Consider the following 57,671-nt stretch of genomic DNA (forward strand, 5'->3'; position numbering starts at 1 on the left):
ACGACTTCCGCGGGCTCGGGTCCCGACAGAAAGATCAGCGCAATGACGCCAATCACCAAGGTCCAGAATATTATCCCCGACGCAACGGCTAGGGCCTTCATCCTGTGGCCTTCATGTTGTCGTCCTCCCCACTTCCAGACTGAACCGCCTGGATACTGCCTTTGTACCAAGGCTTATACAACACAAGGCTAGTACATCAGACGGCAGCCAACCAAGCCCGCTGAGCGCTTTCCCACGAATTACGCTCTCGCGGACCGCCGTCTAGTTCGCGGCCTCTGACTTGCTTGGGGCCTCGGCTTTCTGCTTCAGCTCCGTATCGACAGACTTGGTGCCGCGCAGAATCTCCAAACCGTAGATGAGCTGCGTATCCTTCGTCTTGTCCTCGGGAACATAGGAAGAGGAGCCGGATTTCTCCTCTTTGCCCTCCTCCAATCCCTCGTTCTTGAGGTGGCCGCGCAGATTGGCTTCGCCGCGCGTACCGATGAGCTCTTCCCGCTTCTTGATGTCCTCCGGAAGCTCCTCCTCGACCACGATGTCGGGGGTGATGCCCTTGGCCTGGATCGAGACATTCTTCGGCGTGTAGTACCGCGCCGTGGTGAGCCGGAGCGCACCATTCGCCGATCCCAGCGGGATGATCGTCTGAACCGAGCCCTTGCCGAAGGACTGCGTCCCAATGACGGTCGCGCGCTTCAGATCCTTGAGCGCACCAGCGACGATCTCGGAAGCCGACGCGGAGCCGCCGTTGATCAGCACGACAATCGGCTTACCGTCGGTGATATCGCCTTTCCGCGCGAACTCCTTCTGGACATCCTCGTTGTTGCGGCCGCGCGTCGAAACGATCGCCCCCTGATCCAGGAACGCGTCCGAGACGGCGATCGCCTGATCGAGCAGGCCGCCGGGATTGTTGCGCAGGTCGATGATGTATCCCTTGAGGTTCGGACCGAGCTCTTCCTTGAGGTCGTTGACCGCCTTGACGAGCTTCTCCGTCGTCTGCTCGTTGAAGGACGTGATCCGGATATAGCCAACATCGCCGCCCTCGGCGCTGTACTTGACCGGATTGATCTCGATCATCCCGCGGTTGAAGGTGAACTTCATCAAGTCGTCCTGACCCTCGCGGAGAATCATGAGGGTGATCGGCGTATCCACCTCGCCCCGCATCTTCTCAACCGCGTCTTGCAGGTTCATGCCCCGCACGTTCTCGTCGTCGATCTTGGTGATCAGGTCGCCGCTCAGGATTCCGGCCTTGTCGGCGGGCGTGTCGGCAATCGGCGAGATGACCTTCACGAGGCCGTCTTCCATCGTGACCTCGATCCCGAGACCGCCGAAGCGGCCCTTGGTCTGGACCCGCATGTCTTCGTAGTTGTCGAGATTCAGATATGCGGAGTGCGGATCGAGTGCGGCGAGCATGCCATTAATGGCCGACTCGATGAGCTTCTCGTTCTCGGGCTCTTCCACATAGCCCTTACGGACACGCTCCAAGACCTCGCCAAACAGGTCGAGCTGCTTGTAGATCTCCGAATTCGCGGCTTCGGCCGAAGGGCTCCGCGCCAGGCTCACCATTGTCGAGCCAGCGGCAATAACCGCAACCACCAGTAGCGCCCATAAAGCGTATTCGGACTTCCGCATCATCCTTGCACCTTCCCGGATGCCTCGGCCCACCATGGGCCGGGGTCTATAGGCCGTCCGTCCTTTCTGAATTCCACATAGAGGACGGGGCGTGAACTTTGGCCGCCGGAACTATCCGGAGCCGGTGATTTGCCCATGACGGCGATCGGCTCGCCGGCAAGAACGAATTGGCCGAGGCTAACGTCAATACGGCTCATCCCCGCGAGCAAAATATGATAGCCCCCGCCAGCATTGATGATCAAGAGTTGGCCATAGGACCGGAACGGGCCCGAATAGACAACCCAGCCGTCCGCCGGGGCCGTGACGCGGGCTTCCTCGCGGGTCTGCATCGCTACGCCTTGAATCGCAACACCGGCAGAATCCTTGTCGCCGAAGCGCTGGAGTCTCTCCCCTTGCGCTGGCAGGCGTAGGCTACCCTTGGCATCGCCAAAAGGCGTGACCGGCGTCATCCGGGCCGGATCGGCAAAGGCGACTTTTTTCGAATCCGGCTTGAGCTCGACCACACGCTCGTTGGCGGGCGTGGCCATGACCTCCTGCTTGAGCCGTTCCCGCAGCGCCTTCTCGGCTTCGACCTCGGCGTCGTACTGCGCCACTTCCGCCTTGGCGATCTTCTCGTCGAGTTTCTCGACCAAATCGTTGAGAGTCTCGACCTCCGAAGCCAGCGTTTGTGCGGACTCGGTCAAGGAGGCAAGCTCCTCCTGGTCCTGCGCTTCCCTGGATTGCTTTGCGGCAATGAGCTCGTCGAGGCGCGCCTGCTCGGCCGCAAGCTGGTCGGCCTCGCGCCGCTGCGCATCGCGCTCGGCGCGGACGCGTTCTTCGACCGCGGACAGATCCTGCAGGCTTTCGGTAAGGCTGTCCGCCTGGTACTTGAGTTCGGGATAGACTTCGGCAAGCAGCATCGCGCCCCGAACGACCTTCAGCGCATCGTCGCGTCTCGTAACGATCGCCGGGGGCGGCGTTCGTCCAATCCTCTGCATGGCGCTCAGCATAGTGACAATCGCGGCCTTCCGCTCATCGATCGAGGTTTGCATCACGTTCACCTGCGCGGTGAGTTCGGCAAGTTCGCTTTCGGTTTCGGAGAGCGTCGCCTCGCTCGCCTGAACGCGTTTGCCGGCCTCGATCAGCTCGGTCCTGAGCCGTGCCCTTTCTTCTGCCAGCGCGGCGAGGTCCTTCGTCAGGCCCTCGGCCCTCACCCGGCTGGATTCCAACTCCTGTTCTGTCTCGTCGAGACGCTTCTTGGCTTCGTCCCGCGTGAGATCGTCTTGGCCGTGCACGACGCTCGTAGGCACGATGAGCAGCGCCCCAACAAGCAGGGCGGCGCGAATGTTCCGAGTGGTGAAAGTCGATCGCTCGTTGTGCGCCATGCGTCCTGGCCGTTCAGTCGATGGCACCGGAGTGAAGAGGCAGAATCAAGGCAAAAGCCTTAAGAATCCTTAACCTTTGAACCTCTCAAGCCCGGTGATACGGGTGCCCCGCCAAGATCGTCATGGCCCGGTAGAGCTGCTCGGCAAAAACGATCCGCGCGAGCCCGTGGGGCAGCGTCATAGGTCCCAAAGACAGCGACCGGGAGGCCCGGTCAAGGACTGGTTGGCCATGCCCGTCAGGGCCGCCGAGCACGAAGGCCACACCTGGGGCGGCGGCATCGTCCCGCCAGGCGCCGAGGCTGCTGGCGAAGGCCTCGCTGGAGCGCATCTCGCCGCCGGGGTCCAGACAGACGATGGTGAAGTGGTTGGGGATTTTCGCCAGCAGAGCCTCTGCCTCGGCGCACCGCCGTGCGGCGGCTTCGGGCGCGCGCGATTCGGACAACTCGATCGATGTCAGCGGCGACAGACCGAGGCTGCGGCCGAGCGCTTCAGCCCGGTCGAGATAATGGGTACAGAGCTCTCGCTCCGGTCCCTGCTTGAGCTTACCGACCGCGGCGATCAGCAGACGCACAGCCAACCTCCGCCGCGTGGGCCGGTGGTGGTCTTCCGATCAGACCACCATTCGCTCCATGGGCCGATCCGCGGACCACATCTTTTCGAGGTTGTAGAACTCACGAACCTCCGGCCGAAAGAGATGGACGATGACCTCGCCCGCATCGATCAGGACCCAGTCCCCTTGGGGAAGTCCTTCGACGCGCGCACGGCCATAGCCAGCATCTTTGAGCGCTTTGATGAGATGGTCGGCTACGGCGCCGACATGCCGCTGCGAACGACCCGAGGCGACAACCATGTAGTCGCCAATCGAAGTCTTTCCTTCCAAATCGATCACCGCGACGTCTTCGGCTTTGGCGCCGTCGAGCGTGTCGGTCACGATCTTGAGCAGTCTTCCCGGCTCGGCGCTGAATGACGCCAGTCCGGATGGAGGCGTACCGTTCACGGTACCCTCGCTAGGTGAGCGCATGTTTGCGTGGGTTTCCTTCTGCCATTGCTCCTGGAAGTGGCTTCAAGACCAGTGTCCCTTGCACGACGCTCGGGGCTTCTTCAACGACGCGCCACTTCACCCCCTCACAATAGACTGCCGGCTGGCCAAGTTTCAATAGATAGTAGCGGCCGGTTCTTCTTGCTCTTGATCTAGTAATCTAGTCCGATTCCAAGACATTTTCGCGAAGGGCGGTCGACGAGAGCCCCGACAGGCGATGGGTGAGTATGGTCCAAGCCGGAGGGCGCAGGAGCGCGAGGCCCAGCGCGTCCGTCTCGTCGATATAGGCGCCGGCGAAGCGATGCGCGGCCTTGCCCGCGCGCGCCTTGAGGCGATAGCCGGGCCGGTCCAGAACGGCGATCGGCACAAGCTCGAAGATCTCGGGCCAAGCCTTCCAGCGGTGGACCGTGGCGAGGTTGTCCGCCCCCATCAGCCAAACGAAGTGGACGCCCGAATAGCGCTGCACGAACGCCGCGAGCAGATCGGCGGTGAAGGGTGAGCCCGTTCCGCCATCGAAGCCCGTGACTTTGATCCGCGGATGGTCCGCGATGGCCCGCGCGGCGCGCACCCGTTCCGCGACCGGCGGCAGGATGGAGACGTCCTTCAGAGGATTGCCCGCCGTCACCAGCCACCAGACCTGGTCGAGCCCCAGCCGCTTCAGAGCCGCAAGGCTGATTTGGCGATGTGCCTCGTGGGCAGGGTTGAAGGATCCGCCAAGGAGACCGATCCGCATGCCGGGTGCCACCAGCGGCGCCCGCAGTTCACTCAAGGCACGCGCCTCATTCAAGGCAGGCGTCTCGCTCAAGGCCGGGTCTGGCCCTGCCCGCGCACCACATATTTGAACGTGGTGAGTTGCTCGACGCCGACAGGACCGCGCGCATGGAAGCGGCCTGTGGCAATGCCGATCTCCGCCCCCATGCCGAACTCGCCGCCGTCGGCGAACTGGGTCGAGGCATTGTGCAAGACGATGGCGCTGTCGACGCGCGCCAGAAACGTCGCCGCGGCCGCTTCGTCGTTCGTGACGATCGCTTCGGTATGGTGCGAGCTGTGCGCGTCGATATGAGCGATAGCTTCGTTGAGGTCGTCGACGACTTTGACGGCGATGATGGGCGCGAGATATTCGGTGTCCCAATCTTCATCCGTCGCCGTCTTGACGCGACTATCCGTATGCTGCGTATCTGGATCGCCGCGCACCTCGCACCCCGCTTCTATCAGCGCATCGACGATCGGCGTGAGATGGGTGTCGACGGCGGCGCGGGAGACCAGCAGCGTCTCCGCCGCGCCGCAAATGCCGGTCCGGCGCATCTTGGCGTTGACCACGATGTCCCGCGCCATGTCGAGCGGCGCGGTCTCGTCCACATAGACGTGGCAGTTGCCCTCCAGATGCGCGAACACCGGCACGCGCGCTTCCGTTTGGACCCGCTCCACGAGGCTTTTGCCGCCCCGGGGCACAATCACGTCGACGGCCCCGCCGAGACCGCTGAGAATGAACCCAACGGCCTGACGGTCCACCGACGGCACCAGCTGAATGGCTTCGCCGGGGAGACCCGCGGACTTGATCGCGTCAGTCAAAATATTGGCGATCACGAGCGACGTCAGGAAGCTGTCGGAGCCCGACCGCAAAATCACCGCGTTGCCGGATTTGAGGCACAGCGCGGACGCGTCCGCTGTCACGTTCGGACGGCTCTCGTAGATCATGCCGATGACGCCGAGCGGCACACGAACCCGCGCGATCTCGAGCCCGTTGGGCCGCGTCCAGGACGCGATCGTCTGGCCGACCGGATCGGGCAGTGCAGCAACCTCGCGGATCCCAGAGGCCATGGCCGCCACGCGGCCTTCGTCGAGCCGCAGCCGGTCGAGAAAGGCGGCATCGCGACCGTTCTTTTCGGCCGCCTCCAGATCCTTGGCGTTGGCGCTGAGAATTTTATCGGTGCCCGCCTCGAGGGCAGCCGCCATCGCCTCGAGCGCGGCATTCTTCTGCTCCGTCGTCGCCACGGCGAGTTCGGCCGCGGCCGCGCGGGCGAGGCGGCCCATGTAGAGCATCATCGGCTCCAGACTGACGGCGGGATCCTGGGCGGGGAGAGACACGTAACGTCCTTTCGTTTCCTTAGGTCAGCTGTTCCTTAGAAGCCCTTCTTCCTGAGGCTCATGTCGTCGCGGTGGATCAACTCCGGACGGCCAAGATAGCCGAGAATGTCGGCAATTTCACCGCTCTTGCGCCCGATGATCGCCGCGGCGTCCGCATGGCCGTAGGCAATCAGCCCACGGCCGATTTCGGTGCCTTCGGGGCCGCGGATGGCCACCGCGTCGCCGCGTTCGAACTGACCGACGATCTCCGTGACGCCGGCCGGTAACAGGCTCTTGCCGGACGCCAACGCCTTGGCCGCGCCGGAATCGACGATCACCGCGCCGCGGGGCTCCAGCGTACCACCGATCCAGCGTTTCCGCGCGGTCACGGGATCCGAGTGGGCCAAGAACCAGGTGCAGACCCCGGTCGAGGCCAAGACCTGCAGCGGGTTCAGCACCTTGCCACTGGCGATCACCATGTTCGTGCCGGCGCCCACCGCGATCTTGGCCGCTTCGATTTTCGTGACCATGCCGCCGCGCGACAGTTCGGACCCGACGTCGCCGGCCATCGCCTCGATCTCGGCCGTGATCTCCGGCACCACGTCGAGCCGCCGCGCGTCCGAGGATGATCCCGGCGGGGCCGTGTAGAAGCCGTCCACGTCCGAGAGCAGCACAAGACAATCGGCGCTCATCATCGATGCGACGCGCGCGGCCAGCCTGTCGTTGTCGCCGTAGCGAATCTCGTTGGTGGCGACCGTGTCGTTCTCGTTGACGACGGGGACCGCGCCGAGCTTGAGGAGCGTCGAAATCGTACTGCGGGCATTGAGGTACCGTCGCCGCTCTTCCGTGTCGCCCAAAGTCACCAGGACCTGCGCGGCCGCAAGGCCCCGCGCCCGGAACGCGCTTTCATAAGCGTGGGCCAGATGGATCTGCCCGACCGCCGCCGAAGCCTGGCTGTCTTCGAGCTTGAGCGGACCCTTGGGCAGCTTGAGCACATTGCGCCCGAGCGCGATCGCACCCGACGAAACGAGGATCACTTCCTTGCCCTGGCGGCGAAGGTCCGCGATATCGTCGCACAACGCGTCGAGCCAAGCCGCGCGCAAGACACCGGCCGTATTGTCGACCAACAGCGCGGAGCCGATCTTGACCACGATCCGGTGCGCCTCCGCCCATTCGGACCTCATGGCCGCCACCCATCCTCGGTGCGGGGCAGCGATTCTTGAGCGGCAGCAGCGCGCATGGTCTCGACCTCACGGGCAAGTGCGGCCAGAACCTCGGGTATGCCTTTGCCCGTGGCGGCTGAGACGAACAGCGGCTTGACGCCGGCGACGGCTTCTAGCGCGCGAGACTTCTCTTTCAGATCGTCGGCATCGACCGCATCGATCTTGGACAACGCCAGCACCTCGGGCTTGCCGTCGAGCCCGGCGCCGTAGGATTCGAGCTCGGTTCGGACGATTCCGTAGGCTTCGACGGGATCGTGCTCGGTGGCATCCACGAGATGCAACAGGACGGCTGTGCGCTCCACATGGCCGAGGAAGCGGTCGCCGATCCCCGCCCCTTCATGCGCGCCCTCGATCAGGCCTGGAATGTCCGCCAGCACAAAATCGAGCCCGCCGAAGCGCACCACACCGAGATTGGGGTGGAGCGTCGTGAACGGATAGTCGGCAACCTTGGGCTTGGCAGCACTCACCGTCGCCAGAAAGGTAGACTTGCCGGCGTTGGGCAGCCCGACGATGCCCGCATCGCCGATCAGCTTGAGCCGCAGCCAGATATACATCTCCTCGCCGGGCTGACCGGGATTGGCGCGCCGGGGCGCCTGGTTCGTCGACGTCTTGAAATGCGCGTTGCCGAACCCGCCATTGCCGCCATGGAGCAGGACCAGCCGCGTTCCCGGCTCGGTCATATCCGCAATCAGCGTGTCTCCGTCCTCATCGAGAATCTGGGTGCCCGGCGGCACCTTCAGCACGACGTCGGCACCTTTGGCCCCGGTGCGGTTGGAGCCCATCCCGTTGCCGCCCTTCTTGGCTTTGAAATGCTGCTGGTAGCGGAAGTCCAAAAGCGTGTTCAGGTTGGCCACGCATTCGATGACCACATCGCCGCCCCGTCCCCCGTCGCCTCCGTTGGGACCGCCGAACTCGACATACTTCTCCCGCCGGAAGCTCACGCACCCGTTGCCGCCATCACCGGAGCGGACGAAGACTTTTGCGGAATCGAGAAATTGCATGGGAAGGGATTAGCACCGGGGCGGTCATCTTGCACGCATCGCCGGACGACATGGTTTGCGCGGCTACGGATGCTGGAGCGCGGTTGCCGCCCGGGCCCGCTCCAGCCGATAGGTGAGACAGGCGACCTGCTCGCCGCGCGCCACGCAGTCGCGGGTCTCCTCGCCCTCGGACGTGAAGCCGAGCTTGCCGAGCACGCGCTGCGAGCCGGAATTGTCGACGAAATGGCCGGCCCGGATATAGGTGAAGCCATGGGTGTCGAAGGCATGGGCGATCACAGCGCGCACGGCCTCGGTCGCATAGCCGGCGCCCCAATAGGGCTTCCCGATCCAGTAGCCGAGCTCCGCATGATCGGCGTCCATGGGCATGTAGCCGGAGCAGCCGATCAGCCTGCCGTCGCGCGTCACGGCGAACACGACCCCCTCCTCCCCCTGGCCGACACGATCGACCCAGGCGCGGGCCGCCGTCTCGCTATAGGGGTGCGGTATGGTGCCGGTCATGCATGCCACGTCGAAATCGCCGGCGAGCAGGCTCATGGCCGCGGCGTCCGAATGGTCGAGCGGCCGCAGGTTCAGCCGTTGCGTTCTGATTTGCATGGGTAGGCCAACGTACATACGCAAACGCGCCCGCTAATCAGACGGGCGCGCGCAAATCTCTCGATAGTGTGGAAGCGGTTGCGCGCCTTACGAGGCGTCCGGCTTCACCGATACGTAGGTGCGGCCCTTGGCCTTGGTCGCAAATTCAACCTCGCCGTCGACGAGCGCGAACAGCGTGTGGTCCTTGCCGATGCCGACACCGTCGCCATTGTGCCACTTGGTGCCACGCTGACGAATGATAATGTTGCCGGCGATGACCTTCGAGCCGCCCGACTTCTTGACGCCGAGGCGCCGTCCCGCTGAATCGCGGCCGTTGCGTGAGGAGCCGCCTGCCTTCTTATGTGCCATGGTGGTGTTCCTTTAGCTCTTCTTCGCCGGGGCCTTTTTGGCCGGGGCTTTCTTGGCTGCGGTCTTCTTCGCAGGCGCCTTCTTGGCCGGAGCCTTCTTCGCCGCGGCTTTCTTGGCCGGCGCCTTATCTCCGCCCGACTTGTCCTCGGCCGCCTTCTTGGCGGGAGCCTTCTTAGCCGGCGCTGCCTTCTTGGCAGGAGCGGCCTTCTCGGCCGGTGCCGCATCGGCCTTTGCGGCCGGCTTCTCCGCGCTCTCCGTCTTGGCCGGTATCGGCTTGGCGGCGGCCTTGGAGGGCTTCTTGCCGTCCGTCAGAATCTCCGTGATGCGCAGGGCCGTCAGCTCCTGGCGGTGACCCTTGGTGCGGCGGTAGCCTTGGCGGCGCTTCTTCTTGAAGACGATGATCTTCTCACCGCGCTTCTGCTCGACGACCTCCGCCGCCACCATGGCGCCGGAGACCGTGGGGCTGCCCGTGGTGGCGGCACCCTCGCCGCCCAGCAGCAAAACTTCGGAGAGCTCGACGATGTCGCCCGGATTTCCGGCGACCTTCTCGATCTCGATAATGTCGTTCGGCGACACGCGATACTGCTTGCCACCCGTGCGAATGACCGCGAACATGATTCAATTCCGTCTTTTGAGGCTACTCTTCGGGCTTGATTTACCAGCGCATTTTCGCCGCCGGCACGCCGCTGAAGGAGCGATAAGCGGCGCAATATAGTGGGCAAACCTCAGAAGTCAATTCCTAGAAAGCCTGAAAATCTAAGCTTTTCGCGGAAGTTTCGGCCCGGTCGGCCAGACGCCGCACCGATCGACGACATCGGGAACCCGACCCGCGGGCCGTCCGCGCGGAGGGCCCGATCTGGAGCATTTCCGGGTCGTACGCAGTGCGGACCGGCTCGTACCGCTTGCGATGATCGCCCGGCCAAGTTACATGAGCGCGCTTGGAGAGGTGCCGGAGTGGTCGAACGGGGCGGTCTCGAAAACCGTTGAGCGCGCAAGCGTTCCGAGGGTTCGAATCCCTCCCTCTCCGCCAAGAACATATTGCGCTGCAAGCAATTTTCGAGCGCCAACGCTCTAATCGGCAACTTTCCGCTGGTCGCTCCTTCCGCGGCTTTGCAAACCGATTGCAAACTAGAGTTCGCCGGTTCGTTCTGGATTCAGTCCTTAGACAGACATCTGTAGCGCTCGCTTCTAGCGCCAAGTCACACCGTCCGGGTCCCATAGACCTTTGGCACTTTCCGGCTTTGCTAGGCCGGCGATGATTGGACCGAAGAAGCGTCGCAGTTCGTCTTGAAGATCCTCGAACGGCGGCGGCTTTAGCATCGGCGGATTCCGGCGCAGGAAGCCTTTCCATAGGCCTTGTTCTTCGACTATCGCAGCGAAAACCTCGCTAAGGCCAACGGGCATCTCGGTTGGAATGGCGGTCTCCCGGCGTTGGAGCGTGCCGTTGACGGCTTCGACAACTGTTGCCATGTCGAAGCGGAATGTCCGGGTCGTGATCCAGACGTCGTGGAAATCCTTGACCCGACCATTCGCCTCTCCGAAGCGGATCATCGCCTCGAATTTCTCAGCAACAACGGTTTCGGGCGGGTACATCAGGATGTTTGCACGCGGCAGGTCCGGGAGTAGGCCGGGGAACTCACCTCGCTTTGGCGGCGGATAGACGTGGTCGCCAAAGCCGATGTCGATCTGCACCCGAATGACCGCTCGATCCAATTCCCCGTTCAACTTTAGCCGCACGCCCTGGTATTTATCAGCTTCACGAACCGCCTCGACCGTCAGGGTGTCCGGGTCGAAACTGATGCCATCGGCGGGGAGCTCGACCTTACAAATCTGGGCGAAGAGTTTGGCGATTGCGTCAGGGTCGGGATCGCCGTGACCAAGTAGATCAAGATCGCCGGTTGGCCGGAATACATGCTCTGGCCAGGTGACAAACAGCATGGCACCCTTCAGCAGATAGCTATCGCCCGCTTCCGTCTGGCTCAGGCGGAAGAGAAGTCGCTCTATCGCGTAGCGCGTCAAGATGCGCTGGTAGTCTTCGCCGTGCTCTTTGGCGCGAGCGAGTAGTCTTGCCCTGACGGACGCCCCCGGGTTCTTGATGATCTTGACAGTCATTGCATGGCCTTGATCAACGGCTCCATCCGACGGGTTACACGGTCGATCGCGGCAAACGTCATGAGCTCGCTTGGAGTGGTCTTCCTTTGCTGCAGTGCATCGCGAAGCGCTTCGATGGCCACATCTTCTCCGACGTGGCGGCGGTGCTTAAAGCAGTCTGCGACGGTCTTAGCCACACAATAGATCGGCACATCGACTCCTTCGATGTGGACATGTTCGACGCCCGCCGACAGGGCCTGCCCTGTTGCACGGACAAATTCGAGGGGCAGGCCTTTCACATTAGGTGTGCGGGCCGCATGGGGAATGGTCATCCAGACGGCGTGTGGCAGCTGGGTGGTCAGATCATGCTGACGAAGAGCGCTAACTAGGCTGATGACTCCGTGCGGGACGAGACGGGCGGCTTCCGCCAGATTGTGCGCAATGTCTTCCCCCACACGCACCGGGTCTTGGTAAAGGCCGCGTCCGAGGCGGATCAGATCGCCGGCGTCGGTCAGGCGCTTCAGATAGACTAGGGGGATACCGGCGGCCTTGAAGTCCCGTGCGCGCACGATGCCACGAGCCCGGATCAGGCTAAGGGCTCTCTCGCGATAAGTGATATGACGACCGACCATAATGTTATATATTGCATACAATACTTGATATTTGTATACGAAAAGGAACACTTGGAAATTATTAACTGAGGTCATATATTTCCTATGATCATGGCCCAGTCAAGTACCCCCACAGATCTCACCCCCAGACACGTACGGGCGGCCCGTGCCCTCCTCGCGTGGTCCCAACAGGATCTGGCGAAGGCGGCAGGTGTCGCCACTTCGACTGTCGCTGACTTCGAACGGGGTCATCGAACCCCCATTGCCAATAACGCCCAAGCCGTCCGGACAGCCCTCGAAGGTGCAGGAATCAAATTCTTAGCCGCCGGCGCTGTCATCGGTCCTGACTTTCCCATCATTACCGCGTCCGATCGGCCCGGGGTGCCGGTCCGATGGGTCAGCGCCGAAGACCTTTCAAAGTGGGCAGACCGCGTCGAGGGTGTCGTGAGTCTGCCAACGCTCCTCGCACACTTAATCCGAGCCACCCATGGCCCGGCGATCAAGCTTCGCTTTCCCTCCGACGAGGGTGTTCGGTATCGGGGCTGGGACGGGCTCACCTCGACCGAGGTCGGAAGCACCTACGTACCCGCGGGCGAAGCGGGTTGGGAGTTCAGCGCCCAACGCAAAGACGTCCCGGGGAAGGCCAGTAAAGACTACCGTAAGCGGACGGCGGAGCCAGCGCCGCTCGAACCTGTCAGCGACGCCTACGTATTTGTCACCCTGCGCCACTGGCCAGGTAAAGACAAATGGGCCAAGGCACGCCAGGACGAAGGACCCTGGCGCGAGGTTCGCGCCATCGACGCCGACGATCTAGTCCACTGGATTGAGCAGACACCCGCCGTCGGCCTGTGGCTGGCAACTCGCCTTGGCAAGCGGCCGCCTGGAACGCGGGAATTGGAAGAGGTTTGGGAAGAATGGTCGCTCGCGACCCAGTGGCCCCTGACCGAAGACCTCGTCCTCAGCGACCGCGACCAGGACTCCGTGGAAGTGCTGCGTTGGCTCCGCGAGGAGCCATCCCTTCTATCGCTTAAGGCTACCACCACTGATGAGGTGGTAGCATTCTTCCACGCCACCTTAGGCGAGCTGCCCGACGACCTGGCGATGGCCTATCGCGCACGCTGTCTTGTAGTAAACGCCGCCGCCGCCAGGGCGCTCGCAAACTCGCCCGCGCCGCTAATCCTGTTGCTGACAGATCCCGAACCCGGGCTTGCCCGCAGTCTTGTAGAGCGCGGTCACTATGTTCTTCAGGCGTACGATGAGCGACCGATCTCGCCCGGCGAGGTACGTACGCTAGCCAGACCGTCTCGTGAGGGAATCGCCAGCGCGCTAACCGCAGCCGGTATCGCTGAGCCCCGGGCCGACGCGCTCGCCCGCGACAGCGCCCGGAATCTAGCTGTCCTACGACGGCTGATCCCAGGGGCGCCTGGACGCCGCCCGAGTTGGGCGGAGAAGCCGCCGCCCCACGCTCTATTGGCGGCGCTTCTCGTGGGAGGTTGGGACGAAGACTCCGAAGGCGATCGGGCTGCGGTTTCGGAGATTGCCGACCAACCCTACGAGGCAGTCATTGCTACTCTTGCCCCCTACGTTGGGCAATTCGACAGCCCGCTGCAGAAGGTTGGCTCGACATGGCGCATCGCCTCTCCGGCCGACGCGTGGATTCTATTAGCGCAAAACCTAACGAGTACTGACATTGCGCGTTTTGAAGCCGTGGCGCATGCCGTGTTGGGATCGGCAGACCCGCGCTTTGACATGGCCTCTGAGGACCGCTGGCTGGCGGATGTCCAAGGCGTTCATCGCGCCTACTCAGGCGCGCTGCGGCACGGGATCGGACAAGTACTCATTCTGCTTGCTCTCTGGGGCGATCGAGTCTCCACCGTTACGAACGCGGCTCGGCGGGCTGACGACATCGTAACCAAGCTACTACTGAATGCTGATCAGCAGCGTTGGTGGTCTCTTTCCAGAGACTTCCGGCTGCTGGCCGAGGCTTCGCCGAAGGCCTTTTTGAACGCCATCGAAGAGAGTCTCGACAAGAATGACCCACCCATCGGTGTTCTCTTCGGTCATGATGAGGGTGGAGTGTTCGGAACTGAACACCTGTCCGACTTGATGTGGGCGTTGGAGTCACTGGCTTGGTCGCCGGACTTGATGCCCCGAGTGACCCGCATTTTGGCTCGCCTTGACGCAATCGACACCAAGCCTCGGCACTATTCTAACGGGCCAGCCAATAGCTTGCGGGAAATTCACCTGCTCTGGATCCCGCAGACCTACGCGACTCTGAACCAGCGGCTTCACGCCCTGGATCTAATACGAAAACAAGAGCCAAACTCCGCTTGGAAGTTGATGTTGGGCATCCTGCCGCAAGGGCACGACGCATCGACGCCGTCGCCAATGCCACTATGGCGCGACTTCACTGTTGATGAGATCGAAACCGTGACTTGGGGACTTATCGGACGTGGGGCCGCAAAGATCAGCGAACGCCTACTCGCCGACGTCGGCTTGTGTGCCGCACGCTGGTCACACTTACTCGATCGCTTTGGTGATCTGGCGCCTGGGCCCGAACAAGGTCTAGAGGCGCTCGAGGCTGCAGAGACAGCGATCACCGACAAAGCTGATCGGGCAAGCCTCTGGGATAAGCTGCGCCGAGTACTCCACCATCACCGACAGTTTCCCCAGGCCGAATGGTCACTTCCAATCGCCGTGTTAGATCAGCTGGAAGCTATTTATGAGCGCTTTACGCCCAACGACCCTCTGGAGCGAGTAACCTGGCTTTTCGAACAACGCCCCGCTTTGCCGAAGCCCTCCTCGGCGGGCTGGGAAGTTGAAGAGCGAGACGTCGATGCAGCGCGACAAGAAGCGGTGCAGGCGATCTACGCCGAAGGTGGCCTATCGGGCCTCCTCTCACTTGCCCGGCGAACCGATAACCCGGGCTATATTGGCAAGGCACTGTATGACAGCGGCATGGCGACGACCGATGTTGATATAGTGCTAGAGGCGGCCGCTAGGAGCGATGAGGCCCATGATCGAGACGTCGCCCGGGGCCTGATCGTCTCCGCTTTTCGCGATCGGAAGGAGCCGTGGGCATCGGCGCTGATCGATAAGGCAAAGAAGGAGAACTGGGGCGACGCCGCTCTACTAACTATCCTTTGCGCACTCCCATATAAGCGCTGGACTTGGGATCAAGTCGCCAAAATCGGGGGCGAAATCGAAACGACCTATTGGCGCCGAGTCCCCGTATTCTGGGTAAGCGACGAGAGCGAAGACATCGCCCACGCCATCCGCATGTTGATCAGCGTGGGCCGTGCCAGACATGCGCTTCCGCTTGCAGAACGCGGCAACGAGCAACTGCCCACTGACCTGCTGGTCACAGTGCTGCAAGAAGCTGCTCGTCAGCCCTTTGAAAGTGATGGTGACGGCAACGAGGCGACCATGTTCCAACACTATGTCTCGGAAATTCTTCAGCTTCTGGACGAACGCGACGATCTCGATCGAGCTACTCTAATTCAACTCGAGTGGGACTATCTCCGGCTCATTGAACACTCACGCCGGCCAGCGAAGGCTCTGTTGGCAGCACTTTCAGAACAGCCGTCGCTCTTCATTGAGATGCTGAGCGCAGTCTTCAAGCCCAGCGAGGAAAGTGGCGTCGTCGATCCCGAGCCCGAAAACCCCGAGCATGCGCGAGCGGTCGCCATGCAAGCATATCGGTTGCTGGACTTGTGGGATCGGGTTCCTGGGACGCGTGCGGACGGCACTATCGACGGTGAAGCGCTCAAGACGTGGATCAAAGACGCCCGAACCCTGGCAAAGGAGGTTGGTCGAGAAGACATCGCCGACAGCCGTATCGGACACGTACTGTCAGCCTCACCTCAGGGCTCCGATGGCTACTGGCCAGCTGAACCGGTACGGGAGGCGCTCGATTTCTTCCGCAGCAAACCGATGATCGATGGATTTCAGGTCGGAAAATACAACCGGCGCGGGGTCACCACCCGAAGTCCGCGCGACGGGGGCAACCTCGAACGTCAGGAAGCGACTAAGTACCGGAATTGGGCAAAGTCCATTGTCTGCGATCACCCCTATACCGCCAAGGCGCTTGAAGAGATGGCAGACGGGTATGATAGTGAGGCACTTCGGAACGATCAGGATGCTGAGCGCCTCGACTGGCGGTCTTAACGTCTAGTAGCGGGCAGGTGTACCGTTGTATTGGTCAGCGGCCTCGGTCTGCGCATGTCCGCTGTAAAATCAAATCCCTTCCGCTCCTCGCACGGCGCATTTTGCGCTGCCGGCAGCGGCTAGGATGGGCCGACTTTGCCGTGCTGCGCAATTGCTGTAGCTAGGGCGAAATCAACCAACTTCACGGCCTCTTGCTGCATGCCTGGCAGCACGTGCGAATAGGTGTCGAGTGTAATGCCGACGGACGAATGGCCGAGCCGCTCGCTCACCACCTTCGGATGTACACCAGCTCTCAAGAGGTGAGTGGCGTGAGAATGGCGCAGATCGTGAAACCGAAACGGCTTCATACCTGAGCGCCGAACGAACGCCGCGAAGGCCGTCGAAAAGGCGTCTGGCGCCCATGACCCGCCACCTGGCCGGGGACAGACAAGACCGTTCTCCTCGTAAGCTGGGCCGAGCGCCAACCTCTCCTCGGCTTGAGCGGCACGGTGCGCGCGCAAAACCTCGACGGTCATTGCAGGAAGAGCGATTGATCGGCGACTCCGATGCGTCTTGGGCGCCTTGAACTTCAGTCCATCCTTCGTCTGTTCCAGGGACTGGACCACCGTCAGCGTTCCTGCCTCCAGGTCCATGTCGCTCCACCGCAGGCCAAGGATTTCCCCACGGCGAAGCCCGGTCGTCACCGCCAAGAACACAGGTGCGTAGAGACGATTCCCATCGAGGAGGCCGAGAAGCTTAGCCGTCTCCTCCTCATCGAGCGCACGCATCTCTTTGCGTTCAGCTCGTGGTGGCTCAACAGCGTCAACCGGGTTGCGCGCCAGCAGCTGCCACTTGACCGCCTGCGCGAGCGCCTTGTGAAGCACGCGGTGGAAATGCACGACGCTCTGCGCTGACAAACCGCCCTTGCCGTCCTTCCGCCCTCTGGCCAATGCATGGCTGTAGAAGGATTGGATGTGCAGAGGAGCCAGCTTGGGGAGCATGTACGTTCCGAGAGCCGGCCGTATGTGGCCGTCGATCATTTCCCGGTAGCGTTCGAAGGTTTTGGCGGAGACCTTGGGCTTCGCGTAGTCGGCGAGCCAACGGTCGAAAAACTCGCTGACGGTCATACGAGCGGGCTCGACATATGCCCCGATGTTTAGCTCGTTGAGGAGGCGGGCAAGTTCGCGTTGGGCGTCGCGGCGTGTGCCTTTGATCGAATGCCACTTCTGACGCCGCTTGCCGGCGGCATCGCGACCAAGATCCAGCACGATGGCCCACGAGGACCCTCCGCGCTTCCGGATGTGTCCCCTCATTGCCTTGACCTCCTACACGTTTGCAATCGGTTTGCAGCGATTACTAAGCATCTGTTTTGCAGCGTCTTTCCAGCGGTGAACGGTTTACCTAACCGCTTTGCGGCGCCTGTGAGCACGCACACGGCACGTCGGCGAACAGACCTGCTTTTCCGGGCGCCCTAAGCCCGGCTTTACCGAAAACCAGGCGTCACATTCCGGACACGGGCGATGCTCGACACCGTTGGCGATCGAAGCTCCCCACTGCACCTCGAGAAATTGCGCCAAAGACGACGCCACAAACCTACTCTCAGGGGATCCCGTCTCGGCACTGACTTCGAGCTGAAACGCAAGGCTACCAACCAAGTCCGGATTGAAGGAATACTCCAGATAGCGCGCAATATCCTGGTCCTGGGATTTCAGCAGCTTCCAATCCGAGAGCCTCCCTCGGATGTGCGCGATCCATTCGTACCAAAAATACAGACTCTCGGCGCGAAAAGTCAGCCCATGCCCAGCCAGACCTTCGAGGTGCCACTTATCCACCGCGACAGCCCGAGATGTTTCGTCATAGGTCTGACCAAGACAGAAATCAGGCCTCAGAAACCCATATTGATTGGCGAGACTAATGATTCGGTCAGGGCTCGGTTCGGAACGCGCAAATTCCAAATAGAGCTCCGGCGCGTCTTTTGGTGCGCCCATGTTAGGTGCGCTTCCAACTGGGAACTGAGCGCTATCGGCGCATAGAAACCAGCCAGGCAGGTCTTGAAATAGCTCCGGCCTTTGGAAAAGGCGCGCGTCGTCGAGCAGTTCATCATCATCGATATTGGGACCTTTGTCCGGCGCACTCCAGACGCCTTCCAGATCCCGATAAAGCCAATGGAACCCGCCGTGAGGCACCATGCTCAAGTAACAGAGTCGCTGCATAGAATGTGGAACGCATATGGAATGTTGACGCGTTACAAACGTACTCCCATGCTCCATCACCGTCAACCACGGAGGAGCACGACATGAAAGCGATTACAAACAGACAAACACTGACCATCGTCGAAGCCGGAGAGGCCTTAGGCATTGGTCGCTCGGCGGCTTATGAAGCCGCCCGATCTGGCGAACTGCCTACGATCAGGATCGGGCATCGCTTGCTAGTCCCAGTCTTGGCATTGGAGAGCCTCCTTCGCAGCTGTTTGTCTCCCAGAGGCGCGCTGCACGACCAGGACCCGCAAAATTGACCGACCAAGAGAGGGAGTTAGCCACGCGCAACTCCCGGCCCGAGCGATCGACAGACCTTGTGATCGTGCGTGCCGCAGACATCACACCCGAGAAAATCGAATGGCTTTGGCCAGACCGACTACCACGGGGCAAATGCGTCCTTGTTGCCGGCGAAGGTGGGTTGGGAAAGAGCATGATGCTCGTCCATATCGCCGCCACAATCAGCCGCGGCTCGGAATGGCCCTGCGGCGAAGGGCGGTCACCGCAGGGCTCCGTCATCATTCTTAGCGCCGAGGATGAGGCTTCAGACACCATCGTTCCTAGATTGATGGCAGCAGAGGCGGACCTCTCGCGGATTCAAATCGTCTCCGCTGTTCGTACGAAAAGTAGAAACGGACATCGTGCCTTCAATCTGCAGCAAGACCTAGGAGAACTGGAGTTGGCAGTGGCTGAAATCGGAGACGTGGTTGCCATCATAGTCGATCCGATCACCTCGTATCTGGGACGCGTTGACTCGCACAAGAACTCAGAGCTTCGCTCGATACTTGAACCTCTTGGCGAGATGGCATCGAGACGCGATGTGACCGTGATCGCGAATACGCACCTCAACAAATCAACGCTGGGAAACGCCAACGGCCGTGTGATCGGCAGCGTGGCATTCGTCAATCACGCAAGGCATGTGTCCATTGTCGCCCGGGATCCTGCGGACGCGCATAAGCGCCTCTTCTTGCCGTCCAAAAGCAACCTCGGTCGAAGCCAAAAGGGTCTGGCCTTTCGGATTTTAGAGAAGACCATTATTGGGAACGATGACGTAGAAATAGTAGCGCCGTGCGTAGTCTGGGACGATGAAATGACCGACATGACGGCCGACGAGGCCCTCCAAGCGCCTGACGCCGAGCGCGGAGCCAGACGTGCCCAGGATGAGGCCAAAGAGTTTCTGCAAGAGATTCTATCGCAAGGGCCGATCCCTCAAAAAGCCATCCGAAAGGCTTCGGAAGAGTTGGGGCTGGCTTGGCGGACAGTACAACGAGCAAAGAAATCGATGGGTATCGAGGCTCGCCGCTCCAACGACGTCTGGTATTGGCATATGCCCAGAAGTGATCCCGCCGACAACAAGCGCGCCAGTCTAGACAGTGGCGCTCTTGGCACTCTTGGCTCTCCCGACGGAGACGACGCAGAAACCAAGGACGCCAAGGGCGCCAAGAGCGCCGCAGCAAATATTGGCGACCTTGCCAACGGTCGTCACGTGGACGCCTATCCGGAATTACCTGAGTGCCTCGACAGGAGAAGGAAGATCGGCCCCGCGCAGCAACCAAACTAGGCGCGGCGTCCACTGGACACCGTCACGGTCTGCAGTGGCAATACCTCTCGAGCTTCGCATTTTTATTTTGATGAATTCATTGCGAAATCAATGGCTTATTTTTTCCAGAAATATCATTTCTCCTCATGAGAATGAGAGGAATATGGTCTGGCTTACACGATATAGACGAGTTCCTTCACGTCGAAGCGGTCCCTATCTACGATCCTGTGCAGGCCCTCAGCGTAGCCCGCGCGTATCCACGTGCCGTCAGACCGGTAGATCCAGAAAACGTTGCGATACTCGCGATGCTGGACACGGATTTTCTCTACGTTCCGATCCGATTGCAGCCGCCCGGTTTCGCCGTCGTCCTTGATCTCCACCAGCGCAATCGCGTCCGGAGTCGTGCGCCCGCTCACGCCCACAACGAAATCCGGGAAGAAGCGGTGCCCAGAAGGCAGGATCAACCGCGTAGCCCAAGTCTCGTTCTCCGGGTTGCGCATCCACCATTTCACGGTACCAGTATGGTCCGCGTCGAGGAATGCGGCGAAGTCCTGTTCCTCTTTGTTCAAACGGTGTGGGAACACTCCATAAGCGGACTTCTGGGCTTTGCTCAGCCCATCAGGTCCAAAATACTGCTCCGGGACCGGCTCGCTGGCGTCGCTGCGTACGTTGCGGGACTGCGCAGTCTTGATCGCATTCTTCAGCTTCTCAGGGGCCAGCATCCCGGCAAGGTCGATGGCCCGGCGCAAGTCGCGTTCGTCCGCTTCGATGCCCTTCTCGTCCACGATGGCACGCAGTTCCTCCACCAGCGCGCGCTTCAGCAGGCGCGGATCGATGGAGTCGTTAAAGTTGAACGCCAACTGCGCCTTCTCGGCCACGCGCGCGTTCGACAAGCGCAGGCGCAGGTCTACCGTTTCCTGCAACTCTGCAGCGAACAGGTCGCGCAGGTCCAACTGAGCCTTTGCCAGGCGACGTTGCAGCAGGCCCGTCACATCGGCCAGGCGACAAAACTCGCGCGCAATGTCTTGGACGAGATCGTCTAGATTCGACGGGTCGGGCGGAAGCTCGCGAATCAGCGCCTCGGGCAGGTCCAAATCCCGCCGCAGGGGATAGGGGCGGAAGTTCGGCTTAGCGGATTGCATCCCTCCTTCTGGCTTAGGAGCTTCTGGCAGGTCTCCGAATAGAGGCGTATCACCTAATAGGCGCTGCCATGTCTCGCCCGCCACAATGGCCCGGTCCTGTTCCGCCTCGGGCATGTCTTGCACGTCCGGGCGAACCATTCCTTGATCGATCAACTCCGAAAGGCGTTGCTGGCGTTCGTCCGGCGTCTGCGGCGGGCGCGGCGAGAATGTGGTCTTCGGCTGGACGTCCGCCATCAAGGTCGGCGCATCGGGGTTGCCAAACTCGTAAACGTCCAGATCGTCGGTTATCAGTTCGATGCTCTCCCGCACCGCCTTCAACTCGTCAACCGCCGCTTGTAGGCCCGCCTGCATTTCGGGGTCGGTCAGCAGAACGTAACCGCTGTCCAGCAGTGGATCTTGGCCGTGGATTGGCCGCACGGACGGGTGCACCCGCATGATCCGACCCACGATCTGCATGCCGAAGTCTCGTCCACGGTTCGGGCGCACGGAAACAAGGGTCCATGCGCGGGGCGCGTCAAAGCCCGTCGCCACCGCCACCTTGAAGATCAGCACATGCTTGTTGGGATCGTAGGCGAGGCTGTGGAAATCCGGATCTGGTTCACCCGAGGTGTGCGTGGCGATCGCGTCGTCATCCACGCCGATCTCCACCAGCTTGTCGCGCACCCGCTTCACGGGGTCTTTCTCGCCCTTGGCTTGGTCCTCTACCTGCACCAGCATGAGAGGGGACACCGCCAGCCCGCGTTCCTTCAGGCGGTCGCGGACCCGGCAGTGCTGGGTCCACCCCGCCTGAAGCGTGGCCTGTTCGTGGTCGATCAGGTCGCGGTCGCCTTCGCGGAAGCGGATCACCCCTAGCTTCAGCCCTACTTTGTTCAGCCCGGCCTCCACCACGTCCGCGCGAGGCACGACGACGCGGCTCGCCAGCTCGATACCTGCGGTGCGCTCGAAGGCGTCCAGCTTGTCGTCATTCGGCGTGGCGGTGGCAAGGATCGTGAAGTCGGGTTTAATGTGCTCTAGGTAGAATTCGGCCGCCACCTTAGCGGACGCGCCGAAGTTCAAGTGCGCCTCGTCGATCACCACGCCCACGAAGAAACCCGAATCGCGCAGGCTGGCGATCATGTCGTCAAAGGACAGCGCAGCTTCACTGGTGCGGCGGACCTTGCGAGCGTTCTTGTTGCTGGCGGCGACAGTAGCCCATGTCTGGATGAACACGTCCCCGTCGCGGGTGCCCTTGGGCTCGCGATCCTTGGCCACGTCGCGCACGCGCAGACCACCGCACTGCTCCACCAGCGCCTCGCGCGTCTGCGTCACAAGGCCGGAATATGGGGCAAACCACAACCACACTACGGGCCGCGTGAGCGAGCCCCTCAACCCTTCTAGCACCCGGCCCAGCACCAGCGTCTTCCCGGACCCCGTGGGGCTTTGCAGCAGTGTCACGCCGCTTTTCAATGCAATGGCTTGGCGGTGCGCCGGGTCGCGGTCGTGCAACTCCGCCACCTTAACTATCACGCCCAAAAGCGCGTCTACCGCGCGGGTCTGATAGGCGGCAAGCGAAAGTCGCAGGAGTTTAGCGGGCGCGGTCAATTTTGGAACCGCTTCACCAGCGTGTCGCGGACCGGGCGGATATCTACATCGGTTCCGTCGAGATGTTGCGCGATCTGGCCCGGAGCCCAGGCATAGACGAACAGGTTCTGCCGGTCACGGCCCCGTAGCCAATCGAGCAGCGAGTTGTCGAAGCTGTCCACCAGCACCAGCGCCACGTGGTCGCCCTCGTGCAGGGTCCACGGACGTGCGGGATCGTATGGCGTCAGAGGCAGGTCGTGCATCGCCTCAAGCGCCACCCATGCATCGGCGGGCGTCAGGTCGTAGTCGAGATCTTCGAATGCGATTTCATAGGTGCGCAGATAGGCGAAGGCGGCCGCGAAGTCCGCGTACCTTGGGTCTTTGCTGGCGTTCAGGCGGCGAACACGTTCCGCCGAGACGTCGCGGCAAATGTTCTTGTCGGGCTCGTCCTCGGACGCCTCGGTAGACGAGACCATGATGAAGCGGCGGCGACCCCCGTCTTCGGCGTTCAGTTCCATCACCGCCTGCGCCGTGGTAGCTGAGCCTGCAAAGAAATCCAGCACCAGATCGTCAGGGCCGGTGGACTGACGCACCAATTCACGGATCAGGGAAACCGGCTTGGCATAGTTAAACGCAGGGTGACCGAATATACGGGAAATCTCGCGCGTCCCCTCGCCTGTCATCCCAGACCGGACAAATATCCTATCCTCATCTTCGTCAGGTTCATTCAACTTCCGTATGAAGCTTGAAGTTGGCTTCTTCGCTTCCTTCAAGTCAGACAAGAATTGCTTCTTACGAACAGTCCCAAGTCCGATCTCTTTGCCGATCCAAAAATCAAGATCCGGCAGATCAACCTTAAGGTAGGGATGCGCCAAGCCGCTCTGAATTGCCTCAATTAACTCCTCGCGAGTTTCGAACTTTTGCGACTCTCCTTCCTTCGAAAACAGTATCAAGTCGTTCTCAAACATATCTTCAAAGGTAGCGCCTCTGGCACCCTTCATACCCCTTAACAGGAAAGGCCACACGCGATTGGGATTGCACGGATGCCAGTGCTTCGTCCGTGGATTCTGAACAGGAAAATAGCTGTTCTCTCGCTCGATGCGGGTCTTGTTCGTTTGAAGTGCAACGCTTGTCCATGGTCCGCGAGGATCATTGTCTGGATTACTATATTTTTCCTGATCCGCCAGGCTGCCGCCGAAGCGGAACGTTGGCTTCCCGTAGGCAATGACATACTCGTTGTCTTGGCTAAAGTACGGACCGTCTCCCTTCGTGCCCGCCCTTGTTTGCCACGTAAAACTGCCGATCCGCATGCCCGGCATTGCTTCATCGGCCATTAGTTCGAGGTATGCTCGCTGGTCATCATTAATCGAAATGAGCAGTACCCCGTCCTCCGCCAGCAAGTCTCGCGCAAGCGTCAGGCGACGATATAGAAACTCAAGCCAGGTTGACTGACGAAACCGGTTCTCACGGTTCATGTATCGGTCGTTATAGACCCAATCCTTGTTGCCGGTGTTGTAGGGAGGGTCGATGTAGATGCACTTTACCCGACCTGCGTGAGTCATGCGCAGCCAGCGCAGCGCGTCGAAGTTGTCGCCCTCGATCACCAGATTGTCCCACGGCGCAGGCTTGTCCGACAGGTCGGGCACGATGCGGCAGGTGACGAAGTTCGCATCCACCGCCTGGTCAGCCTCAATTTCGTCCCGCTCCCACACCAGCCCCAGCTTCTTGGTCCGGTCGCGCTTTTCTAACAGCTCAACGAGTTGCGCGGGCGTCAGGTCGTCGTATTTCCCGGCCATAAAAGTCTTTCTGCCTATCCAACCATCCTGCAACCTAACTTCGGCGCGATCCGAACGGAAGCGGCTATACGAGCCCTGCGAAAACCGACGGACAACCGGGGACGGGCGCGTCTGCCAGGACGGAGTCCAGACCTTCGGGATCGGTACCGTTGACAGGCACGCTTACTGGCACAGACCATCCCGATCTACCGGACGTTAGCAGGCGGACAAGGGGCATCCGCTCTACCCTCAAATACGGGCACGGGGTGGCAGAGGATTTTGCAAACGAGATTGCAAACGAACCACGCAGCATAGAACCGTATTCGAAGTCATGATCCGGGATGACCGCGGTATAAATAGCGAACGGAATCAGACTTTTGGCGACTACGCATCACAAGCCGACACGAGAATCTCAGAACTCGAAAACCGTTGAGCGCGTGAGCGTTCCGAGGGTTCGAATCCCTCCCTCTCCGCCAGCAAGCCGCAGAAAACATGGCTTTTCAGCGATCCCCCCTGTAGATTTCCTCGCCGCTTCATCTAGACTAATAGTTGCATTCGCGCAGGATTGTAGCCGAGTGGCCGAAAGGCGACCTCGTCAAGTAGACCGACTCTTCGTCCGTCGCACGGTATTAGGGTGGAACCCTAAGATTCAAAGTTGGCTAGGATTGCGACTGGAAAATACCGCAGCAGATCCCCGAGGGAAAGGTGGTCCTGCGAGCCATGCGTCTCGCGGGTGACGATGTTGTGCCAGTCACTTCCCAACAGGCCAGGTGTCATTGATACCGCCGTATCGCCCCAACGGTCCCACGGTACGAGCGGCTGACTCTCTCCCGAAAGAAGATGCAAGGGGGTTCGCGGAACGACAGTAACGACGGCACGTCCAGAGAAGTGACGCGCATAGGCCAGGATATTCGCGGCCGCGACGCCTTCCGCGCGAAGCGGTAAGTACGCGCCCCCTGTAAATAGATCCTGGGCGTCGGCACGAAGTTTAAGGCCTGCGTGAAGAAGCATCATCTTGACCGCGCCCGATCGCCAATCGGCCAGCAACGCGCTCGGCGCCCCATCGCACAGCGCCTTCTGCAGCGCCCTGCACTGGTCATAGTCGATGGGCCGCCGATTGTCGGGGTCGACCAAGCTCAATTCCCAAAGCTCCGAGCCCTGATAAATATCGGGCACACCCGGAGCGGTCAGCTTGATGGCTGTTTGAGACAGGCTGTTCACCGCCCCTGCCAGGAAAATCGGCCCGCACATGGCGACAAAATTCTGCAAGAACGGCCCAGCCCTGGCCGGATCTAAAGCCGCACGGGTAAACGCCTCGACCGCGGCCTCATACTCGGCGTCCTTTGCTGTCCAACTCGTATATGTCTTGGCCTCACGGACAGCTTTCAGCATGAACGGGGCCATACGATCGGCGAGAGCTGTGAGGCCGGCCTGGTCGTCCCAGGCAAGATCGGCCGGCCACGCACCTGCAAGCGCCTGATAGAACAGCCACTCGACTTCCGGCTCCGGCATGGCCTGGTCGTCCGAGGACGTGCGGAAATCCGCATTCAATGTCGTCCATCGACGGACCGCCGCCGCCCAGGCTTCCGGCATCTCACTTAGACTGTAGAGCCTCGCCCGCGCATCTTCGCCCCGCTTGGTATCGTGCGTCGATGTCGTGCTCAGACCTGCCGCTTGACGCCGCAAGCGCTGCGCCATGGCTGAATGAAAATCCTCCAGAGGCGCTCCGAAGCGGTCGGGCTCCCCGCCAACCTCGTTCAAGGCAATTAGCCGGTTGTAACGGTAGAACGCCGTGTCCTCGAGCGCCTTTGCCATCACGGGGCCGGTCGTCTGCTGGAAGCGCACGGCAAACTCCAGTGCCAGCGCCTGATCCTCCGGCGACTCAAGATCGAGTTCGAGGATGCGCCGAAGAAAATCGATCGCCTGCTCGTCTTCGACTTGGCGCGATGCTTTTGCCTTGTCCGCCGCGGCCGCCAAAATCGCCCGATCCTCGTCCTGGGCGCCCGAGACGTCCACATAGGTCCGGTAGACCGGCAAAGCGGCCGCCAGTTCGATGATCGCGCGGCGCAGCGTGTCGTTGCCGAAATCACGGCTCTTCAGACCGCGAACGGCTATGGCGCCCGCCATGTCTTTCAGGTGTTCAAGTTCGCCGGCAAGATTGCGGATCAAGATCATGCGCTTCGCTTCGAGAATCAGCGCTTCGTAATCCACCTGCTCTTGCAGAAAATCGTTGTAGGCGTGCGTCATGCCGTCGGCGCCGCGCGGGTCCGTCAACATCTCCGCAAGAGTGCGAATGAACTCATACCCCGTCGTACCCGCAACCGGCCAGTCGGCGCGCAGGTCCTCGTCCACACCGAGTATCTTCTCGATCACGATGTAGAACGGGTCTGTTTCCCCAACGATCTTTTGCAGCCTCTCGAAATAGGCTTTTGGATCGGCGAGGCCGTCGATGTGGTCGAGACGCAGGCCGTCGATCTTGCCCGCTTCGATCAGTTCGAAGAGCCGTTCATGCATCTCTTCGAAGACTCGTGGTCGCTCCTCCTTGATGCCGACGAGATCCGTGATCTCAAAGAAACGGCGATAGGTCAGCGTCTCGCGCGCCGCACGCCAAAGTGTAAGACGCCAGACCTGCATCTCATGGAGTTCGTGGAGCGCTTCGATATCGGCGGCGACGTCGCGCAGCGCCATCTCAATAGCCTGCTTCGTATCTTCGTCTTTCGCGGCCTCCGCAAGTTCCAGTTTGAGCTCATTGGATGTCTGCGGCGTCGCAACCGCGAAACGCCGCGCCCATTCGGCAAAATCCTCGCGGTCGGCCCGCATGAGCACCTGTGCGTAGGACGTGGGCGTAAGCGGCAGCTTGAGTTCATAGTAGGTGAAGGTCAGGCCGCCATCACGCGGGTCGAAGCTTAGGCGGAATTGTCCCGCTTCGAGCGCCTCGCCATAGCTGGAGCCCAGCGCCGGGACCAGCAGCTTAGGCGCCTCCCAATCGATGTCGAAGAACTGGGCGCAATCGCTGGCCTCGCCCCATTCGAGGACATCCCGCCAATACGGGTTGTACGTCGAAGCGCTCATATGATTGGGGACGAAATCGAGGACGATACCGATGCCCTCCGCGCGCAGCGCTTCCACCATGCGGTCGAAGCCTTCATCTCCCCCGAGGTCTGGGTCGATGACCCGATTGTCGACGACATCGTAGCCGTGAGTGGAGCCGGGCTCGGCCTTGAAGATCGGCGCCGCATAGAGATGACTGATGCCGAGCCGTGCGAGATAAGGGGCAAGTTCAGCCGCGCGATCGAAGGTCATACCGTTGCGGAATTGCAGACGATAGGTAGCCGTGGGGATGATCATTGCGGTTCCCGGATGCGAACAGCGACGGACCAGGCAGGCATCGCACCATCGCGCTTACCTGCATCTCCGTCCGCACGCGCGTAGATAAGGTCGCCTGCCGTTGCACGCTCCCGGATTTCCTCTGGCGGCATCCACGGCATATCGCTGAGATTGGCGGCCATCGTCAATGTGCCACCATCCGGCAATTTCCATGACACGGACAGCCCTTGTCCGTCCGCGGCGAGCACGGTGCCGGCTTTGCCGGGAATGCTCGATATCAGAGGGGCAATCCTTTCGCGCCGGACGTTGAGAAGATGCGACACGAAAGCAAGGCGCTCTTGGTACGGCGCGTGTACCGTCTTGGCCCAATCGAGCTGCGATGCTTCGAACGTGCTCATCGCATTCGGATCGGGAATTTGCTCCCGGCTCTTTGGGTCGGCGAAGATACGCCACTTGCGAAATTCGTTGCGCCGTCCCTCGCGGACTTGCGCCGCCAGATCGCCTTCGAAATCCGTGAAGTATTGGAACGGCCGCGTTTCGCCCCACTCCTCGCCCATGAAGAGCAGCGGCGTCTGCGGAGCGAGTAGCAAAATGGCGGTCAACGCCTCGATGGCGTCAGGTTCGGCGAGGCTCGACAACCGCTCCCCGAAGGCGCGGTTACCGGCCTGATCGTGATTTTGAAGGAAGTCAACAAAGGCGGCTGGGGGCAGGCAAGCGCTCGGTTCACCGCGCTTCTTACCGTCGCGAAAAGGCGACGGCTCGCCCTGGTAAACGTATCCTTCCGCCAACGCACGGGCGAGATCGGCAACGGGGGCGTCGATATAGTCCTGATAGTAACCGTCGGATTCCCCAACGGCGATCACATGAGCGGCGTGATGGAAATCGTCGTTCCACTCTCCCGAATAGCGTTTAGCGACGCCGTCCGTTCGCTCCGTCAAGAAGGTGACATTGCGCTCGTCTTCGGTTGTCAGGTGCACATGGCGATCCGTGATGCGGCTGCGCACCGTGTTAGCGATATCCAAGAGCAGGCTGTCGTCGCGAATCTGATCGACCGCATCGAGGCGCAGCCCGTCGAAGCGGTACTCCTCAAGCCAATAGAGTGCATTCTCGACAAAGTAGGCGCGAACAGGCGGGCGCTCATAGGCGATGGCGGCGCCCCACGGCGTATGGCGGGTGTCGTCGAAGAAGTCCGGCGCATAGGAATGGAGGTAGTTGCCGTCGGGTCCGAAGTGATTATAGACCACGTCGAGGAAGACCATCAGGCCGCGCGCGTGCGCGGCATCGACGAGGTGCTTCAGCGCTGCCGGGCCGCCATAGGCGAGGTGTGGCGCGTACATCAGGACGCCGTCATAACCCCAGCCGCGATTACCGGCGAACTGGGCGACAGGCATGAGTTCCAGCACGGAAACACCCAACGCGACCAAATGATCGAGCTTGCTCTCGATTCCGCCGAAGGTGCCGTCAGCCGTGAACGTACCCGTATGCAGTTCGTATATGACCGCGTCTTCCCATGGCCGGCCACGCCAGTCGGGGATTCGCCAGTCATAGGCGCGCGGGTCCACGAGCTTCGATGGTCCGTGAACGTCATCGACCTGCGCCCGCGCCGCGGGATCCGGCACGCGCATGCCGCCGGGAAGCTCGAACAGGTACCCGTCGCCGGGCTTCACCAGATCCGTGGACAGCTCAAACCAGCCGTCACCGGCGCGTTCCATGTCCTGCGCCTTGCCGCTCGGCATGGCAACGAGCGACACAGTCTCGTGCGCTGGCGCCCAAAGACGAAACCGCGCGCCGCCGGCGGGCAAGATCTCAGCGCCCCAACTTCGCTCACGGGCGAAATTTGTGTTCATTGATTTTCCGCGTTTTTGCAGCGGCTCATAGAACGGTCTCACGCATCGGCGTGCTCGAGCACGATTGTGGCCAAGGGCGGCACGGTGATCTCCACGGAGTATGGTCTTCCATGCGCGCTTTGTTTCTGTGCGTCGACGGCTCCGAGATTACCGACATTGGAGCCGCCGTAGGTTTCGCTGTCGGAGTTCAGCCTTTCGATCCAGCGGCCGCCTGCGGGAACGCCGAACCGGCGGCCGTGGTGAACCTGGGGCGTGAAGTTGCAGACGACTAGACCGCTTCCGCTTCCCGCCTTGCCCTTCCGGATGTACGACAGCAGGCTTTGCTGCGTGTTGCCGCCATCGACCCACTCAAAGCCCGACGGCTCGCAGTCAAGCTCGTGCAAGGCCGGCATCGAACGGTAAAGCTTGTTCAGATCACGCACCAACGACTGAATGCCGCGATGAGACGGGTCCGCGAGCAGATGCCAATCGAGCGACTGGTCGTGGTTCCATTCGCGTTCCTGACCGAACTCGCCACCCATGAACAGCAGCTTCTTGCCGGGATGGGTCCACATGAACGCGAGATAGGCTCTGAGGTTTGCGAACTTCTGCCACCGGTCGCCCGGCATCTTCGCGAGCAGCGATCCCTTGCCGTGGACAACCTCGTCGTGGCTCAGCGGCAGAATGAAATTCTCCGAATAGGCGTAAATGAGCCCGAAGGTCATCTCGTTGTGGTGGTAGCTGCGGTACATGGGATCGCGCGCCATGTAGGACAGCGTGTCGTGCATCCAACCCATGTTCCACTTGAAGCCGAAGCCCAGACCGCCGACGTCCACCGGCCGGGATACGCCCGGCCATGCAGTTGATTCCTCGGCCACGGTGATCGTGCTTGGGAAGTCGCCGTAGGCATGGGTGTTCATATCGCGGAGGAAACTGACCGCTTCGAGATTCTCACGGCCGCCATGGACATTCGGCACCCACTCGCCCGGATCACGGCTGTAGTCGCGATAAAGCATGGAAGCCACGGCATCCACACGAAGGCCGTCGACATGATAGCGGTCGAGCCAGAACAGCGCGTTCGACTCGAGGAAGTTCGCGACTTCCTGCCGGCCGAAATTGTAGATCAGCGTATTCCAGTCCTTGTGGAAGCCCAGCCTGGGATCCTCGTGCTCATAGAGCGCGGTCCCGTCGAAGCGCGCCAAGCCGTGCGGGTCGCTTGGAAAATGCGCCGGCACCCAGTCGACCAGGACGCCGATGCCGTTGGCATGGCAACGGTCGACGAAGCGCGCAAAACCGTTCGGATCCCCGAACCGGGAGGTGGGGGCAAAGAGTCCGACGGGCTGATACCCCCACGAGCCCGAGAATGGATACTCGCTGATCGGCAAGAGCTCGATATGGGTGAAACCAAGATCGCGCACGTACGGAATGAGTTCGTCCGCCAGTCGATCGTAGTGGAGGAAGCTGTTGCTCTCGCCACGGCGCCAAGAACCGAGATGCACTTCGTAGATGGATATTGGTCCGGAACGGTCCTGGAGTCCTCCTCGGGTGGATACCCATTCATCGTCGCCCCAGTCATGGGAAACGAGCCCATGCACGCGCGAGGCCGTGGAAGGCGGCACCTCGGCGGCAAAGGCCAACGGGTCGGCCTTCAGGGGAAGCTTCGTGCCGTCGACGCCGATGATCTCATACTTGTAGCTCGCGCCACGCTGGACGCCCGGAATGAACAGCTCCCATACACCAGCCTCATGACGCTTGCGCATCGGATGGCGCCGGCCGTCCCATCCGTTGAAATCGCCGACCACGCTGACGCGGCGCGCATTGGGAGCCCATACGGCAAAGACGACGCCCTCGGCCCCCACCAAGGTGACGGGATGCGCGCCGAGCTTTTCATAAAGGCGGCGATGCGTGCCTTCCGCCAGAAGATGCACATCCAACTCGCCCAGGAAGAGCGGGAAGCGATAGGCGTCTTCTTCTTCCCATTGCGCCTCGCCGTGCGTGAAGCGCAGACGATAGGGTGTGTCCACCGAGGCGCCCTCGATCAGTCCGGCAAAAAAGCCGTCGTCGTGCAGCTTCTCGAGCGCGGCGAGTGCGCGGCCGCTTTCGTCCAGGACGTCGACACGCTCGGCGGCAGGCATCATCACCCTTATGGATACGCCGTCGCCGCAAACATGCGGGCCGAGTACCGCGAAAGGATCGCCGTGCCGGGCGGCGGCGATTGCGTTGATCTCCGCCTGCTCGGGACGCCAAGCAAGTTTGGTTGACGCGTCGTTCGTCGAAGCTTTGGTCATATTTGATAAGCTCTCGTCCCAGTCAGCAAATCGACCACATTGCGCAAGGGGATCGACAGCCAATGCGGGCGATTGGCTGCCTCATACGCGATCTCGTAGAACCCTTTCTGCAACAGGAAGAGGTCGAGCAGGCTTTCAGCCGCTTGCCGGTCCTCGGGACAGATTTGTGTCCCTTGAACGGCATCGAGATAGGCGCTCAGAAAGTCCCGGCTGGCCCGGTTGCGCCAGGCCGTAGCCACCGCCACCGCATGGTCTGGCAACTCGCCTTTCCGCGTGGCAAAGCGATCGACGGCGGCAGAAGCCACATAGTCGATCGAGCGCAGCATACCGGCAACGTCGCGCAACGGCGAACTCTTCTCGCGCCGCTCGGCAAGGCTCCGGCGCGGTTCGCCTTCGAAGTCGATGATGATCACATCGTCCTTGGAGACGAGCACTTGGCCCAGATGGTAGTCGCCATGAATGCGCGTCTTGATGCCGAGTGGCGCCGTGGCGTCGATTGCGGCGATGCGGTCATCGAGCGCCTCTCGCACGCCAAGCAAGGTCGCCACATGATGGCGCGCCGCCTCGGGAAGCGACACCATCCTTCTTTCCAGTTCCCCGAGGACACGGCCTGATTCGTCACGCAGCGTTTGAGCCCATCTCGAAATGTCGTCCTCTGAAATCGGTTCACTGGCAAAGGCCGGGTCGTCGGTCGGCGTTGCGAACGCCCGATGCATCTCGCCCGTTCTCTTGCCGAGCCGCACGGCGAGATCCAGCGGGAAGGTGTACAGCCGCTCCAGATCGCTCTCGACGGTCGCCTTCTTGTCCTGGCGCAACGTGAGATCCTCGAGCGACCGGTCGAGTCCATCAACCAAAGCCGTCCACGCATCGCCCTGGTTCTGCACGAAGGAAAACGCGATCGCCAGCGCGGTATGCTCGCCTGTATCGGTCACGTATTCCACCGCACCGAGAAATTCCGGTGTGTTGGGGTAGCGGGCAACCTCGGTAAGAAAGCGGGCAATCTCGAGTTCGGGCTGCGTACCGGCGCGAAGACGACGGTAGATCTTGAGCATGATGCGTTCGTCGATGATGATCGACACATTGCTTTGCTCGCCGCCGACCGCGCGGATCGGGGCGTCCTCCGGAAGAGGCACCCAGTCCGGACCTGCGGAGAACACGACCTTCCCGTTCTCCGCCTCGATGATGTTGTTCTCACCCATCGCCCAAGCGACATCGCGAATAAAGTCCTGGTCGTTGGCGGCATCGATCAGGGCGCCGACTTTCGAGCCCGACCGCAATTTGGCGAGGGTAAAGGGCAGCAACGGCGCGCCGACCCGCACGTTATCGCTCCCCCATTTGGCCGAGAACGGCAGGAAGTAAGCCTGGCTATCACTCTCCGCCATCGACGCCGCGCAGACGGCCAGCGGGTAGCTGCCGCGCGCGCCTTCGAACGTCGCCAAGGGACGCGAGTCGAAGCGAAGCGACGTGGCATCCTTTGCGCCGAACCACCGTTGCCGCGCGACAAAGCCGGGCAACACGTCCTGCTCCATGAGTCTCTTCTGGCGATCGGTGAAGAGGCTCTGCCAGCCATCCGACGCAATGAGCGTGATGTAATCCGGCGCGACTTCCGGCGGCGCTACATGCCAGCGCGGTTCCTCTTCCTCTCCTGCGAGGATGAACCAGTAGAAGCCGTAGGCCGGCAGCGTCAGCATGTAGGTCAGATCGCCGATAGGCGGAAAGGCCGAATTGCCGGTCAGTTCGACCGGCACCGCGCCGGCATGGGCGGACAGATCGAGCTCTACGGCTTGTGCGGAGCGCGCGAGGTTGAACACGCAGAGCAAGGTTTGCCCCTCATGCTCCCGCAGGTATGCCAAGATCTTCCGATTGCGCGGATAGAGAAAGGTCAAGCTCCCGCGACCGAAGGCGGCGTGCGTCTTGCGCACCTGGATCATCCGCCGCGTCCAGTTCAACAGAGACGATGGGTCCCTTTGCTGGGCTTCGACGTTGATGGTCTGGTAGCCGTAGTTGGCGTCCATGATCGGCGGCAGATAGAGCTGTTGCGGATCGGCTTTCGAGAATCCGCCATTGCGATCGGCGGACCATTGCATGGGGGTCCGCACCCCATCCCGGTCGCCGAGATAGAAATTGTCGCCCATGCCGATCTCGTCGCCGTAGTAGAGCACAGGCGTCCCGGGCATCGACAGCAGCAAGGCATTCAGCAACTGGATCTTGCGCCGGTCGTTCTCGAGCAACGGTGCCAGGCGGCGGCGGATGCCGAGATTGATCCGGGCACGGCTGTCGTTGGCATAGGTGCGCCACAGGTAATCGCGCTCGTCGTCCGTCACCATCTCCAGCGTGAGCTCGTCGTGATTCCGCAAGAAGAGCGCCCACTGCGCGCTGTCGGGAATTTCCGGCGTCTGCCGCAAAATATCCGTGACCGGATGGCGATCCTCCTGAGCCAGCGCCATGTACATGCGCGGCATCAGCGGAAAATGGAATGCCATGTGACACTCGTCGCCATCGCCGAAATAGGGATGCGTATCCTCGGGCCATTGATTGGCTTCGGCGAGGAGCATGCGATCTGGGTACTGCGCGTCGACCTCCGCACGGATGCGCCTCAAGATCGCATGGGTCTCGGGGAGGTTCTCGTTGTTGGTCCCTTCGCGCTCACAAAGATACGGTACGGCGTCGAGCCGCAGGCCATCGACGCCAAGGTCGAGCCAGAAGCGCATGACATCGATGATCTCTTCGAGAACCTTGGGGTTGTCGAAGTTGAGATCGGGCTGGTGCGAATAAAAGCGATGCCAGTAATAGGCGCCCGCCTCTTGGTCCCACGCCCAATTCGACGTCTCAGTATCCAGAAAGATGATCCGTGTACCGCCATAGCGCTTGTCGGTGTCGCTCCACACATAGAAATCGCGTTCGGGCGACCCAGGCGGCGCCTTGCGGGCCGCCTGAAACCAGGGGTGCTGATCGGATGTGTGGTTGACGACAAGCTCCGTGATCACCCGGATGCCACGCCTGTGGGCCTCCGCGATGAAAGCCTTGAATGCGTCCATATCCCCATACGAGGGATTGACGTGGCGGTAATCCGAGATGTCGTAGCCGTCATCGCGAAGCGGCGAAGGATAAAAGGGAAGCAGCCAAATCGTCGTGACGCCGAGAGACTCGACATGGTCGAGCCGCTGCATCAGACCCTCGAAATCCCCGATGCCGTCGCCGTTGGTGTCCTGAAACGCCTTGACATGCAGTTGGTAGATGATCGCGTCTTTGTACCAGTCCGCTGCCGCAAGATCGATCGCCTGCGTCTCCTCGCGCTCGGTCTCCGGCGCCGATGGCACCTCGATCGGCGCGTCGACTAGCGCCTCGGATGTTTCTGCCGTGCTCATTTGCCCCCCTTTGGATGGAGGCGCCAGATCGCGTAGGGCCGTTCGGCTGGATCCAACAGCACATGCTGTATCTTGCCGGACCATATGAAGCGCTGGCCTGTCACCAGATCCTCGACTCCGATATCGGACTCATCCGGCAGACCGAACTCCCACAGCGGCACCTCGAAGTTTCCGCCTTGGGCATTGTGCGGATCGAGATTGACCGCGAATAGGAGAAAGTCCGAGAGGTCGTCGGTGAATTTGCCGTAGTACAGAATCTGGTCGTTCCACAAATTGTAGAAGTTGAGGTTCGTGAACTGCTGAAGAGCCTTGTGCTCGTGGCGCAATCGATTGACGAGGGTGATGTCGGCGCGGATGTTCCCCTCGCGGTCCCAATCCCAGGCCACGATCTCGTATTTCTCGGAGTCGAGATATTCTTCCTTACCGGGCACGGCACGCGCTTCGCAGATCTCAACGCCATTGTAGATGCCGTAGTTGCCGGCGAGCGTCGCGGCGAGCAAGACACGAACCTGAAAGCCGGGCCGGCCGCTCGTCTGCAGATAGGGCGGGTTGATGTCAGGCGTATTGACGAAGAAATTCGGCCGGAAATACTCCCGCATGGCGCTTTTCGTCAGCTCGCTCGCATAATCGATCAACTCCTGCTTCGAGTTGCGCCACGTGAAATACGTGTACGACTGCGTGAACCCGAGCTTGGCCAGCCGCTTCATCGGAGCGGGCCGCGTGAATGCCTCCGACAGGAAGATCACGTCCGGATATTTGTCCTGAACCTCGCGGATCATCCACTCCCAGAACGGAAACGGCTTCGTGTGCGGATTGTCGACCCGGAAGATCCGGACGCCCTTCTCCGCCCAGAAGAGCACGATGTCGCGCAAGGCAAGCCAAATCGACGGAAAGGCATCGCGATAGAAGTGAACGTTGACGATGTCCTCATATTTCTTCGGGGGATTCTCTGCGAACTTGATGCTGCCGTCAGGGCGCCAATCGAACCACTCCGGATGCTCTTTGATCCATGGATGGTCGGGTGAACACTGGATCGCGAAGTCCAGTGCGATCTCGAGACCATGTGCCTTGGCCTCCTGAAGAAGACGCTCGAACGCGGCGAATGTTCCGAGCTCTTTGTGTATCGCGTCGTGTCCGCCATCTTCGGATCCGATGGCATAGGGGCTCCCAGGATCGTCTGCCCCCGGGGTCAGTGAGTTGTTGCGTCCCTTGCGGTTGGTCTTCCCGATCGGGTGGATCGGCGGGAAGTACAGGACGTCGAAACCGAGATCGCGGACATAGGGAAGCCGCTCAATGACGTCGTCGAACGTGCCATGACGTTCGGCGTCGCCGGACTGCGAGCGCGGAAACATCTCGTACCAGGCGCTGAAGGCTGCACGTTTGCGGTCGACCCAGACAGGCAGAACCTTGCTGTAACCCGTGACGTTGGTGCGCGGACCGGCCTTTGCATAGAGATCCTGCACCGGCGCGGCCGTGAGACATGCGAGCCTGTCGGCATCGGTCTTGGCGAGGTCGAGCGTTTTGAGCACAGCCTCGAGCTCCGCCCGCTCCGCCACGGCCCCGCGATCCGAGCGCATGGCCGCCTCGATCAGGTGACGGCCCTCGGTCAGTTCCAGCGGGATCGGCTGGCCTGCATCATGCTTCTTCCCGACCTCGTCGCGCCAGGTGGCATACAAATCGCGCCAAGCAACGATCGTGTAAAAATAACGTCCGTTCCGGGAAAGCGGGAGTTCAACCCTCCAGCGGTCGTTGCCGAGGAACTGCATCGGCAGTTCGCTCCAATCCTGCTCGGCCTCGAAGCGGTAACGCAACCCGGCGTCGATCTTGTCATGGCCGTCGCAGAAGATGTCAGCTTCGATCGTCAAGACGTCTCCGACCACGCGCTTGACGGCAAAACGGCCCCCATCAAGCTCGGGCGTCACGGCTTCGATGGCAATCCTGTCGCTGACGGCGTGTTGCAGCCGATCATCGTCGAAGGTCTGCTGGGTCGACGCAGAACTTGGCGTTTTCTTCAGATCCCGGGCAGTCCAGTCAGCCATCGCGCCTCACAATCGTGTTCTGTGTTCAATTGCCAAAACGGCTAAGCTTTGCCTCGATGCCCACGTATCGACCCGCGAGCCCGCACAATTCATGCTCGCGCCAAGCGCGCCCGGCAATCCGCAGTCGGGCGCCGGGTCATGTGACCATCGAGAGAATTCTCGCTCTACACCGACGATCACTGTGCTCCCGAAGAGCCGGATGGGCGACGAGATGCGCATTGATGGCCTAGACGGGGTCCGCATGGCACTTCATCGTCTAAAGTGGCTCTAGTTCCGATTCGTACGTCATGAGCCCCCGTGCCGTCGAGGGTTGCCCGCGCGATTTTAAAGGTCCCTTTTCTCCCCAACAGTCTTACCGAGTGCCCGGGTTGCAACTGCAACGAGGATACCGAAGAAAATGAGGCCGATGAGGCCAACAAGTACGCTCACGACTCGGCTCGATATCGTTGTCGGAACAACGTCGCCGTAGCCAACAGTGAGGCCAGTGATCATGGTGTTGTCTCCATCAGTACAGATCGCATTGTCTTTCACACCGCCGATAACGTTGGCTTTGTAGGTGGAAAGCGTGTTGACCCCGATGTGAGAAACTGTCGCCGACCCCTGAACACTGCCAGGAAAAATCGGGCGTCCGTGGAATGATTTCTTAGCCATCTGAGGGCTCCTGCTCCAGGTCTTGATTGAATTGGTGCTTTTGGCAAGCCTGCCGGGCAAACCGGCAGGGTGGCGGTATGACGATCAGGCTGCTCGCTCGGGGACCTCGCCCGTTAGGACAATTTCCAGAATGTCCTCGTCTTGAAGAAGCGCGCGTTGGTGTACTCGCGGGCCTTGTTCGAGTTCGTAACGGCGAACTCAGTCAGGGTGATGCCCGGGATACCCAAGAAGGTGAGTGGATACGTACTGGTGAATGTGATTCCGGCGCGCATCATGTCGCGGACCAGGTCAGGGTGTTCTTCCATGATATGGTTCTTCACGAGCGGCGAGCAGAGCAGATGCAACGGAATGGCCACTCGTTCGTGGCCGCGCCGGTCGGAAAGCGCATGAGTGACCTTCATTCCCCAGTCGTAGAGCTGATGGAACGAATTGTGCGGGCAGCCGACGAAGGCTCGCGTGGGTTTGGCGTCTTTTTACTCCATAGATTGGGATAGTTTTTCGGACGCGTTCGATCTCGGCATCATCGATAACTTAAGCCTGGTAGCCCTTGATGAGCAGATCGCGGCCATGTTCAATTGCGTCGGGTGTTATGTTTTCGACGTGATAGAGACCTACCGCCCCGTTGGTGGCGGTTGCGGCACCCATATCCTTGAGCTTGCCCATCGACAGACCATCCACCTTAGGCATCGCGCCAATCGACGGCTGCTGCTTGGCGGGGCTACAATGTTCTCACAGTGTCTGTGAAACCCAATAGCGTCGATGTCTCCTCGGGGAAAAGAATCCTGCGCCCACGTGATAATGTGTGGCGCATCGAGCGTTTCTCGCGCGCTGCAGTCCTGATAGATCCCGCGACCTATTTCGGTGCAGTCCGTGCGGCCCTGCTGAAAGCCAAGCACCGCGTCTTTATCATCGGATGGGACATCCATAGCCGCACCCGTCTTGTAGGTCCTGCGGGCCATGCTGACGACGGCTATCCAGAGGAGTTGGGCGCCTTCCTCTCTGCCCTCGTCGAAAACAAGCCAGAGCTTGAGGTGAATCTGCTGCTGTGGGACTTCGCTTTGCTCTACGCGGCAGAACGGGAACCGTTTCCTGTATATTCGCTGCGCTGGAACACGCCGCGGCGCGTAACACTTTGCCTCGATGACGCGGTACCGATCGGCTCCTCGCACCACCAGAAGCTGGTAGTGGTTGACGATGCCATTGCCTTTTCGGGTGGCATCGACATTACCGTGCGGCGCTGGGACACATCGGAACACCGCATCGATGAGTCGTTACGACGCGACCCGGCCGGTGAATCCTACGGGCCATTCCACGACGTGCAGATGCTGGTTGACGGTGACGCGGCGTATGCTCTGGCTGATCTGGCCCGTGCGCGGTGGCAGTCCGCAGCGCGTGAAATCATTCCTCCGGCCGACGCTGGTGGTGACCCCTGGCCCAAGCATGTCAGGCCCGACTTCGTCGACGCCGAAGCCGGCATCGCACGCACACAGCCGCTTTTCGAGAGGCTGGAGGCGGTGCACGAGGTGCAACAGCTGTTCTGTGATTCAATTGGCGCGGCGGAGGATACGATTTACATCGAGAATCAGTTCCTCAGTTCCATCCCGCTCGCAGCGGCACTGGCCCGGAGGTTGCGCGAACGTCCGCAGCTGGAAGTGGTCATCATCACGCCGGCGAGCCACACTTCCTGGCTCGAGGCAAGCAGCATGCGCAATGGCCGCGTCCGCTTCATGCAGGAGCTGCAGAAGCACGACATTGCCGAGCGCGTACGCGTCCTCTCTCCTGAGGTGCGCGATGGTAGCCGCGCAATGCACGTCATGGTCCATTCCAAGGTGATGATCGTCGATGACCGCCTGCTTCGCGTCGGCTCTGCCAATCTCAACAACCGTTCCATGGGTACCGATACGGAATGCGACATCGCAATCGAGGCGCGGCGCGCCGATGAGCGCGAGGCGATCGCCGCGGTCCGCAACCGCCTGATCAGCCACCACTGCGGCACCACCTCGGAGACTGTGGTAGCGGCACTGGCGAAAAATCCCTCGCTTGTTGCCCTAACCGACGGACTGGCTTCGAACGGACACGCGCTTCGGCCAATCCATGACGGGCCGGTGAACGGCAACGAATGGGCGGCCTACATGGAAAGCATCGCCGATCCCGAGCGGCCGATTGGTGCAGAAGAATTCGCCAGCACTGTTCTCGACGCGCGCGTCCAGCGGCGCGGTCTGTCGAACCTTGTCAAGGTATGTCTTGTGGGCCTTGTAATGCTCGCCCTGGTGCTGGCTTGGCACCTGACCCCGCTGTCCGATCTCGCACGGCCCGAGACGGTACGTAGCACGATGGAGTGGGTTGCTACGGTGCCCTGGGGCCCGCTTGTGGTGCTCGCCATATTCGTCGTCAGTAGCGTTCTGTTGTTTCCAGTCACGGTACTGATCGCAGCAACCGCCGCTGCCTTTGGTCCGTGGCTCGGCTTCGCCTATGCTGCGGCCGGGTCGCTACTCAGCGCGCTCGTCTCGTTCGGCATCGGTGCTCTGATCGGTCGACAGACGCTGACGGACGTGCTCGGTCCGCGGCTAAACCGTATTAGCCGCAGCGTGCGCAAGAGAGGGGTGTTAGCGGTGGCGGTAGTCCGCCTGGTGCCAATCGCCCCATTCGGCGTCGTAAATCTGGTCGCCGGCGCCAGCCGTATTCGGTCCCTGGACTTTGTGCTTGGCACCGCGCTAGGCATGTTGCCCGGCATCGCCGTACTAGCGGCCGTCGGCCACCAAGTCATCGAGGTGCTGATGGATCCAAGCCTAAAATCGCTCTTGTGGCTGGCATTGGCATTGGCGGCGTGGATAACGCTGTCCTTCAGCCTGCAGGCTCTCGTCTCCAAGTATTGGGGCGACTCTTCGTGATCGGGACGTCGCCGACCATCCGATTCATGACCTGGAACATCCATGGCACGATCGGTTTCAATCCCGGCTTTGACTTGGCCGGTGTCATTGCCTTGATCCTGCGCTGGAGACCCGACGTTATCGCACTGCAGGAAGTCGATTCCCGCCGTCCGCCCGAAGGCGAGGACGCCTTTGCGCTTCTTCAGGATGCACTGGGTCAGCATGGCATTCCCGCGCATTCCATCGCCAGCGCGGATGGTCACTATGGGCAGATTCTGATCAGCTCCTTCCCGATCATCAACAGCGAAATTCACGATATCTCTGCACCTGAACGCGAGCCACGCCGCGCTATACGCGCGGAACTCGGGACGGCTGCCGGCCCGGTGCGCGTCATCGCCACGCACCTTGGCCTGAGCATCCGCGAGCGACGTGAGCAGGCGCAATTGTTGCTCGCGCTGGCCGGTCCGCATGACATGACCACGGTCGTGCTCGGCGACTTCAACGACTGGTTCTTCGTCGGTTCCGTGCGGGCGGTGCTCGCGAGAGTCTTGCCCGGACGCAGTCGGTTTCGCACCTTTCCTAGCTTCCTTCCCTTGCTACGCCTCGACCGAATTTACTGTCGGCCCTGCTGCGCCGTACGCGACATGTATACCGACCCAAACGCGCGCAGCCTGTCGGATCACTTGCCGGTGATCGCCGACCTAGCGGTAAACCAAAGCTAATGCGGGGTGCACATCGTCCCAGGATTGACCCCCCGACCTGATAGTGACAGATCGTGCTCCCCAGAGCGTCTTGGCTAATAACCTAATTGTCTACGAACCGATTTCGTCAGCCAAAACGCTGCCGATAAAGTTCCCGCCGGCCGTGAGATGCCCGTGGAGCAACAGGATTCCACAGGTATTCCATTTGGAACGACAACACCCAACGCTCCAAAAAGGGTCTGAACATTTCCGCATCGCTGGAGTTAGTATCCTAGGAGAGACGAAGCAATATTGAAGGCTCCAGTGACCTATCGCTTCGAGCACACGACTAGGACCGTCGAGGAGAACCTGCGAAGTATTGCGCACAGTCAGATCGAGAAGGCTCTGGCGGAACTCGACGACACCGAGATGAGCGTTCAGGACACCGTCCACCAAGTACGCAAGCGCTGCAAGAAGCTCCGCGGTCTCGTTCGCCTCGTTCGCGGTAGCTTCTCGGACTACAAGTCCGAAAATCAGAAGTTCCGCGATACGGCGGCTCAGCTGTCCTATATCCGCGACGCCGAGGCCATCATCGAGACGCATGATGATTTGATCGGCGTGTATGGCGATCAGATCGATCAAATGGCTTTCTCGTCCGTGCGCGATCAGCTCGCGGCGCGCCAGGAAAAAATCCTCACGGAAAGGGACATTGAGCAGAAGCTGGCTCAACTCCGCGCCGAAATGGTCGACGCACGTGACCGGACTCATCAGTGGCGCTTGAGCGAAAAGAGCTTCGAAGCGATCGAAGGCGGTTTGGCCAAGACCTACAAACGTGCCCGCACCGCGATGGCGGCAGCGCACAAAGATCCGACGCCGGAGAAACTCCACGAATGGCGTAAGCGCGTAAAATACCACTGGTACCATGCGCGCCTGTTGCGGGACATTTGGCCTCTGATGATGCGTGCGCATGTCGAGGCCGCAGATAAACTCTCGGACATGCTCGGCGACCATCACGACCTAGCGGTCTATCGGATGACGCTGCTTTCCGATCCCGAGTCGTATGGCGATTCGGAACAGATCGAGGCTTTGATAGGACTTATCGTCGCTCGTCAGTCGGTCCTGGCGCAGGAGGCATTTGTCTTGGGCGCAAGGCTGCTGGCAGAGAGGCCCTCGGCCCTCGTCAAGCGCTGGCGCGCATTTTGGCGCACGGCCCTGCGCCAAGAGGCCGCTCGGGAAAATGCGTTGGCTGCCTGATGACCAGCTCCGCCCGGTTTGAATTCCGCACCTGGTCGCGCAACTTCGCGGTTGTTGAGGATCGGATCCGGCGATTGGCCTCGTGTGAGGATATCCGGGAGAGCACCGAGATTTATCTCGTCGCGCCCCGAATGTCCGCTTGCAACATCAAGATCCGCGATGGCGCCGTAGACACCAAAGCCTTGATCGACGAACTGGCCGATCTCGAACAGTGGCAGCCGGACTGGAACGGACAATTTCCCCTCGCCGCTCAGGCGTTGTCACAGCATGTGTTCCGACCGCTCTGCGGGGAGGTGCCTGACTTCGCGCGTCACAACTTCACAGAGCAGCAGGCTCTGGAGGAGGTCTTGCGGCCCCATCCCCTCATTGTGCCGGTAAAGCTGTTTAAGCGACGCTTCTCGTTCGCGATAGACGGCAACATGGTCGAATGGGTTCAAGTCCTAATCAACGACGCGGGCCTGGAAAGCATCGCGATCGAGTCGCTGGATCCGGAAAGGGTTACAAAAGTCCGCTGCATGCTTGGTCTCGCAGGGTTTCGCAACGTCAGCTACCCTCGCCTCGCCCAGCATGTGATCGGCATGAAGCCGCTACGGGGCGGGTTTGAGGAAGGCGGCAAGCTTGGCCCAGGAAATTGAGCGCAAATTCTTGGTGGTGGGAGACGCTTGGCGGGGACTGGCCCCGGGCACCTCTTACCGGCAAGGCTATCTGTTGACGAGCAAATCGCGGAGCGTGCGGATCCGGGCCGCCGGCGACAAAGGATATCTCACGGTCAAGGGAGCGACGGTAGGCGCAACCCGGCTGGAGTTCGAATATGAGATTCCGAACGACGAAGCGAACGAGATGCTCGACAGGCTGTGTGACAACCCGATCATCGAGAAGGCGCGCTATCGTATCCCCTTTGGCGGTTTCACGTGGGAGGTTGACGAGTTCCATGGCGCGAATTCTGGCTTGGTCGTCGCGGAGATCGAACTCGAGTCTGAAGAACAGGCGTTCGACAAGCCGGACTGGATAGGCGATGAGGTGACGGCGGATCCACGCTATTACAACGCCAATCTCGTCAAACGACCGTTTTGCGATTGGTAAGGCTCGGGCGTGCCCCGAACACCGAGCCGCCTTGCAGGTCTGCTCTTCGACTTTGAAAGCCGTCGTCAGGACGATCTGAACTTCGGCAGAAGCTGTCGCGGCACTCTAGTCGTTCGTGGACAGTTCGCGCCGCTCCTCGGGCGTACCGACAGGCGCGCCGGCATCAGCCAATTGCCGTCTCCTCCAAAGAGGCTTCCGCAAACGCGGAACGATGAGCAAGGAAATCGGCCATGCGAGCAAGGCGCTCGCGACGACAACGATTGGAATGCCGATCCAAAGATGTCGTGAAAAGCTTTCGATCGACAGCAAGACGATGAGACCAATGCCGAATAGAACGGCATCCGTAATCCCGTAGATGACCAATCCGATACGGCTTCGTGTCGGTAATTCGTTGGTGTTGCTCATTGGGCGTCTCCCATTTTTCGGATTCGAGGACCCTCGGCTTTTGTGGGTGCGGTCCGAGGTTGGCGATCGTCCGTCGCCCTACTCGTCCTCTTTGTGCTCCGGCTTTCCGTGCCGTGGTGTGGACGCCATGTCTTCAAGCTCCTTCTCGCTCATGGAGTCGTACATGCTTTTTGAGGCGCCCTTCAGCTCACTCACTTTCTGCTCGCCGCGCTTCGCAGCCAAAGCTGCGCCCGCGGCTTTCTGCTGTGCTTTTGATGTTGCCGGCATCTCGACCTCCGCAATCTCTTCACTGATAACCAACACCAGGTCTGCAGCGTTGTTCCGGGTCCAAGCGACCCACTTCCTGACCTAAGTCAATGAGACGCGGAGATTGGGACCCACACCCCCCGGCTTAGCCCCAGAGCCGAGACGCACCGAACCCCGTCGCGCAATGCCATTGTCATCATTCCCCGCGCACAAATTCGAGTGCGGCATTGGTGATGGACTGTCGCACTGCGCCGTAGCCTTTCCAGGGGTCGGATTTCAGGTGGGCGAGACGCGAGCGTATATTGCCGAGCGTATAGTCGGCGGCACCCTCGATGCGCGGCAGCTCGCGCCAGGACACCGGGGTTGCGATTGGTGCACCAGGGCGCGCGCGTAGCGAATAGGGCGCAATCGCCGTCGCGCCGCGCTGATTGCGCATCCAGTCGATAAAGATCTTTCCTTTCCGCTTCTCCTTGGAGGCTTGCGCCACATAGGTTCCGGGCGCCGCCTCGGCGAGTTTCAGAGCGAACCCCCGCGCAAATGTCTTGATGTCGGGCCATTCGCGCCGGCGCTCCAAGGGACAGATCACATGGATGCCCTTGCCGCCGGTGAGCAAGGCGAAAGACTGGAGCCCCGCTGCCTTCAAAACATCGCGCAGTTCCCGCGCGGCATCGCGCACGGCTGCGAACGGTACGGCGTCGTCCGGATCCAGGTCGAACACGAGCCGATCCGGCCTTTCGATATCGTCGGCGCGCGCGCCCCAAATGTGCAGTTCCAGAGCCCCGATCTGCGCGGCGCCGACGAGCCCCTCGGGAGAATCGATCAGCAAATAGGAGGACGTCTTGCCATCCTTCTGCTCGATGCTGACGGCCCTAAAGTGATCGGGGAGCGACGTCTTGTAGTGCTTCTGGAAAAAGCACTTTCCGCCACGCCCCGACGGACAGCGCACGATGCTCAGCGGCCGGTCTTTGAGATAGGTAAGGACGTGATCTTTGAACGCGACATAATACTCGGCGATCTCCCGCTTGGTTGCCCCCTGTTCGGGAAACATCACACGGCCGGGGTGGGTCAGCTTGACGCCAAGAACCTCGACGGGATCGTCGTTGTTGTTGTCTTTGTCCCGGCTGACGTCGTCTGGAGAGTCTTGGTTTGACGTGTCTTCGTCCGGCACCGCGGTCACGTCCTTGGCGGCTTTGTCTTCGCGCAAAGCCAAAAAGCTCGGATGCCGGAGATGGCCATCCTGAGTGCGTTCAGTGTACGAGACTTGTGCCACGAGCTTCGGCGTCACCCAGACCGCGCCGCGGCGGGCATCAGCCGGCAGTTTCTCGAAGGGGCTCGTCTTGCGCTGCAACGGCTCCATCTTTCGATGCAGCATATCGAGTGTCTTCGCGTTGAATCCAGTGCCGACGCGGCCGCGATAAACCAGCTTGTCCTTCTCGTACTCCCCAAGCAGCAGCGAGGCGAAGGGACGGCCGCGCCGCTCTGATTTGCGATAGCCGCCGATGACGAACTCGTCGTTCCCAATGCATTTGGATTTGATCCAAGACGTTCCGCGTCCAGATCGATAAGGGGCGGTTGCCTTCTTGGAGACGACGCCTTCGAGATTGAGGGCACAAGCCTTCTCGATAACAGCCTGCCCCGACCCCTCGATGTGATCGCTGTAGTGGATCAGCTTGCTCGCGCCTTTCAGGATCGCTTCAAGCTGCTCTTTGCGCTCCAGCAGCGGCTCCGACTTCAGGTCTTTGCCGTTGAGGGAAAGCAAGTCGAAGGCGTAATAACGGAGGTGAACGCTGGGATCGTCCGCCGCGTTTTGCAACAAGCCAAAGCGGCTGACGCCTGCGTCGTCGAGGGCCACGAGCTCACCGTCGATCGCAGCTGAGCCGACTTTCAGCGTGCGCAGCGCGTCGGCGATGGCGGGGTATTTGTCGGTCCAGTCTTTGCCGTTCCGCGTGATGAGGCGGACCTCGTCACCCTTGATGAGCGCCTGAATGCGATAGCCGTCATATTTCAGCTCATGCAGCCAGGCGTCGCCCTTGGGTGGCTGGTCCGCGAGCTTGGCCAGCTGCGGTGGCGTAAAGCTCACGCTGGCCAGACCGGACTTTTTCTTTGCGGACGAACCTGATTGCTTGGCCGTCGACTTTTTCGCCTTCGGGGCCCTCTTGCCCTCGTCGGTCCCGCCCTCCGCGATGGCAGCCATACCGCGGTCCGTCGCAACGCTTTTGGTCCAGATTTTCCGCGGGTCGCGGCTCTCGTCGGCGTCTTGATCGCGTTCCTTGACGAGGAGCCAGTTCTCCCGTTTCTCGCCCTTCCGCTTTTTCATGCGGACAAGCGCAAACCCGCCCTTCAAACGCTTGCCGTGGAGCTCGAATTTGAGAATGCCTTCCTCGAGGCCTTCATGGGGGTCCCCCTTGGGTTCCCATGTGCCCCGGTCCCAAAGCATCACCGTTCCGGCACCGTAGCCTTCCGGGATCACACCTTCGAACGTGCCGTAGTCGACGGGGTGATCTTCCGTGCGAACCGCGAGGCGCTTGTCGGCCGGATCGAGGCTTGGACCTTTGGTTACTGCCCAGCTCTTGAGCACGCCGTCCAGTTCAAGCCGCAGATCGTAGTGCAGACGGCGCGCGTCGTGCTTCTGCACGACATAGACATTGCCGCCCGGCTTCGCGACGGACCCCTTCGGCTCTGGCGTCGCCTTGAAGTTTCGCTTGGCGTTGTAGTCGTCGAGCGTGGCCGTACGTGAAGCCATGATGGACTACCCGGCAGCGCGCTTCGTGGTCTTGCGCCGCGACGACTTGGTCCGTGCCGACTTGGCTTCAGACCGTTTCCGCCCGGGCTTCATTTTGTCTTTTGCGATGCTCTTTTTGAGCGCGCTCATAAGATCGATGACATTGTCGCGGCTTTCCGCCCGGTCGTCGTCCGAGCTTGCCGTCACGGCGCCGGATTCGCTCTTCTCATTGATGAGATCGCGCAAGGCCGTGGTGTACTGCGATTTGAACGCCTCGGGATCGAACGGGGCCGATTTGCGCTCGATCAACTCCTCGGCGAGGTTCAGCATGTCCTTGTCGACCTTGACGTCGGGAATTTGCCCGAAGATCTGATCGCTCTTTCGTATCTCATCCTCGTAGCGAAGCGTCTCGAGGAGAAGGCCCCTGCCGCTCGGGCGGATCGCGATGACATAGTCGCGGCCGCGCACGGCCATTTGGCCCAAGCCCACCTTGTCGGTCTCGCGCAGTGCGTCCCGGATCACCGCGAACCCCTCTTCGGATACATCGAGGTCCTCAGGCACCACGTAATAGGGTTTGTAATAGTAGCGCGGGTCGATCTCGCAACTATCGACGAACTGCACCAGGTCGATGGTGCGCTTACTTTCGAGCTTGATCTCGTCGAGCTCTTCAGGCTCAAGCAGGACGTACTCGTCCTTTCCGACTTCGAAGCCTTTGACGATCTCGTCGATGTCAATGGGGCCGACGCCCGGCGCGACTTTCTGATAACGGACCCTCTGACCCGAGGGCTTGTGGATCTGATGCAAAGAAAGCCGGCTTGCCGAGGCGGTCGCCGCGTAGAGCTCGATGCCAATCGAAACGAGAGAGAGGCGCAAGTGACCTTTCCAATAGGCACGTGTCGCCATGTCATCCTCCCAAATCTGGATGGCACATGAGATGCGCCGAAGTGTGCGGTCTGACCACGGGTATCCTTAGTCTACTGGCTGACCGTGCAGACTTTCTAAATGCCCTTCAGCTTTGACTTTGGCACCCTGTAAAAACCGTCAAATTGGGAATGTTCCGGTAAGCACATCATTGCTCATGGTAGTGCGCGGCAGCTCGTTCCGGCGCTTTCTGTTGCCCTGAACGAGAAGAATGGGCGGTCAAGGTTTATGGGCGGCTTCTGGGGGGGAGCCGGTATGTTTCGCCGTCGTCCACTTTGGTTCAAAAGCAGTCAAGCTGGCCAAATTAGATGGGGTCGATCAGAAGGTAAGCCCGACCCATGAGGCGGGCCGGGCTACTTGAAAAATGTTTTTGCGGAAATGAGCTAGGCGCTATTCGCCAGCGGGTGTGCCTTCCATATTTTCCATGGTTGAGTCGTCAGCACTTTTGATCCAACCCTTTTTACAACCTTCTTCGAACTCACTCTTCTTGATCCGGTCATTGCTGTCGGAATCGACCATTTGAAAGTTCAGCACAAAGGGCTCGGCTTTACCTTCACTCAAATCGACATCGCCTCCTGGTGAGGCCATTTCCCAGACCTTCTGGCACTCCGTGTTATCCAGGATCTTACCAGGTCGACCAGACGGGTCTGGCTCCTGCGTCCCTCCCGGAACGGGAGCTCCGCCACCGGCGAACGCAAAGGACGTGGTAGCCAGTAAGAAGATAATAGCTGCTGCTTGCTGCTTCATTTTGTCCTCCTTGTTCTACGTCAAGTTATCGAAGACATAAATTCACGTAAAAACGAAATCGGAGTTTTCAAGGGGCCGCCACTAGTACAACGCCAATATTGTCAACCGGCACTTGTGCGATTGTTGCGGATCGGGGGAACGTACTTAGCGTGCGAAGCCGCCTCGTGCTCGTGCCGTGGCGCTCGAAAGCTGCCTTCAACCCCATCATTACTTCGACGGTTGGCTCGTGCAGCACGCTCCACTGAGAGCAATGCGCGCGATAGCCGTCTTTGGAATACCTGCTGAAAGTGTCAGGGGAACTCAGCAATGGAGAAGCGATTGAGGTCTCTTCTGGATCAATACGCGACATCAACCGTGTGCGCCTACGCCGCTTCGAAGAAGAATGGCGACGTTACCCTGTAGGAGAAGGTCATGTCGTTGTTTCGGCACTGCGCAGTTCGCCCACAGCCTGCCGGAGGATCTGAACCGAGGAGGTAACGAAGACGCCGGCCATCAATGCCGCAACGCATAGATCGGGCCACCTCGTGCCCGTGATCCAGACACCCAGCGCCGCCAGCATCACCGCCACGTTGCCAATGGCATCATTGCGCGAGCAAAGCCAAACCGACCTGACGTTGGCGTCACCATCCTTGTAGCGAATGAGGAGGAGAACGCTCGTGGCATTGGCAGCAAGTGCTAGAAAGCCGACAAGACCCATTACTTCTGCTTGAGGAGTGCCGACTACCAGTACGTGGTACGCCGTTGCACCAAGGACCCACACTCCCATGACCGTGAGACTTACGCCCTTGACGAAGGCGGCCCACGCGCGAACCCGCAGAGCGGAGCCGATCACTGCTAGGGTCATGCCGTAGGTCAGCGTGTCGCCCAGGAAGTCGAGCGCGTCAGCTTGGAGCGCTCGCGACCCTGCCAATGCACCGGCACCCATCTCTACAAGGAACATCACGGCGTTGATGCTGATAACCGCCCAGAGACGACGCTTGTAGGCAGGATCAAGCCCTTCGAACCGCGTCTCATTTCCGCAGCAACTTGCACTCATGCCCGCAACATAGTGAGACCGACGCCACTGACCAAGGTAGTGAGCAGCTGTGAGGCCGTCTGGATAGGCGCGCGCGCCGGGCGACCGAGATGTCTGCTATGGGTCAGAAGCGGACAGTCCTCGGACAGATCAGGGGTGTCTGCTTTAGCCTCAAAAACCGACATGGGCTGGAAGAGGTTTTTGCAAACGGGGTTGCAAACGAACCGGGCAGCATCGAACCGTATTCGAAGTCATGATCCGGGACGACAGCGATGCAGGTAGCGAACGGAATCATGCGGTTGGCCATTACGCATCACAAGGCGGCATGAGAATCGCAGATCTCGAAAACCGGTGAGCGGGCAAGCGTTCCGAGGGTTCGAATCCTTCCCTCTCCGCAAAGCCTCTGCGCCCAGTCATTCTCTGCCACGTCGTCCGCACATGATCAGTCCTGTTAGCGGCTCCCATTGGCTCGCCGTCGAATAGGATGGGACCGCACGCGCCGCCTTTCGGCAGGCGCTGCCGCCCCCATCAAACGCGGAACACTCGCACGTCCTTCGTGTTGACGAGGCCCAGTCCCGACTCAGGACCAAACACGACATGAGGATGACGCAGTGAAAAATCTGGAAGGCTTATTCAAGCACTTTCTCCGCGACATGTACTACGCGGAGAACAAGATCCTGGACAGTCTGCCGAAGATGGCAAAGGAAGCCGATGCGGCGGATCTCCGCGATGCGTTCAATGCGCACCACAAGGAAACCAAGACGCAAGTCGCAAATCTAGAAAAGGTCTTCAAAGCCTTGGACCTCAAGCCTCGCGGCGTAACCTGCGAAGCGATCAACGGCATTATCGAAGAGGCCAAGGAAATCATGAAGGAGTGCGAAGACCCGGATGCCCGCGACGCCGGCATGATCGCCGCCGCACAGGCCGTCGAGCACTACGAGATCACACGCTACGGCACGATGGTGGCCTGGGCGCAGCAGCTCAACATGCCGAATGAAGCAAAGCTGCTCGCGGCCAATCTCGACCAGGAGTATGCGGCCGACAAGAAGCTATCGATGCTTGCCGAGAGCGCGCTTAACAAACAGGCCGTTGCGTAACGGCTGCCCAAGACTTCCGAGAGGGGCGCGTTAGCCGGGCGACGAGATGAACAGGCGCACCGGCAATCCGGTGCGCTCGTCATCCGAGCCGCGGACGAGCCCCTCGAGGCCTTTCACCTGAAGTATCAGCGGGTGCCAGTCGATCAGGTTCTCGCTCGTGAGTGTCTTGAGGCTGTTGAGCCTCTTGCCTCGCCCCTACTTTCGCTCGGCGGTGCCGTGACCGGGTTTCGATCCCTCTCGCATGGAAGACTTGCTTGCACGAGAGTCCTTCAAATTCCGCAGCATTTCTTCGCTTTCTTTTTCTTCCTGGGCACGTTTCTGGCCGAGGTGGCCCTCCAGTTGCCCTTTGTTGGATTCGCCTTTGCGGGATTTCTTCGTCATGGTTCCTCCTTCCCGGCCAGAGCTCTCGGAACTAGCGCGCTAGAGATACGCGTTGAGCACGACGGCGGCGATGGCCGCCAAGACCAGTGAGCCCAGGAGGACCCAGATAACGCCGGAGCGTTGGCCTTGGCGCGCTTCGGTGGCGCTCTTCTCGATTTGTCTGTCGTCCTTGTGCATGTCCGTTCTCCCTGGATGACTCGTTGCGCCGGCGCGGCTCTGCGCCAGTGACACTGCCTGGCCACGCCCGCCGCTCGGGCATCAGCCGAAGTTGATCGTGCTTTTTCGATTTTCACCGAGGTCTGGCTTCTGACCGGTCGCGCGCGCCCTTGCGAACTCGAGTGCCGCGACTGCGGAACTCGCCGGTCCATCCCACATCTCTGCACGCGTAAGCTCCACGCGCATCACCATGAGGTTGGGATCATCGGGACCATCCCACCACGCCTCCTGCTTCTTGTTCCAAAGGCTGCGCGCACGCTTCGGGTCTCGTCCGACCGACGCACGGCCGGTCAGGCTTAGATAGGCCCTCTCGTCCGGGTGAATGAAACACAGGCAGACACCGGAATGAGCCTTCACCTCGTCATCCTTCAGACCGCGGCGATCGGTCAGAAACCAGATGACTTCGTTATCGCGATCGGGGCGCGCCTCCATGGGACGGGCTCGGGGACCATCGATGGCATTCGTCGTCAGCATACAGACGTTCGCCTTGCCGATGACGTCCCATACGCGGTCCATTGTAGCGTCGGCACTAGTGCTCATGTCGCCTCATAACGATGTTGCTCGAGGGCGCGCGCGGAGCGCAGCGATGATGGCATAGCTGCGCTGCGCATATGCGCCTTGTCTCAATCGTCGTCACACTTGTACTTCCAGCGGCCGAGCAGTCCCTGCTTCCAATAGCAGTACGGAGACTGCGGTGGCCCCCAGCTTCTCGCATAGCCGGGAACCGGGCCCCAATAGCCGGGAACCCATGAGCAGCGACGTCCGATGCACTGCCACGCAGCTTTCTGGACGGTATTGGTTTGGACAGGATTGATGTTAACAGCCGAGCCGAGCGGCGCCGCTTCGACAGGCGTTGCCTGGCCCACGAGCAGTACAGCTGCAGCAAGTGCGGCACTGCATAGAAGTGTCTTTATCATCATCGCCTCCGTGGTGGTTTCGCTGTGGTAGCAACACCTCGGCTGTCCACTTGTTCCAACATCGTGGCGCGTGGTGATGCATGGGTCGCATGGGACGTCGTCACCCCTTCGAAGGAACAATCGCGAACTGCTCTTGTTTACCGGACACGAAAGAACAGGCTGCGCGATCACGCGGCCGTCGTAACCAAGAGGACGATATGAAAGTCAAACTTCTCACGACTCTCACACTGGCGCTGCCGCTTATGGCAAGCGCGTCGCCGATGGTGCTTGCCGCCTCCGACGAGCCCCAGACGAAGGCCGAAGCGCCAAAGGATGCCATGCAGTCCAAGGAAAGCGCGAAGGACACGGGCGCAACCAAGACGATGGACTCGTCGATGAAAAACAACGACAACCCCGACATGAAGACGGCCAGCAACATTGAGTATGTCACGCGCCAGCAGCCGTCGGAATGGTCCGCTCAGGCTCTTATCGGTCGCGACGTAATCAACACCGACGGCGAGGAACTCGGCGAGATCAACAACGTGATCATCGACGAGAGCGGCAAGGTCGTGGCTGTAACAGTCGGCGTCGGCGGCTTCCTCGGTCTAGGCGAGAAGGACGTTGGGGTTCCGTTCGATGCACTGAAATTCGAGACGGGCACGCAGTCCACTGAGACAACGCAGGACAGCGACACCGCCGATCAGGAAAAAGCGGCTGACGAGCAGTCCTCCGGTGAGACCGGAAATGCGTTATCGGATCGGTTCGAGCGCGAACATCCCGACACGAAAGTCGTGCTCGACGCCACGCGCAGCCAACTCAAGAGCGCTCCCGAGTTCCTGTGGCTAGATGAGCAGGCCGACAAGCGGGCCGAAGCCGAGGGCACGACGACCGCACAGTAGTCCGGCGCCTAACAGGCCCTAGTGCGCCGCAGCAAGGCTCCCGCGTAGTGGGTTGAACCATGCGCGGGAGCTTCGTCCCTATTCGTTCAATGGACAGTTCTTTATGGGCACCGTCATGCTCCGACCTTCCGAGTAGAGCAGCACGGAACAGCGGTGCGGGATCCGGGACTGGCGGAAAACGAAGCGCCCCACGCGATTGCTGCGCGTCGCGAGAACCCGATCCAATGACACGAACTGCATCGGCTCGGCGGTCTTTCCGCGAACAATTACCAAGCCACCATCATAGCGTGCCTTCGCTGAGACGACCTCGGCGTAACCGGTGTCCAGCGCGCCGAGAAAAGCGGCGATAGCGGCAAGCCCAGCGAGCGCTATCCGTCGGGGCTTAAGCGTCAATGACTCGGAACAAAAGGGAATTTTGAACGTCATAGGTCACCTCCTTTGAGCGTCTGGACGATATCGTCGCGGCGTAGTCGCGTTTCAGGCAACGACTGAGGGAAGGTTGGCGATCCGGCGTGACTTAGAACTCGCAAGCGACATTTCCTCCGAGCGTGCGCCATTGTTAGTGACATCGCGCCCACACCGAAAGTAGGGCCTACGAGCCGGAGGCGTGCTGGGGCTTGCCGCGTCGCGGTGTCGAGGCCATCTCTTCCAGTTCCTTCTCACTCATCGAGTCGTACATGCTTTTCGAAGCGCCTTTGAGCGAGCTCACTTTCTGCTCTCCACGCTTAGCCGCGAGGGCTGCGCCTGCGGCGTTCTGCTGCGCTTTGGATGTTGCTGGCATGGGAACCTCCGGGATCGTTATACTACGGCACCAACACCTCCGGCACCGCGGTGTTCCCGACGGCGCGACGGCTCCTATTGTCCAGCTTGAGCCTGTGTGCGGACCTTGATGCCGGAGAGCTTTTGGTCCGCTAAGCACTAAAAGCAGGCACGACGGGTGATCCGCAGGACCCTTTGCGTCGTATAATGGGCTCGAAGCAACGACAGGACCTGGCGGCTTCCGAAGGATGAATGCGGCCCAACCATTGGTATCTTGCCCGGAAGACAATCTGGACGATCGAGCGCTCGTCGCGCGCGTGGCACGGCATCGCGATCGTGAGGCGTTTCAGCGCTTATTTTTGCATTTCGGGCCGAGAATCAAGGGATTGATGATCCGGAGCGGCAGCGACGCCGATACGGCGGAAGATCTGGCTCAAGAGGTGATGCTGACCCTGTGGCGCAAGGCCGGCCTGTACGCGCCGGAGAGAGGCACGGTGAGTGCATGGGTTTTCACCATCGCCCGCAATGTCCGGATCGACCGGCTGCGCCGGCAGTCATCCCGGCCCTATGAGGACATCGCGGACCTCCAACTGGAGGCGCCGGGCGCAAGCGGCGAAGAGGAAACGGAAATGCGGCAGCGCGAGAGGCTGGTGGGACAGGCTCTTGCCGATCTGCCGGCGGAACAACGCCGTGTGGTGGAACTGTCGTTTGTCGAGGACATGCCGCAGGCGGAAATCGCGACGGCGCTCGGCCTGCCGCTTGGAACGGTGAAGTCCCGCATGCGCCTTGCCTACGCGAAGCTGCGGGAACGCTTGGAGACTGTGAAATGACGATTGTCCATCATCCTGACAACGCAACTTTGGTGAGCTACGCCGCAGGCAGTCTCGATGAGGGGTTTGCAACCTTGGTCGCGGCCCATATCGCCTCATGTGACGCCTGCCGTGCCGCGCTCAACGAGATCGAAGTTGTTGGCGGCGCGTTGCTTGATACTGTCGAGGCGTCGCCCATGAGCCCTTCTTCGCTCGATAGAACCCTCAGTCTTCTCGACGAGCACGCCGACGCGCCGGCTGAGCGCGTAGAACCTCGTGCGAAGGATACCCCGCCGGGCGTCCCAAGACCGCTTGCCCGGCTGCTCAAAGGCGGCCTCGATGATATTGCTTGGAAGACAGTCGCCCCGGGTGTCGCCAAGCATGTCCTTCCCGCCTCCAAGACCGCGCGCAGCAGGCTAACCCTGTTGCGGATCGCTCCCGGCACCAAGATTCCGGACCACGGCCATGGCGGGATGGAATTGACTCTCGTTCTCGAGGGTTCCTACCGCGACGTTTTTGGACGGTTCGGACCGGGCGACATCGCCGATCTCGACGAGCACGCGGAGCATCAGCCCGTGGTGGACTCGCCGGAGGCCTGCATCTGCCTCGTGGCCACGGAAGCGCCGACGCGCTTCAAAGGCTTTTTCGGCCGCCTGCTGCAGCCCATTGTGGGGATTTAGGTGACCGGCACGCCGGCGCTTCCCTGGCGCACCGCCTGGATTGTCGGCGCGAGCTCCGGTCTTGGTGCCGCGCTTGCGAAGCTTCTCGACGGCCGCGTCGGGACGGTTGCCATCTCTGCGCGCTCGGCCGATAGCCTCAGCGCAATGCAGGCGGAGTCCAAAACCCTCGTCGCCTACCCTCTCGACGTTACCGACGCGGATGCCGTGGCACGCTGCTACCGTGACATCGAGAAAAAGGCCGGCGGCGTCGATCTCGTGGTTCTGTCCGCCGGCACGTGGGACGTGGTTGAACCGCCCGAGATCGATCCCGCAGTGTTCAAGAAGTCCATGGACGTCAACTTCATGGGAGTCGTGAATGTTCTCGCGCAAGCCGTACCCGGCATGATGCGCCGCGAGGCAGGACAGATAGCGATCATCTCATCCGTCGCAGGCTATCGTGGGCTGCCAAAGGCCGCCGCCTATGGACCGACAAAGGCAGCGCTGATCAACCTCGCAGAGTCACTGCATCCGGAGCTAGCCGCGAAAGGTGTGACCTTGTCGATCGTCAATCCTGGATTCGTCGATACGCCTATGACCGCCGTAAACGACTTCCCGATGCCATTCCTAATGCCGGTGGACGACGCGGCGCAAAGGCTGCTGCAAGGCCTCGAGCGCAAGGCGTACGAGATTACCTTCCCTCGCCGCTTCACATGGGCGATGAAGGCCCTGCGCCTCTTGCCGAATGCCGTCTATTTCTGGATCGTCCGAACCTTCGTGCTCCGCCCGTAAGAGGCGACCTCAGTCTCGTGTCAGGCGGTACAGCCCCACATCGATGGATCCCTCGAGGAAGCCGGCCTCGCAATACGCGAGGTAATAGCGCCATTTGCGGCGGAACCGTTCGTCAAAGCCGAGCCGCTCGATTTCGGGCCAGGCCGCCTCGAACCGCGCGCGCCATTCGAAAAGCGTGCGCGCATAGGACGGACCGAACGCGAGGACCGGCTCATAGCGGAAGCCGGCGGCACGCGCCTGATCGGCGAGGATGGTCTTGGTCGGCAGCATGCCGCCGGGAAAGATGTACCGTTGGATGAAGTCAGGCTGGTTCCGATAGACCTCGAAATGCTCCTCGCCGATGGTGATCGCTTGAAGCGTGGCGACACCTCCCGGCCTGAGGCGATCCCGCAGCGTCCGAAAATAGTGCGGCCAGTTCTGCTCGCCGACGGCCTCGATCATCTCGACCGAGACGACCCGGTCGTACTGACCGGTCGTGTCGCGATAGTCTTCCAGGTCGAAACGCACCAGATCGTCGAGCCCTTCGAGTTTGGCGCGGGCCCGCGCGCGGGCCAATTGCTCATGAGATAAGGTGATGCCGCGCACCGAGACGCCCCGATCGCGAGCAGCTGCAAGCGCCAAGGCGCCCCAGCCAGAGCCGATCTCCAGCATGCTCATGCCGGGCTCTAGGTCTAGCGAGTCCAGGATAGCGTCGAGCTTAGCCTCTTGCGCGGCCTCCAGCGTCGTGGTGCCGTCTTCGTACAGCGCGCTCGAGTACAGCATTTGATCGTCGAGCCAGGTCTTGAAGAACGCATTGCCGAGGTCGTAGTGCTCGGTGATGTTGCGGCGGCTTCCCTGCCGCGTGTTGCGGCGCTGGAAGTGACCGATCCGGTCCAGGACGCTCGTGCTGAACAGCGAACGCCCCGAATCGTTGAGCGCCGCCTGGTTACGCAGCACAAACCGGAACAAGCCTACGAGATCGGAACAGTCGATGTCGCCGTCCATGTACGACTCGGCGAAACCAAGCGCGCCCCGACGAAACGACTTTCTCAGGACTCGGTAGTTCTTGAGCGTCAGAACGGCATCATGCGGACGTTCGTTGCCGAACCGCACGCGCTGACCGTTCGGCAGCACGATCGAGAGCGAACCGATGGGCTGCCACGTCAGCAAGCGCTCGCCGATGCTAACGACGAGGCGGGTCAAAAGGTCGAGCGCCAAAGGCGCCCGGGCGGCGGCAATCGAACTCTCCGTCATTGCTCTCCGCGCCCTCCTGGAGTTGGCGAATAATCGATTGCGGATCCGGCGCGTTGTGGCCGCTCCACGAGGCGCAAGCCCTTGAGCCAAAGCTTGAACGCTTCGTAGT

Annotated in this window: 53 protein-coding genes and 1 tRNA gene (2 of these 54 only partly in view); 14 read left to right on the plus strand and 40 right to left on the minus strand. The window is 60.9% G+C overall.

The annotated features are described in order from the left end of the window. From GL4_RS16445 to rplU, 12 genes are all read right to left on the minus strand, one after another. On the minus strand, positions 1–101 hold the beginning of the coding sequence (locus GL4_RS16445; protein WP_082025369.1) for a divergent polysaccharide deacetylase family protein. Its footprint begins 1,126 nt before the window's first position; only the first 101 of its 1,227 coding nucleotides appear in the window; it begins with the start codon at positions 99–101; the stop codon falls past the left edge of the window. A gap of 160 nt (positions 102–261) precedes the next feature. Further along, complete coding sequence (locus GL4_RS00590) at positions 262–1,629, minus strand: S41 family peptidase (protein WP_052463999.1); 1,368 nt, start codon at positions 1,627–1,629, stop codon at positions 262–264. Beyond that, on the minus strand, positions 1,626–2,990 hold the full coding sequence (locus tag GL4_RS00595) for a murein hydrolase activator EnvC family protein (protein ID WP_052464000.1): 1,365 nt from the start codon (positions 2,988–2,990) through the stop codon (positions 1,626–1,628). Before GL4_RS00595 ends, GL4_RS00590 begins: the two co-directional genes overlap by 4 nt. 85 nt (positions 2,991–3,075) lie before the next feature. Then, positions 3,076–3,561 (minus strand): 23S rRNA (pseudouridine(1915)-N(3))-methyltransferase RlmH, encoded by a 486-nt coding sequence (gene rlmH / locus GL4_RS00600; protein WP_045363405.1) that lies wholly within the window; start codon positions 3,559–3,561, stop codon positions 3,076–3,078. A 39-nt stretch (positions 3,562–3,600) separates the two neighbouring features. Next, entirely contained in the window at positions 3,601–4,011 is a 411-nt protein-coding gene (gene rsfS / locus GL4_RS00605; RefSeq protein ID WP_045363408.1) for a ribosome silencing factor, read from the minus strand. A gap of 178 nt (positions 4,012–4,189) precedes the next feature. Continuing rightward, on the minus strand, positions 4,190–4,762 hold the full coding sequence (locus GL4_RS00610) for a nicotinate-nucleotide adenylyltransferase (protein WP_045369123.1): 573 nt from the start codon (positions 4,760–4,762) through the stop codon (positions 4,190–4,192). Between the two features lie 68 nt (positions 4,763–4,830). Continuing rightward, complete coding sequence (locus tag GL4_RS00615; protein WP_045369125.1) at positions 4,831–6,072, minus strand: glutamate-5-semialdehyde dehydrogenase; 1,242 nt, start codon at positions 6,070–6,072, stop codon at positions 4,831–4,833. An 80-nt stretch (positions 6,073–6,152) separates the two neighbouring features. Continuing rightward, the gene (proB, locus tag GL4_RS00620; RefSeq protein WP_052464732.1) at positions 6,153–7,280 is read right to left on the minus strand and encodes a glutamate 5-kinase; all 1,128 of its coding nucleotides are present in this window, start codon (positions 7,278–7,280) and stop codon (positions 6,153–6,155) included. Then, the gene (obgE, locus tag GL4_RS00625) at positions 7,277–8,320 is read right to left on the minus strand and encodes a GTPase ObgE (protein ID WP_045363415.1); all 1,044 of its coding nucleotides are present in this window, start codon (positions 8,318–8,320) and stop codon (positions 7,277–7,279) included. The genes proB and obgE overlap by 4 nt, the downstream gene beginning before the upstream one ends. 63 nt (positions 8,321–8,383) lie before the next feature. Beyond that, positions 8,384–8,914, minus strand: a complete 531-nt coding sequence (locus GL4_RS00630; RefSeq protein WP_244462651.1) for a GNAT family N-acetyltransferase — start codon at positions 8,912–8,914, stop codon at positions 8,384–8,386. An 87-nt stretch (positions 8,915–9,001) separates the two neighbouring features. After that, a complete protein-coding gene (gene rpmA, locus GL4_RS00635) occupies positions 9,002–9,262 on the minus strand; it encodes a 50S ribosomal protein L27 (RefSeq protein WP_045363418.1) in 261 nt (86 codons plus the stop codon). 12 nt (positions 9,263–9,274) lie between these two features. Further along, a complete protein-coding gene (rplU, locus tag GL4_RS00640; RefSeq protein ID WP_045363422.1) occupies positions 9,275–9,877 on the minus strand; it encodes a 50S ribosomal protein L21 in 603 nt (200 codons plus the stop codon). Between the two features lie 325 nt (positions 9,878–10,202). Here rplU and GL4_RS00645 point away from each other — a divergent pair. Continuing rightward, positions 10,203–10,292 (plus strand) — tRNA-Ser (locus GL4_RS00645). Positions 10,293–10,450: 158 nt separating this feature from the next. Here GL4_RS00645 and GL4_RS00650 read toward each other — a convergent pair. Continuing rightward, positions 10,451–11,281 (minus strand): nucleotidyl transferase AbiEii/AbiGii toxin family protein, encoded by an 831-nt coding sequence (locus GL4_RS00650; protein ID WP_172653258.1) that lies wholly within the window; start codon positions 11,279–11,281, stop codon positions 10,451–10,453. 89 nt (positions 11,282–11,370) lie between these two features. After that, positions 11,371–12,060, minus strand: a complete 690-nt coding sequence (locus GL4_RS00655; RefSeq protein WP_197539054.1) for a type IV toxin-antitoxin system AbiEi family antitoxin domain-containing protein — start codon at positions 12,058–12,060, stop codon at positions 11,371–11,373. A gap of 9 nt (positions 12,061–12,069) precedes the next feature. Here GL4_RS00655 and GL4_RS00660 point away from each other — a divergent pair, with 9 nt between their 5' ends. Further along, positions 12,070–16,131 (plus strand): helix-turn-helix domain-containing protein, encoded by a 4,062-nt coding sequence (locus tag GL4_RS00660; protein WP_045363432.1) that lies wholly within the window; start codon positions 12,070–12,072, stop codon positions 16,129–16,131. Between the two features lie 119 nt (positions 16,132–16,250). Here the strand turns inward: GL4_RS00660 and GL4_RS00665 are convergent, their stop codons facing one another. Further along, positions 16,251–17,423 carry a tyrosine-type recombinase/integrase gene (locus tag GL4_RS00665; protein WP_045363435.1) on the minus strand — a complete coding sequence of 391 codons (1,173 nt, stop codon included), beginning with the start codon at positions 17,421–17,423 and terminating at the stop codon, positions 16,251–16,253. Between the two features lie 84 nt (positions 17,424–17,507). After that, positions 17,508–18,299, minus strand: a complete 792-nt coding sequence (locus GL4_RS00670; protein ID WP_172653259.1) for a hypothetical protein — start codon at positions 18,297–18,299, stop codon at positions 17,508–17,510. Between the two features lie 107 nt (positions 18,300–18,406). On the opposite strand from GL4_RS00670, the gene GL4_RS18165 reads away from it, so the two are divergent. Together GL4_RS18165 and GL4_RS00675 are read left to right on the plus strand one after the other, a co-directional pair. Beyond that, positions 18,407–18,625 (plus strand): helix-turn-helix domain-containing protein, encoded by a 219-nt coding sequence (locus GL4_RS18165; RefSeq protein WP_082025371.1) that lies wholly within the window; start codon positions 18,407–18,409, stop codon positions 18,623–18,625. Next, positions 18,622–19,926: an AAA family ATPase gene (locus GL4_RS00675; RefSeq protein ID WP_172653260.1), complete on the plus strand. Its 1,305-nt coding sequence runs from the start codon at positions 18,622–18,624 to the stop codon at positions 19,924–19,926. The genes GL4_RS18165 and GL4_RS00675 overlap by 4 nt, the downstream gene beginning before the upstream one ends. A gap of 152 nt (positions 19,927–20,078) precedes the next feature. On the opposite strand, the gene GL4_RS00680 is transcribed toward GL4_RS00675, so the two are convergent. The 10 genes from GL4_RS00680 to GL4_RS17920 form a co-directional block, all read right to left on the minus strand. Beyond that, a complete protein-coding gene (locus tag GL4_RS00680) occupies positions 20,079–22,628 on the minus strand; it encodes a DEAD/DEAH box helicase (protein WP_172653261.1) in 2,550 nt (849 codons plus the stop codon). Continuing rightward, positions 22,625–24,403: a site-specific DNA-methyltransferase gene (locus tag GL4_RS16450; protein WP_052464001.1), complete on the minus strand. Its 1,779-nt coding sequence runs from the start codon at positions 24,401–24,403 to the stop codon at positions 22,625–22,627. The genes GL4_RS00680 and GL4_RS16450 overlap by 4 nt, the downstream gene beginning before the upstream one ends. A 621-nt stretch (positions 24,404–25,024) precedes the next feature. After that, the gene (gene treY, locus GL4_RS00695) at positions 25,025–27,730 is read right to left on the minus strand and encodes a malto-oligosyltrehalose synthase (protein ID WP_045363447.1); all 2,706 of its coding nucleotides are present in this window, start codon (positions 27,728–27,730) and stop codon (positions 25,025–25,027) included. After that, positions 27,727–29,556, minus strand: a complete 1,830-nt coding sequence (treZ, locus tag GL4_RS00700; protein WP_045363449.1) for a malto-oligosyltrehalose trehalohydrolase — start codon at positions 29,554–29,556, stop codon at positions 27,727–27,729. Before treZ ends, treY begins: the two co-directional genes overlap by 4 nt. A gap of 38 nt (positions 29,557–29,594) precedes the next feature. Further along, positions 29,595–31,823 carry a 1,4-alpha-glucan branching protein GlgB gene (gene glgB, locus GL4_RS00705; RefSeq protein ID WP_045363452.1) on the minus strand — a complete coding sequence of 743 codons (2,229 nt, stop codon included), beginning with the start codon at positions 31,821–31,823 and terminating at the stop codon, positions 29,595–29,597. Next, positions 31,820–35,191, minus strand: a complete 3,372-nt coding sequence (treS, locus tag GL4_RS00710) for a maltose alpha-D-glucosyltransferase (RefSeq protein ID WP_082025374.1) — start codon at positions 35,189–35,191, stop codon at positions 31,820–31,822. The genes glgB and treS overlap by 4 nt, the downstream gene beginning before the upstream one ends. After that, positions 35,188–37,230, minus strand: coding sequence for an alpha-1,4-glucan--maltose-1-phosphate maltosyltransferase (locus tag GL4_RS00715; protein WP_082025375.1), 2,043 nt, complete (start codon positions 37,228–37,230; stop codon positions 35,188–35,190). Before GL4_RS00715 ends, treS begins: the two co-directional genes overlap by 4 nt. A 324-nt stretch (positions 37,231–37,554) precedes the next feature. Then, positions 37,555–37,881 carry a potassium channel family protein gene (locus tag GL4_RS00720; RefSeq protein WP_045363455.1) on the minus strand — a complete coding sequence of 109 codons (327 nt, stop codon included), beginning with the start codon at positions 37,879–37,881 and terminating at the stop codon, positions 37,555–37,557. A 113-nt stretch (positions 37,882–37,994) separates the two neighbouring features. Then, complete coding sequence (locus GL4_RS16455) at positions 37,995–38,282, minus strand: hypothetical protein (RefSeq protein ID WP_052464002.1); 288 nt, start codon at positions 38,280–38,282, stop codon at positions 37,995–37,997. Between the two features lie 130 nt (positions 38,283–38,412). Then, positions 38,413–38,544 (minus strand): aconitase X catalytic domain-containing protein, encoded by a 132-nt coding sequence (locus GL4_RS17920; RefSeq protein WP_244462652.1) that lies wholly within the window; start codon positions 38,542–38,544, stop codon positions 38,413–38,415. A 77-nt stretch (positions 38,545–38,621) separates the two neighbouring features. Between GL4_RS17920 and GL4_RS00730 the strand changes: the two genes are divergently transcribed. The 5 genes from GL4_RS00730 to GL4_RS00750 all read left to right on the plus strand — a co-directional run bounded on the left by GL4_RS00730 (position 38,622) and on the right by GL4_RS00750 (position 43,768). After that, positions 38,622–40,772, plus strand: coding sequence for a VTT domain-containing protein (locus GL4_RS00730; RefSeq protein WP_244462653.1), 2,151 nt, complete (start codon positions 38,622–38,624; stop codon positions 40,770–40,772). A gap of 26 nt (positions 40,773–40,798) precedes the next feature. Further along, positions 40,799–41,473: an endonuclease/exonuclease/phosphatase family protein gene (locus GL4_RS00735; RefSeq protein WP_045369137.1), complete on the plus strand. Its 675-nt coding sequence runs from the start codon at positions 40,799–40,801 to the stop codon at positions 41,471–41,473. Positions 41,474–41,743: 270 nt separating this feature from the next. After that, the gene (locus GL4_RS00740; protein WP_172653262.1) at positions 41,744–42,685 is read left to right on the plus strand and encodes a CHAD domain-containing protein; all 942 of its coding nucleotides are present in this window, start codon (positions 41,744–41,746) and stop codon (positions 42,683–42,685) included. Between the two features lie 182 nt (positions 42,686–42,867). Next, positions 42,868–43,320, plus strand: coding sequence for a hypothetical protein (locus GL4_RS00745; protein WP_172653263.1), 453 nt, complete (start codon positions 42,868–42,870; stop codon positions 43,318–43,320). Continuing rightward, positions 43,304–43,768, plus strand: coding sequence for a CYTH domain-containing protein (locus GL4_RS00750; protein ID WP_045363463.1), 465 nt, complete (start codon positions 43,304–43,306; stop codon positions 43,766–43,768). Before GL4_RS00745 ends, GL4_RS00750 begins: the two co-directional genes overlap by 17 nt. Positions 43,769–43,873: 105 nt before the next feature. Here GL4_RS00750 and GL4_RS00755 read toward each other — a convergent pair whose 3' ends face one another. The 6 genes from GL4_RS00755 to GL4_RS00780 form a co-directional block, all read right to left on the minus strand. Beyond that, a complete protein-coding gene (locus GL4_RS00755; RefSeq protein WP_045363466.1) occupies positions 43,874–44,173 on the minus strand; it encodes a hypothetical protein in 300 nt (99 codons plus the stop codon). A 78-nt stretch (positions 44,174–44,251) separates the two neighbouring features. After that, a complete protein-coding gene (locus GL4_RS00760) occupies positions 44,252–44,440 on the minus strand; it encodes a DUF3008 family protein (RefSeq protein WP_045369141.1) in 189 nt (62 codons plus the stop codon). A 175-nt stretch (positions 44,441–44,615) separates the two neighbouring features. Beyond that, positions 44,616–47,162, minus strand: coding sequence for a DNA ligase D (gene ligD / locus GL4_RS00765; protein ID WP_045363468.1), 2,547 nt, complete (start codon positions 47,160–47,162; stop codon positions 44,616–44,618). 6 nt (positions 47,163–47,168) lie between these two features. Beyond that, a complete protein-coding gene (ku, locus tag GL4_RS00770) occupies positions 47,169–48,044 on the minus strand; it encodes a non-homologous end joining protein Ku (RefSeq protein ID WP_045363470.1) in 876 nt (291 codons plus the stop codon). A gap of 408 nt (positions 48,045–48,452) precedes the next feature. Then, positions 48,453–48,809 carry a hypothetical protein gene (locus tag GL4_RS00775; RefSeq protein WP_045363472.1) on the minus strand — a complete coding sequence of 119 codons (357 nt, stop codon included), beginning with the start codon at positions 48,807–48,809 and terminating at the stop codon, positions 48,453–48,455. Between the two features lie 409 nt (positions 48,810–49,218). Continuing rightward, positions 49,219–49,845, minus strand: a complete 627-nt coding sequence (locus GL4_RS00780) for a cation efflux transmembrane domain-containing protein (RefSeq protein ID WP_045363474.1) — start codon at positions 49,843–49,845, stop codon at positions 49,219–49,221. Positions 49,846–50,435: 590 nt separating this feature from the next. Here GL4_RS00780 and GL4_RS00785 point away from each other — a divergent pair. Next, complete coding sequence (locus GL4_RS00785) at positions 50,436–50,921, plus strand: YciE/YciF ferroxidase family protein (protein WP_082025377.1); 486 nt, start codon at positions 50,436–50,438, stop codon at positions 50,919–50,921. Between the two features lie 195 nt (positions 50,922–51,116). Here the strand turns inward: GL4_RS00785 and GL4_RS00790 are convergent, their stop codons facing one another. The 4 genes from GL4_RS00790 to GL4_RS17355 all read right to left on the minus strand — a co-directional run bounded on the left by GL4_RS00790 (position 51,117) and on the right by GL4_RS17355 (position 52,438). Continuing rightward, positions 51,117–51,302, minus strand: a complete 186-nt coding sequence (locus GL4_RS00790; RefSeq protein ID WP_045363477.1) for a hypothetical protein — start codon at positions 51,300–51,302, stop codon at positions 51,117–51,119. Between the two features lie 39 nt (positions 51,303–51,341). Then, the gene (locus GL4_RS17350) at positions 51,342–51,479 is read right to left on the minus strand and encodes a hypothetical protein (protein ID WP_156137330.1); all 138 of its coding nucleotides are present in this window, start codon (positions 51,477–51,479) and stop codon (positions 51,342–51,344) included. 81 nt (positions 51,480–51,560) lie between these two features. After that, positions 51,561–52,034, minus strand: a complete 474-nt coding sequence (locus GL4_RS00795; RefSeq protein ID WP_052464004.1) for a pyridoxamine 5'-phosphate oxidase family protein — start codon at positions 52,032–52,034, stop codon at positions 51,561–51,563. A gap of 107 nt (positions 52,035–52,141) precedes the next feature. Further along, entirely contained in the window at positions 52,142–52,438 is a 297-nt protein-coding gene (locus tag GL4_RS17355) for a hypothetical protein (protein WP_156137331.1), read from the minus strand. Between the two features lie 194 nt (positions 52,439–52,632). On the opposite strand from GL4_RS17355, the gene GL4_RS00800 reads away from it, so the two are divergent. Beyond that, positions 52,633–53,313 (plus strand): PRC-barrel domain-containing protein, encoded by a 681-nt coding sequence (locus GL4_RS00800; protein ID WP_052464005.1) that lies wholly within the window; start codon positions 52,633–52,635, stop codon positions 53,311–53,313. Between the two features lie 78 nt (positions 53,314–53,391). On the opposite strand, the gene GL4_RS00805 is transcribed toward GL4_RS00800, so the two are convergent. Together GL4_RS00805 and GL4_RS00810 are read right to left on the minus strand one after the other, a co-directional pair. Then, entirely contained in the window at positions 53,392–53,739 is a 348-nt protein-coding gene (locus tag GL4_RS00805) for a hypothetical protein (protein ID WP_045363483.1), read from the minus strand. 166 nt (positions 53,740–53,905) lie between these two features. Beyond that, entirely contained in the window at positions 53,906–54,094 is a 189-nt protein-coding gene (locus tag GL4_RS00810; RefSeq protein WP_045363486.1) for a DUF3008 family protein, read from the minus strand. A 295-nt stretch (positions 54,095–54,389) separates the two neighbouring features. On the opposite strand from GL4_RS00810, the gene GL4_RS00815 reads away from it, so the two are divergent. The 3 genes from GL4_RS00815 to GL4_RS00825 are packed head-to-tail and all read left to right on the plus strand — an operon-like array spanning position 54,390 to position 56,329. Beyond that, positions 54,390–54,902 carry a sigma-70 family RNA polymerase sigma factor gene (locus GL4_RS00815; protein WP_244462654.1) on the plus strand — a complete coding sequence of 171 codons (513 nt, stop codon included), beginning with the start codon at positions 54,390–54,392 and terminating at the stop codon, positions 54,900–54,902. Further along, positions 54,899–55,561, plus strand: coding sequence for a ChrR family anti-sigma-E factor (locus tag GL4_RS00820; protein ID WP_045363492.1), 663 nt, complete (start codon positions 54,899–54,901; stop codon positions 55,559–55,561). The genes GL4_RS00815 and GL4_RS00820 overlap by 4 nt, the downstream gene beginning before the upstream one ends. Then, positions 55,562–56,329: an SDR family NAD(P)-dependent oxidoreductase gene (locus GL4_RS00825; protein WP_045363495.1), complete on the plus strand. Its 768-nt coding sequence runs from the start codon at positions 55,562–55,564 to the stop codon at positions 56,327–56,329. A gap of 9 nt (positions 56,330–56,338) precedes the next feature. On the opposite strand, the gene GL4_RS00830 is transcribed toward GL4_RS00825, so the two are convergent. Together GL4_RS00830 and GL4_RS00835 are read right to left on the minus strand one after the other, a co-directional pair. Continuing rightward, positions 56,339–57,562 carry an SAM-dependent methyltransferase gene (locus GL4_RS00830; protein WP_045363498.1) on the minus strand — a complete coding sequence of 408 codons (1,224 nt, stop codon included), beginning with the start codon at positions 57,560–57,562 and terminating at the stop codon, positions 56,339–56,341. Continuing rightward, a protein-coding gene (locus GL4_RS00835) for a DUF1365 domain-containing protein (protein WP_052464006.1) crosses the window boundary here: on the minus strand, positions 57,559–57,671 show its final stretch. 676 nt of this gene lie beyond the right edge of the window; 113 of the gene's 789 nt are visible here — the last part of the coding sequence; the start codon falls outside the window, past its right edge; the stop codon is at positions 57,559–57,561. The genes GL4_RS00830 and GL4_RS00835 overlap by 4 nt, the downstream gene beginning before the upstream one ends.

The sequence above is a fragment of the Methyloceanibacter caenitepidi genome, assembly GCF_000828475.1.
Taxonomy (GTDB): domain Bacteria; phylum Pseudomonadota; class Alphaproteobacteria; order Rhizobiales; family Methyloligellaceae; genus Methyloceanibacter; species Methyloceanibacter caenitepidi.

Bases quoted from the DNA above. Each gene is read 5' to 3' on its own strand.
- GL4_RS00590 (WP_052463999.1), bottom strand. From the start codon at position 1,629: ATGATGCGGAAGTCCGAATACGCTTTATGGGCGCTACTGGTGGTTGCG.
- GL4_RS00595 (WP_052464000.1), bottom strand. From the start codon at position 2,990: ATGGCGCACAACGAGCGATCGACTTTCACCACTCGGAACATTCGCGCC.
- rsfS (WP_045363408.1), bottom strand. From the start codon at position 4,011: ATGCGCTCACCTAGCGAGGGTACCGTGAACGGTACGCCTCCATCCGGA.
- GL4_RS00610 (WP_045369123.1), bottom strand. From the start codon at position 4,762: ATGCGGATCGGTCTCCTTGGCGGATCCTTCAACCCTGCCCACGAGGCA.
- GL4_RS00615 (WP_045369125.1), bottom strand. From the start codon at position 6,072: ATGCTCTACATGGGCCGCCTCGCCCGCGCGGCCGCGGCCGAACTCGCC.
- proB (WP_052464732.1), bottom strand. From the start codon at position 7,280: ATGAGGTCCGAATGGGCGGAGGCGCACCGGATCGTGGTCAAGATCGGC.
- obgE (WP_045363415.1), bottom strand. From the start codon at position 8,320: ATGCAATTTCTCGATTCCGCAAAAGTCTTCGTCCGCTCCGGTGATGGC.
- GL4_RS00630 (WP_244462651.1), bottom strand. From the start codon at position 8,914: ATGCAAATCAGAACGCAACGGCTGAACCTGCGGCCGCTCGACCATTCG.
- rpmA (WP_045363418.1), bottom strand. From the start codon at position 9,262: ATGGCACATAAGAAGGCAGGCGGCTCCTCACGCAACGGCCGCGATTCA.
- rplU (WP_045363422.1), bottom strand. From the start codon at position 9,877: ATGTTCGCGGTCATTCGCACGGGTGGCAAGCAGTATCGCGTGTCGCCG.
- GL4_RS00655 (WP_197539054.1), bottom strand. From the start codon at position 12,060: ATGACCTCAGTTAATAATTTCCAAGTGTTCCTTTTCGTATACAAATAT.
- GL4_RS00660 (WP_045363432.1), top strand. From the start codon at position 12,070: ATGATCATGGCCCAGTCAAGTACCCCCACAGATCTCACCCCCAGACAC.
- GL4_RS00665 (WP_045363435.1), bottom strand. From the start codon at position 17,423: ATGAGGGGACACATCCGGAAGCGCGGAGGGTCCTCGTGGGCCATCGTG.
- GL4_RS00670 (WP_172653259.1), bottom strand. From the start codon at position 18,299: ATGGTGCCTCACGGCGGGTTCCATTGGCTTTATCGGGATCTGGAAGGC.
- GL4_RS18165 (WP_082025371.1), top strand. From the start codon at position 18,407: ATGAAAGCGATTACAAACAGACAAACACTGACCATCGTCGAAGCCGGA.
- GL4_RS16450 (WP_052464001.1), bottom strand. From the start codon at position 24,403: ATGGCCGGGAAATACGACGACCTGACGCCCGCGCAACTCGTTGAGCTG.
- treY (WP_045363447.1), bottom strand. From the start codon at position 27,730: ATGATCATCCCCACGGCTACCTATCGTCTGCAATTCCGCAACGGTATG.
- treZ (WP_045363449.1), bottom strand. From the start codon at position 29,556: ATGAACACAAATTTCGCCCGTGAGCGAAGTTGGGGCGCTGAGATCTTG.
- glgB (WP_045363452.1), bottom strand. From the start codon at position 31,823: ATGACCAAAGCTTCGACGAACGACGCGTCAACCAAACTTGCTTGGCGT.
- treS (WP_082025374.1), bottom strand. From the start codon at position 35,191: ATGAGCACGGCAGAAACATCCGAGGCGCTAGTCGACGCGCCGATCGAG.
- GL4_RS00715 (WP_082025375.1), bottom strand. From the start codon at position 37,230: ATGGCTGACTGGACTGCCCGGGATCTGAAGAAAACGCCAAGTTCTGCG.
- GL4_RS00720 (WP_045363455.1), bottom strand. From the start codon at position 37,881: ATGGCTAAGAAATCATTCCACGGACGCCCGATTTTTCCTGGCAGTGTT.
- GL4_RS16455 (WP_052464002.1), bottom strand. From the start codon at position 38,282: ATGAAGGTCACTCATGCGCTTTCCGACCGGCGCGGCCACGAACGAGTG.
- GL4_RS17920 (WP_244462652.1), bottom strand. From the start codon at position 38,544: ATGGGCAAGCTCAAGGATATGGGTGCCGCAACCGCCACCAACGGGGCG.
- GL4_RS00735 (WP_045369137.1), top strand. From the start codon at position 40,799: ATGACCTGGAACATCCATGGCACGATCGGTTTCAATCCCGGCTTTGAC.
- GL4_RS00755 (WP_045363466.1), bottom strand. From the start codon at position 44,173: ATGAGCAACACCAACGAATTACCGACACGAAGCCGTATCGGATTGGTC.
- GL4_RS00760 (WP_045369141.1), bottom strand. From the start codon at position 44,440: ATGCCGGCAACATCAAAAGCACAGCAGAAAGCCGCGGGCGCAGCTTTG.
- ligD (WP_045363468.1), bottom strand. From the start codon at position 47,162: ATGGCTTCACGTACGGCCACGCTCGACGACTACAACGCCAAGCGAAAC.
- ku (WP_045363470.1), bottom strand. From the start codon at position 48,044: ATGGCGACACGTGCCTATTGGAAAGGTCACTTGCGCCTCTCTCTCGTT.
- GL4_RS00775 (WP_045363472.1), bottom strand. From the start codon at position 48,809: ATGAAGCAGCAAGCAGCAGCTATTATCTTCTTACTGGCTACCACGTCC.
- GL4_RS00780 (WP_045363474.1), bottom strand. From the start codon at position 49,845: ATGAGTGCAAGTTGCTGCGGAAATGAGACGCGGTTCGAAGGGCTTGAT.
- GL4_RS00790 (WP_045363477.1), bottom strand. From the start codon at position 51,302: ATGACGAAGAAATCCCGCAAAGGCGAATCCAACAAAGGGCAACTGGAG.
- GL4_RS17350 (WP_156137330.1), bottom strand. From the start codon at position 51,479: ATGCACAAGGACGACAGACAAATCGAGAAGAGCGCCACCGAAGCGCGC.
- GL4_RS00795 (WP_052464004.1), bottom strand. From the start codon at position 52,034: ATGGACCGCGTATGGGACGTCATCGGCAAGGCGAACGTCTGTATGCTG.
- GL4_RS17355 (WP_156137331.1), bottom strand. From the start codon at position 52,438: ATGATGATAAAGACACTTCTATGCAGTGCCGCACTTGCTGCAGCTGTA.
- GL4_RS00800 (WP_052464005.1), top strand. From the start codon at position 52,633: ATGAAAGTCAAACTTCTCACGACTCTCACACTGGCGCTGCCGCTTATG.
- GL4_RS00805 (WP_045363483.1), bottom strand. From the start codon at position 53,739: ATGACGTTCAAAATTCCCTTTTGTTCCGAGTCATTGACGCTTAAGCCC.
- GL4_RS00810 (WP_045363486.1), bottom strand. From the start codon at position 54,094: ATGCCAGCAACATCCAAAGCGCAGCAGAACGCCGCAGGCGCAGCCCTC.
- GL4_RS00820 (WP_045363492.1), top strand. From the start codon at position 54,899: ATGACGATTGTCCATCATCCTGACAACGCAACTTTGGTGAGCTACGCC.
- GL4_RS00830 (WP_045363498.1), bottom strand. From the start codon at position 57,562: ATGACGGAGAGTTCGATTGCCGCCGCCCGGGCGCCTTTGGCGCTCGAC.